The following is a 56,909-nucleotide window of genomic DNA, read 5'->3' as shown; positions in this document are numbered from 1 at the left end:
CCGGCCGCTCGCTCCGGTGTCCGGCCAGCGGACCACCACCGGGACGAGCAGGGCGAGCGCGGTGATCGCCGTGTAACCGGAGTACGCGTAGTGCGGCAGGAGGCCGAAGCCCAGGCACACGGCCGTGGCCGCGGACCGCCAGGGCACCGGCAGCAGGAACCAGAGCAGGACCGAGGAGGCGGCCAGGGCGCCCGTCGTGACCAGGGTGGCGGCCGCCGTCGAGTGGACGACGGCGTGCACCGGCGCGGCGAGCAGCGCGGTCAGCGGCGGATAGCCGTAGGTGTAGTCGGCGCCGCCCGACATGGTCTTGGTGACGCCGACGGACGGTGTGTCGAACAGCCAGGGCCACGGCTGCCCGTAGACCGGATGGCCGCGCAGGATCTCGCTCGCGGCCTGGGCGGTCAGCACCCCTTCGTCGGCGCCCGCGTGATCGAGGACGTAACCGCAGGCCACGAGCGTGAGGGCGGTCAGCAGGACCAGGACGTCGACGCGGACCAGCGCCCGGCGGCTGCGGACGAGCAGGCTCAGGACGCCGCACACCAGGATCGAGGCGTAGCAGACGGAGATGACGCCGGCGACGGCCGGATGCGAGTCCATCGCGGTGGTCCAGGCGTCGCGCGTGCCGATGAAGAGGCTGATCGTCGCCAGCAGGGTCATGCCCCGGTGCAGCTGCCCCGGCCCGGTGGCCGGCGGGCCCGACTCCGGGACGGGCGGCGAGGGAGGCACGGCAGGGCGGGACGGCGGACGGCGACGGATTTCCATGCCCGTACCTGCCTCATGGGTGTCGGCCATCGGCCACCTCCTCAACCCTCTCCGCCGCCGGGACGCCCCCTCGAGTCCGGGCAGCGGAAACCCTCCCCTACTACATCATGTAGAGAGGATTTCCGCGGTTCGGGTTCCACCGGACGGGTCGCGGTGAGTTGACCTTCGAGGAGCAACCAGCAACCCCCGAACCCCCTCTACACAGTTGAGGCCGCGCGGACCGCGTCCTCGGCCGTCCCGGCGCCGAAAGCGCACGGAGGGGAAAGGACAGGGTGTGCGGAACCGGGAGACGGCGGAGACCGTGCCCGTGCTCGACGACGGGGAACGGACCGGCCGGCTCAGATGGCCCCTCGTGCGGTGGCACAACCTGCTGCTGACCCTGTGGACAGCGGTCTGGTTCGTCGTCGCCGAACGCCACGAGGCCGTGTCCTGGCACTATCTGCGCACGGGCCAGCAGCTCCTGTTCAACCAGATGCCCGGCGGCGGCCTGGCCCTCTACGCCAACCACCCCGAGCTGCAGATCGGCCCCGTCAGCTTCGTCGTCGCCGGACTGTTCGCGCCGTTCCCGCCCGAGCTCGGCGAGAAGCTCGCCGACCTGTTCATGTCGGTGCTGGGCCTGTACATGCTGGTCCTGGTCGGCAGGGCCGCCGCGGACCACTACCGGGGCACGGGGATCAACCACCGTCGGCTCCAGCAGCGGGTCCTGGTCGCGGGGGCGGCCTTCATCCCCATGTGGGTGGAGGTCTCGGTGCGGTTCGCCCACCTCGACGACGTCCTGGCGCTGTTCTTCACCACGCTCGCCGTGCGCGCCCTGGTGCGCGGCAGGGCCACCGCGGTCGGCGTCTTCCTCGCGCTCGCCGTCGGCTGCAAACCCTGGGCGGTCGGCTTCCTGCCGCTGCTGCTGGCACTGCCGCGCGCCGCGTGGCCGCGCGCCGCCGCCTGGCTGTTCGGCCTGGTGGCGGCGGCCTGGCTGCCCTTCTACCTCACCCACACCGAGACCCTGGCCGCGGCCCGCTTCACCATCCCCAACCAGCCCGCCTCCGCGCTGCGCTGGTTCGGGGTGCGCGATCCCGTCACCCCCTCGTGGGACCGCCCCGCCCAGATGGCGCTCGGTCTGGCGCTGGGCGCCCTCGCCGTGCGCCGGGGCCGCTGGCCGGCGGTCGTGCTGCTCTCCGCGGACGCCCGTATCGCCCTGGACCCGAGCGTGTACACGTACTACAACGCCTCGGTCCTGCTGGGCACCCTGATCTGGGACTCCATCGGCCAGCGGCGCCTGGTCCCCTGGGTCAGCTGGATCGCCCTGATCTCCCTCTACGGCAGCGCCCTGCTGGTCCCCTCGGCCTCCGCGCAGGGTCTGATCCGCCTCGCCTTCACCGTGGGGTCGGCCGCCTACGTCCTGTGCTGGCCCCAGCGCCTCCCACGCGGCAGACGCGGCGGCGGACGCCCACCGGCCCCGCCGTCACCCGAGCGGGGCGTCGGGGGCGGACCACCCCTGCGTACGGTGCCCCCACCCGCGCGCCGCTACCGCGCCGAACCCGGCCGCACCCGCTCCGGGCGCCCGGGACGGCGGCTGCCCCGCTTCTCGACGTGAGGGGAGCGGCCCGCGGGCAGCCGCGGAGCCCGGTCGCCGGCGCCGCCCGCGCCGCCCGTGCTGCCAAAACCAGGTGCGGGCGGGGCGCCGTCGTTGGCAGGCTGCGGCGGTGAACCGTGAACGCATGTCCATGATCGCCCACACCCAGCACCCCATAAAGTCCCCGCTCGACGACGACTCGGTACGGCGGCTGCTGGACCGCGGGCTGCCCAGGGGCGACGAGCGGGTGCTCGACCTGGGGTGCGGCGGCGCGGAGTGGCTGTTGCGGGCCCTGGCCACGCGGCCGGACGTCCATGCCGAAGGAGTCGACGTCTCCGGCGACGACCTGGCGCGGGCGCGGCGGGCCGCGGACGGGCTCGGCGTCGGGGACCGGCTCGTCCTGCACCACCGGAAGGCCGAGGAGTTCGTCTCGCCGGAGCCGTTCGACGTGGTGCTCAGCTTCGGCGCCACCCACGCATTCGGCGGCCTGCTCCCGACGCTCGCCGCAGCCCGGCGGCACCTGGCCCCCGGCGGCCGGGTCCTGATCGGGGAGGGGATCTGGGAGCGGCCCCCGTCCCCGGAGGCGGTCGGCGTCCTCGGGGACCTCGACGACCTCGCGACCACCGTGGACCGTGTCGTGGCCGACGGCTGGACCCCCGTCGACGGCCACATCAGCACCCGAGCCGAACTGGACGCCTACGAATGGGCCTGCTGGGGCTCCCTGGCCGAGTGGGCCCTGGACCACCCGGACGACCCGGACGGACCGGAGGTCCTGCGGACGGCCGCCACCCGCCGCTCGGAGTGGCTGCGCGGCTACCGGGACACCTTCGGCTTCGTCTCCCTGGTCCTGCGCCGCACACAACAGGGTTCCTGAGCCTGGCTCTTGGCGGGGCCACGCGCCACTCTGGAAAGCAGCGACCACGTCGAGGAGGACCCGTGAGATCGAGCAGCCGGCCGTGGTTCTGCGCCTGGCTCGCCGTGGGAGCCCTGGGCTCGCTCGGCCTTGTCGCCATCCTCAGCATCGGCGTCTACCTGCTGCCCCTCGCCCTGGTGGCGGCCGGCCTGCTGGCCACCCGACGCGGCTCCTTCGCCGGGCTGCCGGGGCTGCTCTCGGGGCTGGGGGTGCCCCTGCTGTACGTGGCCTTCCTCAACCGCGGCGGCCCGGGCAACGTGTGCACGACGACGTCCACGAGCCAGTCGTGCGTGGACGAGTACAACCCCTGGCTGTGGCTGGCCGCAGGGGTGGTCCTCCTGCTGGCGGGCATCGTGCTCGGCGCGGTACGGCAACGCCGGACGACCCTCCGCTGAGCCGGACGACTTTCCGCTGAGCCGGCCGAGCCCTTCGGAGGCCGGTCGCCCCCCCGCCGGGCTCCCGGCCCTCGTCCCTGCGGCCGGTTTCGAGCCGGGGCGCACTACCGCACGTCCCACCGGCCGCGAGGCGGGCCAGGCGGCCGTCGTCCCTCGCCGACTCACGGGCCGACGGCCACCACCGCCACTGTCCCAGCGCGCCGGCGGCCCGTCGTCACCGAAGCCGCGTACTTTCACCGCCCCTTCGCAGCATCCCTTCCGTTCACCCGGATCAGGCGGCGCGGGCGTGGAAGCAGCCGTGCTGTTGCGCCAGTTCGGGCCCCGACGCGCACCTTCACGGTACGAGCGAGTCCCTCGGCCCGGGAGCAGGTGGCGTCCTCGTGCTCGATGTTGACGGCCATGTCCGGGTCGATCCCGGCGAGGGCGCGCAGGAACTCCGTCCGGAACGGGACGTCGTTGCCGAGGCCGACGGCGACGAACTTCCACGCCGGTCGCCGACGTGCCCGATCGCCCTCAGCCGCGCAGCGCGCTGTCCAGGAGGCGCATCAGTTCTCCCACGCGTCCCCCGCCGGGAGGGGCGGCGGGCAGGCGGCCGAGTACCGCCGTCACGGCTTCCGGCGCCTCCTCGCGCGCCCGGTCGAGAACGGGCCCGGCGGAGAACGGGCCGTCCGCGCAGGCCAGTTCCTCCGCCCGGACCGCGTGGGCCGCCGCACCGAGGATGTGCTTGACCTGATGGGCGTCGGCCAGTGGATGCAGGAACGCGGCGCCGGCCGCGTGGCTCGCCGCCCGGGCCGCGTCGGCGGCCGCCGGCTCCGCGGCCGCCGCTTCCCGCGCCGCTCTGAACGCCGCCCAGGCGTGCTGACGCAGAGCCGCCGTGCGACGGCCGCCCGAGGCGAAGGCGTCCGCCGCGGCGATCGCCTCGCGCGGGCGGGTGTCGGCCGGCCGGCGCTGTTCGTAGAGCGGGAGCACCCTGCGCGCACAGCCGGCCGCGTACCCCGCGATCTCACGGAGTTCCCGCTCGCTCAGCTCGATGGACTCCGACCGGCTCGGCACGACCCCATCGTGCCACGGGCCGTTCGGTTCACCGCGTCCAGTAGCGGAGGTTGCGGAAGCGGGCCTCCGCGCGGCCGGAGCCGTGGTTGTAGACGCCGTTCTTGAAATAGCGGGTGGCGGGACCCCGGTCGGCGACGGTCAGCACGAGGGAGTCGTCGAGGTAGACCCTGACCGTGCCGGTCCCGCTGCTCGCCAGGTGGGCGATCTTCACGTTGAACCAGGTGTCGTACACGCCCGTCCTGAGCACCGTGCCGTCGTAGCGCCGTACCGTTCCGCCGTTCGTGTCATAGGCGTTGAGCATGATGTCGGTGGCGGGGGTGCCCGAGGGGTGGACGCTGCGCAGGATCTGCACGAAGGAGGCGCCGTCCGTGCCGGACGGGAGGTACACGTCGGCGTCCCACATGTGGCTGCCCGTGGTGTAGTCGACCTTCCACCGCATCTCGGTGCGCGGGTCGGTCGAACTGCCCTCCTCGAAGGGCTCGTCGGTGGCGTACACCCACATCCGGTGTACCCCGCCGCTGTAGCTGTGCCGGTCGGCCAGGTCGAGGTTCCAGGGCTTCTGCCAGCTGTAGTCGAACGACGTCTGCGTCCAGCCGTCGGTCGGGTCGGCGGCCGCGGTGGCACGCGCGACGGACGGCAGGGCGAGCGCGGCGCCCCCGGCGAGCAGGCCCGTGCCGGCCCGTAAGACAGTTCTCCTGTTCATCGAGTGACCTTTCCGGTGAGGGAGTTGAGGTCGACCGCGTCGGCCATCGCCCGCAACCCGGCGTCGTTGAAGTGCAGATGGTCTCCGGAGTCGTAGGCCGGCAGGATCCGGTCGGGCGCGGTGGGATCGCGGACCACGGCGTCGAAGTCCACCACCGCGTCGAAGACGCCACCGTGCCGGATCAGTTCGTCGACGGTGCCGGCGGCGGCCGCCTCCCACGTGCCGGTCCAGGCGGGCCTGTCGGGCCTGTCGGGTCTGTGCCGGTCCGGCGCGGCCGCGCTCGCCGTGAGCGGCACAAGGGCCAAAGTCAGTGCGGCGGCCAGAGCCGCGAGCAGGTACCGGATCGTGAACGTGCGCATACCGTGCAGTCCTTCCGGTCGGAGTCGCACGCAGGCAACCGCAATACATCGGAGGAGTCAAGATGTTGGACAGTGGTTGTGGATGTGACTGACGTGCGAATCCGCCTGTAATCACGCGGTAGTGGACAACTGTCGTTCTCGTTGCGGCCGTTGACAGGTGAAATGGAGTCAGCCTAGGTTCGCCGATGCAGCTGATACACCCGATGTATTCATGAGCCGTCAGTCTGGAGGACGATGATGACCTCGCAGCCGGGGAAGCGCTTGCCGCTGCGGTTGAGAACGACGGTCACGGCACTGTGCGCCGGCCTGGCGGCCGCCCTGTGCCTGACCGCGCCCGCGCGGGCGGAGCAGGACACCGCACAGCGCGCCCATGTCTGGTCCCTGTCCGTCACCGCGCACGACGCACCCCGCGCACGGGTGTCCCTCGACGACTCCACCGGCGCGCTGAGCCTGTCCGTGTCCCGCGAGGGCCGTACGGTCATCGAGCCCTCGCCTGTCGGCATCGTCACCGAACAGGGCGACTTCTCCAAGGACTTGCGCTTCCTGCGCCGCACCGACCGGCTGGTCGACGAGCACTACCGGACCAAGTCCGGCAAGCGCCTGGACCGCCGGGTCCGGATGAACGAGACCCGGCTGTCCTTCGCCACGCCCGCCGGCGCCCGCCTCGACCTCGTCGTGCGCGCGTCGGCCGACGGCATCGCCTACCGCTACGTCCTGCCCGCCGCACACGGCGACGTCCTCGGCGAGACCTCCGCCTTCAACCTCCCCCCGGACGCGAGCGCCTGGCTCGGCGCCTACCGGGTCGACAACGAGGGCCCGTTCAACCAGTACACCGCCGCCACGGCCCCCACCGGCGAGTACTCCGACCAGGCCCTCTTCTCCACCGCCGGCGGCTACACCCTGCTCGCCGAGTCCGATCTGACCGGCCGTTACTCCGGTGCCCGGCTCGCCCACGACCAGGGCACCGCCACCTACCGGATCAAGCTCGCCGACGACCGGGTCCACACCACAGGGCCGCTCACCACCCCCTGGCGGGCCATGATCACCGGCGACCTGGCCACCGTCACCCGCTCCACCTTCACCGACGACCTCGCCCCCTCCTCCAAGGTCGCCGACACCTCCTGGATCCGCCCCGGCACCGTCCTGTGGACCTGGCTGGCGGGCGGCCGTGAGGCCGGGCAGAGCCTGGAGGCGCAGAAGGCGTACGTCGACTACGCGGCCGCACGGCACTGGCCCTACGAGGCCGTCGACGCCGGCTGGTACTTCAAGAGCGACGCGTGGGACACCACCGACCCGAACTGGCAGACCGACAGCTGGATGCCCCAACTCGTCGACTACGCCCGCGCCAAGGGCGTCGGCGTCGTCGTCTGGATCCACCAGCGCGACCTCGCCACGGCCGAGCAGCGCGCCCAGTGGCTGCCCACCCTGGAACGCTGGGGCGTCAAGGGCGTCAAGATCGACTTCATGAACTCCGAGGCGCAGTCCATGCTCCAGTGGTACGACGACGTCCTCAAGGACACCGCCGCCCACCACCTCATGATCGACTTCCATGGCTCGACCATCCCCAAGGGCATCCAGCGCACCTGGCCGCAGGTCATGACCATGGAGGGCGTCGGCGGCGAGGAGAAGCGCACCAACACCGCGACCCACCTCACCACCCTGCCCTTCACCCGCAACGTCATCGGCTCCATGGACTTCACCCCCGGCGGCTTCCAGCGCGTCGGCCAGCGCCCCAACTCCGACGCGGCCGAGGTCGGCCTCACCGTCGCCTACGAGTCGGGCCTGCAGATGTTCGCCGGCACCCCCGAGTCGTACGACGCCCGGCCGCTCGCCCGTGACTTCCTCCAGCAGGTCCCCGCCGCCTGGGACGACACCCGGCTGCTCGCCGGACAGCCCGGCCAGGAGGCGGTCCTCGCCCGCCGCAGCGGACAGCGCTGGTTCATCGGCGGGGTGTACGCGGGCGCCGCGCACACCGCGCAGGTGCCGCTGTCCCTCGGAGCGGGCCGGTGGCTGGTGCAGACGATCCGGGACGGCGCCGACGGGCTCGTCCAGGACCAGAAGGTGCTGCGCGGCGGAGCCACGCTCAGCGTCGACGTGGTGGCCAACGGCGGTTTCGCGGGCATCGCCTGCCCGTGGCGCCCGGGGATCACCACCTGTTACCGCTGACCGGAACCACCGGCCCGGCCGGCGGCGAGATGAGTCGCGCCGTCGGCCGGGTGGGCGACGCAAGGCCGGTGCCCGTATATGCGTTGGTGGGCGCAGGGTTCCCCGACGACCATGGGGCGCATGACTGAGCAACCCGCGCGATGGAGCCAGGCGACGGTCTACCCCGACATGTGGGCCGATCCGGACGACGACCCCCGTGAGGGATTGAGTCCGGAAGGCGAACTCGCCACGCTGCAGGACTACCTGACGAACTATCGACTGACCCTGCGGATGAAGTGCGAGGGCCTGGACGCGGAGCAACTGGCCCGCCGCTCGGTGCCGCCGTCGACGATGTCGCTCCTCGGCCTGATCCGTCACCTCGCCGAGACGGAGCGGGACTGGCGCAACTGGATCACCGAGGGCGATCCGCTGCCGAAGCTGTACGGCGACCCCGACGGGGACTTCGACGGAGCCGTCGCCGACGAGGCCGTGGTCGAGGAGGCGTACGCCGCGATGGAGCGCGAACAGGCCGCGACGGACGCCGCGTTGGCCGCGCACCCGGATCTGGGCGAGCGCCTGGGCAAGGACCGGATCGCGGTCCGGGAGCTGCTGGTCCACCGGATCGAGGAGTACGCCCGCCACTGCGGCCACGCCGACCTGCTCCGGGAGTGCGTCGACGGACGGGTGGGCCAGTAGCGGGGTTCCTGCTCGCTCAGCGCTTCCCGCGCACGGGGACTGCTCGCCGGAGCGGAGAAAGGCTGACATGAGACCCACGACGGGAGACGGCACATGAGACCGAGGCATCTGTTCACCCTGGCCGCCGTGACCGCCCTCCTGGCCGTCCCGGTCCAGGCGCAGGCGGCGGGCCCCGCCCGTACCTACCAGGTGGCGCCCTGGGGCGACGACAAGGCGCACGGGACCCCGACGAACCCCCTGCGCACCATCGGCGCCTGTCTGGACCGCGTCCGCCCGGGGGACACCTGTCTGATCCACCACGGCACCTACCGCGAGCAGGTCACCCCGCCCTCCGGCACCGAGGACGCGCCGATCACCCTCGCCGCGTACGGCGACGGCCCGGTCACCGTCGACGGAACCGAGAAGGTGACCGGCTGGAAGGACGCCGGCGACGGACTGGTCGCCGCCGACACCGACCTGCCGCCCGACCCCGACTTCAACGCCGTGTTCCTGGACAACAACCGGGCGGCGGAAGGGCGTTGGCCCAACTCCGGCCCGGATCCGCTGAACACCACCTGGGCCGAGGCCGACCCCACCTCCACCGACCAGCACATCGACGACACCGACCTGCCGGACGCCGACTGGACCGGAGCCACGGTCCATCTGTGGGCGGGCTCCAACCCCTGGGCCCAGCAGACCGGAACGGTCACCGCCACCGCGCCCGGCAAGCTGGACTTCAGGGGCGGCAACCACCGATGCCCGCCGCTGTGCATGGGCAACCAGAACTACCGCAACTACTACCTGGTGGGCTCCAAGGCGGCCCTGGACCAGCCGGGGGAGTGGTACTACGACAAGACCGCGCACCGTCTCTACATGGTCCCGCCCAAGGGCGGCATGGCCGGGCACACGGTGACCGCCAAGCACCGTCTGTGGGGCGTCGACCTGACGGGCAGCTCCCACGTCACCGTACGCGGCCTGAACCTGTGGGGCACCTCCCTGCGAACGGGCCCGGCCAGTACGGGAGTTGTCGTCGACGCACTGCACGCCACGTACATCTCCGAGTTCTCCACCCTCCCCATGCCCCCGGACAGCGACCTCGCGATCCCGCCCTTCGAGGGGCACATCGTCGCCTCCCGCATCCTCGACTCGGGCGTACAGATCCTCGGCACCGGCAACACCCTGAAGAACAGCGAGATCTCCCAGTCGGCCGGCGACGGCGTCCTGGTGCGCGGCACCGGCAACACGGTCACCGGCAACTACATCCACGACGTCGGCTGGATGGGCAGTTACACCCCCGGCATCGAGATCAACGGCAACGACCACACGGTCACCCACAACACGATCCGCCGCACCGGACGCGCCGCCATCGACACGGCCTGGCAGCTCAACGGCACCGAGTTCCACGGCAACCGCATCGCATACAACGACATGTCGGAGGCCATGCGCACCTCCCGCGACGGCTCGCCCTTCTACGTCTGCTGCAGCCTCGACGCCTCCGGCACCTCCATCGACCACAACACCTCGCACGACGCCGACGGGCAGGTCGGCTTCTACGTCGACAACTACTCCGGCCACTTCCTCCTGCACCACGACGTCGCCTGGAACACCGGCAGTCGGGGCACCTTCTTCAACGGCCACACCGGTCCCAGCATCGCCAACCAGGACCACAACTCCAGTTACGGCGTCGGCATCAACGGCACCTCGGTCCAGCTGAGCGGAGCGACGGACGCCTCGGGGTCGTACATCAGCAACATCGTGGGACCGATGCCGGTCAGCGTGACCCAGAAGGGCGATCCGCTGCCGGTCGTCCGCTCCAACGTCATCACGGACAAGCCCGGTTACACCGACGCCGTCAACGGCGAGCTGTGGCCCACCGCCGGCTCACCCGTCATCGACGCGGGCGAGACGGTCGACGGCGTCACCACGGACGTACGCGGCACCGCCCCCGACGTCGGAGCCTACGAGTACGGCGCACCGATCTGGTCCACCGGCTGCGACCTCCCCGGCTGCGGGCAGCGCGTACGGCACGGCGACTGGACGGCCACCGCGAGCGACGGCACCGACGCCTCCGCCGCCGTCGACGGTGACATCAACACCCGATGGACGGCGGCGAGTTCGCAGACTCCCGGCCAGTCGCTGACCGTCGACCTGGGCGAGACGAAGACGTTCGACCGGCTCTCCCTCGACGCCGGACGCGACACCAGCGGCCAGCCCTACGGTTTCACGGTCTCCGTCAGCCGCGACGGCAGCCACTGGAGCGGGGCCCTCGCGCGCGTCGCCGGCCGCTCCTTCACCCAGGACGCCGCCTTCCCGACGCGCACGGCCCGCTATGTCCGCGTCACCCTCACCGCGAGCGGCCCCGCCCCCTGGGTCGTCAACGACCTGCGCCTGTACGGCGACGGCCCCGACGCCTCCACCACCCTCCAGGCCGAGCAGGCGACTTCGGCGCACGGGGTGGAGAAGGGCTCGGCCGCGACCGACGTGCTGGCCCCCGGCGACTGGATCGCCTACCGGCACGCCGGCCTGAACGGCGCCCGTCTCACCGTCCGCCTCGCCTCCACCTGTGCCGCCGGCTGCACCCTCCAACTCCGTCTCGACAGTCCGCACGGCCCCCTGGCCGGGACCCTGCCCGTGAGCTCGACCGGTTCCCCCGACACCTGGCAGGAACAGTCGGTCACGCTGCCCCGCACCGTGACCGGGACCCACGACCTCTACCTCGTCGCGAAGGGAGGTCCCCGGGTCGCGGCCCTGGACTGGCTTACGGTCCGCCCGTGACGCCGGCGGGCTACCGCTTCCGGGCCAGCCCGCCGTGTTCGGCCACGACGTCCGGAGCCGGGTCGCCCGGCTCCGGACGCCACCGGGTGACCGGGACGACGCCCGGCTCGACGAGCTCCAGACCGTCGAAGTACGCGGTGATCTCGTCCACGGTGCGCAGGTTGTAGGGGACGGCGCCACTGTCGTTGTAGGCGTCCTGGGCCCGCTCGAAGACCGGGTCGACACCGCGCGAGCCGTCGTCGACACACAGGTAACTTCCCGACGGCAGCGCGGCCATCAGCCGGCTGACCAGCGAGCGGGCCTCCTCGTGGTCGGCGACGTGGCCCAGGATGTTGCTGAGGACCAGCGCGGTGGGCCGGCCGAGGTCCAGCGTCTCGGCTGCGCTCGCGAGGACGCGGTCCGGGTCCGTCACGTCGGCGTGGAGATAGGCGGTCGCGCCCTCGGGCGTGGAGGTGAGCAGGGTCCGGGCGTGGGCCAGCACCATCGGGTCGTTGTCGACGTACACGATCCGGGACTCCGGCGCGATCCGCTGGGCGACCTCGTGGGTGTTCTGCGCGGTCGGCAGGCCCGTGCCGACGTCCAGGAACTGCCGGATGCCCGCCTCGGCGACCAGGTGGGTGACGGCCCGGCGCAGAAAGGCGCGGCTGCCGCGGGCGATGGTGACGATGCCGGGGAAGACGGCGGTGTACGCGTCGCCGGCCGCCCGGTCGACGGGGTGGTTGTCGGTGCCGCCGAGCCAGTAGTTCCAGATGCGGGCGGAGTGCGGCACCGAGGTGTCGATGGCGGAGTCGGTCATGGGCGATGTCCGTCCTTCAGCCGGGGCATGGATCGCGCACGCCCCAACCTATGGCCGAACCACCGCCCCCCGCCCATCAGTTCGGGATGCTCACAGTCGCGGCGACCGGCGGACGGTCAGGACGGCGATGTCGTCGTGCTGGCCGCCCTCGCCCGCGAACGCCCGGGCGTCCTCGTACAGGGCCTGCGGCAGAGCGGTGGGGGAGAGGTCCAGCTGTTTGGCCAGACGCTCCTCGACCGGGTAGAACGTGCCGTCCGCCGCCCGGGTCTCGGTGAGCCCGTCGGTGCTCAGCAGCAGCGTCGCGCCCTCCGGGAAGTCGAACCAGCTCACGGTGGTGGGCTCGTCGGCGAGTTCCGCCAGTCCCAGCGGGACACCGGTCTCCACCGGCGGCTGCGCGACCGCGCCCTCGTGCACCACGTACGGCGGGACGTGCCCGCAGTTGACGGCCTGCACCTCGGTGTCCACGTCCACCCCGATGATCAGCGCGGTGACGAAGCGCTCGTCGTCCCCGGTGTGCGCCGCATAGGAGTTGTGCCGTACGACCGAGGCGTCCAGGGCGTCGACGAGCGCCGTCAGCGTGGGCTCCCGGTGGGCCGCCTCGCGGAAGGCGCCGATCACGGCGAACGCCGCACCCACGGCCGCCAGCCCCTTGCCCTGCACATCGCCGATGAGCACCCGGGTGCCGAAGGGCGAGTCGACGACGTCGTAGATGTCGCCGCCGACCAGCCGGTCCTCCTGGAGCGGCTCGTAGACGCCGTTGACCAGGACGTCCTCGGTCAGCAGCGGCAGCGGATGCAGGATGTGCCGCTGCATGGCCGCGGCCGTCGACCGCAGCCGCAGCATCTCGGCCTCGCGCCGGATACGGCGGTGGCAGGCGTACACCGAGGTCGCCCCCAGGGCGAGGGTGAACAGGACCAACAGCGTCCGGTCCAGCCAGTGCCCGCCGGTGGGCGCCCGCAGGATGGTGGTGACGGTGACGATGACGGCGGTCCACGCGGCCACGAACCCGGTCTGCCGGACCGTGCACAGCGCGGACGCCGTGCTCGGCAGGAACACAAGGAGCACGAGGATCCACACCTCGGTCCCCGACAGGGAACTGAGGAACTCCACCAGGAGCGTCGCGGCGAGCGCGCCCACGACCACTTCGGCGTTGCCCGGCGGCTCGATGGCGTCGAGGACTTCGTCGGGTCTCTTCCGTCGTCGGCTGTCGGCGGCCATGCGAACTCCCGGGCAGGTGATGATCTCCCCGTACGGTATGCCAGACCGCTGTGCGCGAGAGCCGAGCCGTGTGCGGCGGCCCCGGTGTCGGTCCCGTCCCGTCAGGGTACGACGGTGAGCACCTGGCCGGCCGGGCGCGCACCGGCGTAGGCGTAGACGTGCACCTGCACCGACGCGCCGGGCCTCGCCGGGACGAGGGAGAGTGCGAGGACGCGACCGGCGCCGTCCTTCGCCACAGTCCGCACCCGCACGGAGGCGGCGGGGGAGACGACGACGGTACGGCCGTGGGAGCAGTCGGCGGAGACGGAGACGACCCGCGGCGGCGGACCGCCGTCGTGCCGCGCGGCGGACGCGGGAAGCCGGGAGGCGGCCGGAGCGGCCGGCATGCCCCGGGTGGACGTGGTCAGCCGGGTCGCCCCAATACCCTCCGCGCCGCTCCAGAACGTGACCCCGCACAGCTTCAGCGGGGGCGCACCGCTGCGGATGTCCGGTCCGGAACAGCCGACGACCGCGAGCGCCAGACAGACGGCCGCGGACGCGGTACGGGCACGGCGGCCAGCAGCTCGGACCATCGGCGCCTCCTTCGTACGGCCCGGCGCTCCCCGCGCCGCCCGCTTCTCAGACGCCGAAGCCACCGCGAACGTTCGTCACGGGCTGTCCGGCACGAGCGTCGATCCAGCCCTCGAAGCGGAGCCGTGCGCGCCGGGCGACGCTGAGGGCCGGCATCATCGGGCCGTCACGGGCACGGCGACGCGGCGGCGACGTGCCGGTCCCGGGGCGGCGAGCCCGCGGCGGCCGCCGCTCCGTTTGGCCGACGGCGCGGCGGGCACCCGGCACGCCCACGGGAGGATCCGCACGTCGCCGCCCCCGCGCGGTCGGGCACCCGTCTCGGAGTGCTCGTGCCCGGCGGATCGGCCCGCCGTCAGCGCCGGATGATCCTGCAGAGGCCCCCGATGAGCGAGTACACACCGTCCCAGGCCGAGGGCGACCGGGACGACGACATGCCGACAGGTTCCGCAGAGGACCGTCCCGAGCCGCCTCGTACGACTCCCTCCCAGGCGGAGGGCGAACGCGACGACGACGAGTCGGAGGAGGACCCACGACCCCGGACGGGACCGGAGGGCACGCGGCGGCCCGATGCGTCCGGGCCGGTCACCCGTGACCATGTCCGGGAACTCCTCGCGGCACGCGAGGACTCCGCCACGCTGGTGCTCCTGGAGGGCCGGGCCCGGGTGATCGCCGCCGCGGAACGGAACACGGACTGGTACGCGGGCGCCGTCGAGGTCATGTCCGGCGCGGAACTCGCCGACCGGATCGGCACGGACTCCCCGTCGGAGCGCGAACTGGACGTGCTGGCCGGCACGTTGAACACGATGGTGGCCCACCTCGGGGCGTGAGGAGCCTCGCTCGGCGCCACCGTGTCACGCGGCTCCCGAGGACACCCGCTCGGCGCCGAACAGCGCCGTGCCGGCCCTGGTGTGCAGGGCGTCCAGGACCTCGATCTGCCGTTCCGCCCGCCCCAGCAGCTCCTCCACCCGCGCCGGGTCGAGGCGGGTGTCCCGCGCGGAGGCGGCGAGCAGGGAGCGCCACAGCAGTGCCTTGCCGGCCACGCCCGACCGCATCGCCTCCAGCTCGGCCAGCACGCTGAGCCCGGAGCGGCGCACCAGACGGCCGTTGGGCTTCGCCCGCGCGAGCTTCTCACCCAGCCACGCCCCGTAGACCTTGTACCGCCGCACGGGAAAGCGCAGGTCCGCCATCAACCGCAGCAGGGTCCGCCGGTCCTGGGAGATCTGCGCCGCCAGATCCCGCAGGTCGTCTCCGAAGACGGAATCACCGTGTTCCTGGACCATCCGGCGCACCAGCTCGGCGCCGGCCGTCGCACCCGCCAGGTGATCGTTGAGATAGATGCCGAGGAGTCTCTGGGTCCCCGGCCCCTCACCGGCGCTTCGCGTGGACGTGCTCATGATGTCCCTCCACGTTCCGGAATCTCCTGACGGTCGGCGAGTGCCCCGGCTGGCCCGGTCAACCGCTCGTTTCGTCATATGCGCCACATGCGACGCTCAGTAGGGGGTGACGTCCACGCCGTACCGGATCTGGTGGGAAGAAGCCGGCCCGGGCGGGCGCCGGGGCCGGGTCGTGTCGGCGGCGCGGGGCGGCGTACGGGAAGAACCCCGCGACCAGCGCGAGCGGTTCGGTCGTGTGCGGCAGTCCGTCCGACGGCGGGGCGCGTGCCCGGGGCGCCCTCGACCTGCTCGGGCGGGATCCGTGGCGCATCCTGTCCGTACTGGACAGCTCCTGCCGCCACCGACCGGCGAACGCCGACCAAGGAGGCATCCCGTGTGCCGTCTGTTCGGTCTCAGCAGCGCTCCGGAGCGCACCCACGCCACGTTCTGGCTTCTCGACGCCCCTGACAGTCTCAGCCGGCAGAGCCATCACGACCCCGACGGCACCGGCCTGGGCTACTTCGACGCGGGCGGCGCCCCGCACGTCGACAAGGCCCCCATCGCCGCCTACCGGGACCGCGCCTTCGCCCAGGAGGCCCGGCAGGTGCGGTCCGCCACCTTCCTCGCCCATGTGCGCTTCGCCTCCACCGGCAACCTGGAGGCCCGCAACACGCACCCCTTCCAGCAGGACGGGCGCCTGTTCGCGCACAACGGGGTCGTCGAGGGACTCGACGACCTCGACGCACACCTGGGCGACGACCGGTCGCTGGTCGCGGGCGACACCGACTCCGAGCGGTTCTTCGCCCTGATCACCCGGGAGACCCGCAGCCGCGACGGTGACATCACCGCCGGCATCGAGCACGCCGCGCGCTGGATCGCCCGGAACCTGCCCGTCTACGCCCTCAACCTGGTCCTCGTCACCCGCGACGAACTCTGGGCCCTGCGCTACCCGGACACCCACGAGCTGTACGTCCTCGAGCGCCCGGCCGGCGGCCTGCACGGCGACCGGCACCTGGACCACAGCGGCTCGCACGGCCGCATCCGCGTCCATTCCCAGCACCTGGCCGGCCACCCCGCGGTCGTCGTCGCCAGCGAACGCATGGACGACCACCCCCACTGGCGTCCCCTCCGCCCCGGCGAGCTCCTCCACGTCGGCCCCGACCTGCACACCACCCATCACCTCGCCCTGCCCGACCCCCCGGCCCACCCGCTGACCCTGGACGACCTGCGCCCGGACGCCGCCGCCTCCCAGCGAGCCGCGTGAAACAGGCCCGTCAAGCGCACATTTCGGGCTTATCGATCGGCGGGTTGGGCACCTGGGAGGCAGCGGCCGGAGTACCTCGAGGAGTGCCGTGAACATACGCATCGGAGCGGAGGAGGAGTTCCACCTCCTGGCGGCGGACAGCGGACTGGTCGTGCCGCGCGCCGACGAACTGCTGCGGCTGCTGCCCCGGCGGACCTTCACCGCGGAACTGCACCAGTCCATCGTGGAGACGAACACCGGAGTGCACGCCACCCTCGACGACCTCCACACCGACCTGGCACAGACGAGACGGCGGCTGGACGCCGCCGCGTCCTCCCTCGGGCTCGCGGTGCTGGCGGCGGGCACGGCACCCCTGGCCCCCGCAGCCTCCGGGCACCCCACCGACGACGCGCGCTACCGCCACATGGTCGAGGAGTACCGCCGGGTCGCCGACGAGCAGCTCATCTGCAGCGCGCAGATCCATGTGGACGTACCCGACCGCGACACCGCCGTGACGGTCATGTGCGCGCTCTCGCCCTGGCTGGCCGTGCTGCTGGCACTGTCCGCCAGCTCGCCCTACTGGCAGGGGACCGACACCGGCTACGCCAGCTGGCGCACCCTGCTGTGGCAGCGCTGGCCGACCGCGGGCCCGGTGGGCTGTTTCTCCAGCGCGGCCGCGTACGACGCCGCGGTGGACGACCTCGTACGGTCCGGGATCATCAGCGACCCGGGCATGATCTATTACGACGTACGGCCCTCAGCGCACCTGCGGACGCTGGAACTGCGCATCTGCGACGCCTGCCCGCGGGTCGAGAGCGTCGTACTCGTCGCAGGCCTGTTCCGCGCCCTGGTGACCGACGTCCTGGAACACCGCGGGGCGGGTACGACGCCCTGCGAAGGCCGCCAGGAGTGGTTGCGCGGCGCGTCGTGGCGGGCCGCCCGCTCGGGCCTCGAAGGCGCCCTGGTGGACCCCGAGACCCATCGGGACGCCCCCGCCGCACAGGTCGTCCGTAAGCTGCTCACCCGGCTGCGTCCCGCGCTCGAGGCCCACGGCGACTGGCAGACCGTCTCCGAGCTGACCGAGCAGGCCCTGGCCGAGGGCAGCGCCGCTCGCCGGATACGCCGTACGGCCCAGGCGGAGGGCCTGCCGGCCTGTGTGGACATGCTGATCGACGAAACCCGCGGCGAGCGCGGCGACCGCGGTCCGCGACCGGGAGGGGCCGGACGGGATGCGGCCGCGCCCCCGGTCACCGGTGCGGCGGCCTCCCGTCCCGGCCTGTCGCGCGAGCTGCGCGGCGTTTGAGCACGCCCACGTGGTCAACACGGAAGCTCAGAGCGCGAGAACCGCGCGCCCGTCCGGCACGATGCCCGGACTCGGGAAGGGACGTGGGAGGAACCATGGATCACTCACGGGTGCCCGTGCTGGAGGCTCTCGAGGACTTCCGGCGCCGCGGAGACGTCGTCTTCGGGCCGCCCGGTCACAAGCAGGGCCGTGGCGCCGACCCGCGCGTGGTGGAGATCGTCGGCCTCGACGTGTTCCGCTCGGACGTCCTCTCCCTCAACGGACTCGACGACCGCCGCCAGTCCCAGGGCGTGCTGAGCCAGGCCCAGGAGCTGATGGCGGACGCGGTCGGCGCCGAGCAGGCGTTCTTCTCCACGTGCGGCAGCTCCCTGTCGGTCAAGACCGCCATGCTGGCCGTGGCCGGTCCCGGCGAGAAGCTGCTGATCTCCCGCAACGCGCACAAGTCGGTGATCTCCGCCGTCGTCGTCAACGGGGTCGAACCGATCTGGGTCCACCCCAAGTTCGACGAGGAGCGGCACATCGCCCACCCCCCGGAGCCCGACGACGTACGCCGCCGCCTCGAGGAACACCCCGACGCCAAGGGCATGCTGCTGATCACGCCCACCGACTGGGGGACCTGCGCCGACATCCGGGGCGTGGCCCGGGTCTGCCACGAGTTCGGCGTCCCGCTCATCGTCGACGAGGCCTGGGGCGCCCATCTGCCCTTCCACCCCGAGCTGCCCGCCTGGGGCATGGACGCCGAGGCGGACCTGGTCCTCACCAGCGTGCACAAGATGGGCGGCGCGATCGAGCAGAGCTCCGTCTTCCACGTCCAGTACGACCGCGTGTCGCCGGAGGCGCTCAAGCAGCGGGAGGACCTGCTGGGCACCACCAGTGCCTCCACGCTGGTGTACGCCACCCTCGACGGCTGGCGGCGCCAGATGGTCGAGCAGGGGCACGAACTCCTGGACGCCGCCCTGCGCCGCGCCGAACGCGTCCGTTCGGCCGCCGGTGACCTGCCGGGCCTCAGGCCCATGGGACAGGAGGTCGTGGAGGAGGGGCTGGCCGCCGACTTCGACCCCCTGAAGATCGTGATCGACGTACGGGAACTCGGCATCAGCGGCATGCAGGCCGCCGAGTGGCTGCGGGCCGAACGCCATGTGGACGTCGGCGGCTCCGACACCTGCCGCCTCAGCGCCTCCATCACCCACGCCGACGACGACGAGACCGAGAAGGTGCTGCTGGACGCCCTGCGCGCCCTCGTCGACGGCGCCGACACCATCGAGCGCCGGCCCCCGGTGCGGCTGCCCGCGCCCTCCGCGCTGGAACTGGAGCAGGCCATGCTGCCCCGGGAGGCGTTCTTCGCCGAGGTCGACCACGTGCCCGCGGAGAGCGCCGCCGGCCGTATCGCCGCCGAGATGATCAGCCCCTACCCGCCGGGCGTGCCGGCCATCGCCCCCGGTGAGGTCATCACCGACGCGGTCCTCGACTACCTGCGCAGCGGCGTCGAGCACGGCGTCCTGATCCCGGACGCCGCCGACCCCTCGGTGAAGACGCTGCGCGTGGTGGCGCGGGACTGACCCCCGCTCACCCCGGTCACCGCAGCAGCTCCTTCGCCAGAAAACACCGGGCCCCGGGCCCCGGTCAGCGGTCCGGGGTGCGCAGGGCCAGGAGCGCCACGTCGTCGTCGTTCCCGGCGGGGCGGACGCGACGCAGCAGCTGGTCCGTGAAGGCCCCGAGCGGGCGGTGGGCGAGGGCGGCGGCGTGCCGGCGCAGCCTGTTCAGGCCGGCGTCCAGGGTGTGGCCGCGGTCCTCGACGAGACCGTCGGTGTAGAGCACCAGGGTGGAACCGGGCGGCAGGGAGACGCCGGCGTCGGGGCGGGTGGTGCGGGCCCCCGTCCCCAGCAGGATGCCGTGGCCCGCGGTGAGGTACTGGGTCAGTCCGTCGCGGCTGATCAGCAAGGGCGGGGGGTGGCCCGCGTTGGTCCAGGACAGCCGCCAGTGGCCCTGGTCCTCGGCCTCGATCCGGGCGAGGACCACGGTGGCCATGGAGACGTCGGTGATGTGCTGGATCGCCTCGTCGAGCCGCTCGACGATCCGGCTGGGCGGTTCCTGTTGGGACCAGGCGTAGGCGCGCAGCATGTTGCGCAGCTGCGCCATGCCGGCCGCGGCCTCCAGGTCGTGTCCGACGACGTCGCCGACGGCGAGGGCCGTGGAGCCGTCGGAGAGCGAGAAGGCGTCGTACCAGTCACCGCCGACCTGCGAGGCGTGGGGCGCGGGCAGGTAGCGGACCGTCATCTCCAGGTCCCTGACGGTGGGCATCTGGGGCAGCAGATGGTTCTGCATGGTCTCGGCGATCTTGCGCTGGCGCTGGTAGAGACGGGCGTTGTCCAGCGCGAGTCCGGCACGCCGGGCGATGTCCTCGATCAGCGGCAGATCGGTGGGGGCGAACGGCACGGGGTTCTCGGCCCGGCCGACGGTCAGGGCGCCCAGCACGTCGCGCGTGCTGCGGATGGGGGCGATGGCCGCGGAGTGCATTCCGGTGGCGTCGAACAGGCGGCGCTGCTCGACCGCGATGCCCGCGTCCGGGGGCTGCTGGTACGTCTGCTGGTCCGCCAGGGTGGAGGCGACACCGCGCAGCGCCCGGGACAGCGGCATGGGGGACGACTCCGGCACCGGCGGCATCGGACCCTGCAGGTCCTCGCGGTGGCTCAGCGCACCCTCCTCGGCGTGGGCCACCACGGTGCGCCACACCTCGTCACGCTCGCTGATCAGGTCGACGACCGCCCAGTCGCCCAGCCGCGGCACGACCAGCTCGACCAGCCGGCGCAGGGTCTCCTCGGCGTCGAGCGTGGAGGTGAGCCGGGTCGTGGTCTCGGCCAGCAGGGCCAGCCGTTCGAGTTCCGGCATGGGCTCGGCCGCCGGCTCCGGCTCGGGGGCGGTCTCCAGCGGGGGCTCGACGGGGTGGAAGACGACGAGCGTGGCACTGTCGTCGCCGTCCCCGTCGACGTCGTACGGGGCGAGAGTCCAGGAGATGGGCAGCAGCGAGCCGTCCCCCCGGGCGAAGTGGTCCTGGTCGGCCTGGGCCGGGCGTCTGGCGTGGAACGCCTGCCGCATGGTGCACTGCGTCCTCGGCAGGAGCTGGCCCTGCGGCCCGCGATGCAGCAGATCGTGCGCGTCGTGCCCGAGGAGGTCTTCGGCGGACCGCGCCAGCAGCCGCTCGGTGCGGGCGTTGACGGCGATGATGCAGCCTTCCTCGTCCACCACGTAGGCGCCGGTCCCGATGGCTTCCAGCGCCCCGGCCAGCTCGGCGGAGGGGGCGGGTACGGCCCGCTTCCGCCGGGTCTGCCTGTTCACCGGCTCCGCCACGTCCTGCCTCCTGCCGATCGAGCCGCCGGCCGCCGTTCGCCCGGCCGCGGCACGCGGACCGTTCCGCGTGTCCTTCCCGTATGCCCCCTCACGGAGAATCACCACGGGGACGAATCACCGCAGGGACGCAGCACCGCGGGGACGCAGCACACCGCGGAGGGGGCACCACTGAGGAGAGGCACCACAAGCGCACCACTGAGAAGAGGCACCACAAACAGGACATCACGCGGCCCACGACCCGCGCACGGCGTGACCGGGCGAGGGCCGGGCCGTGGCTCCGCGGCGCCCGGCCCGCTCACGGCCGGGCCCTCACGCCGCCATGGCGTCCTCGACGGTCGGGTGACAGGACACGAGGCCGTCCAGACCCACCAGCTGCACGGTGCGCAGCACCGCGCCCCGGGCCCCCGCGAGCCGGAGCCACCCCTGCGCGGCCCGGGTGGTCCGGTGGGCGGCGATCAGGGCGTTGACGCCGCTGGAGTCCATGAACGTGACCCCGCTCAGATCGACGACGATCCGCAGGCCGTCACCGCTCGGCTCGGGCACGGCCTCGCTCAGGGCACCCACGCTCTGGTAGTCGACCTCGCCGCGGAGGCCGAGGACGGCGATGCCGTCGACATCGTCGCGGACCACGGACAGCCGGCCGTGACCCGCAGCTTCGTTGTTGTCTGCCACTGGTGTCCTTAGCGCACTCGGTGGGGCTGAGAGCCTGTGTCACGTCTCTGTTGCCAACGCTGCCCCGGGACCGCCGACACGATGCACGCCCCGGCGCACGAGTTGCCCGTGACACAGGAGTAGTACGCGCGTCACGGGGTAGTCGCGCGACCATGAACGGGGTACTTGCTTGTGTCGGCAAGGAGACTGTCCCGCCCGAGGAGTGTTCCCGGATGCCGGATGCACCTGCCGACGTGACCGTGGCCTTGGACGGGGCCGCAGGCTGTATCGCCGACGCCAGGAACGAGGCGACGAGGTTCCTGGCCCGCGCTCAGTCCGAGCACGAGCTGCCCGTGTCGGCCCGCACCGTGGACCTGGCGCAGCTGGTGGTCAGCGAGCTGGTCACCAACGCCCTGAAGTACGCCCCGGGGCCGGTCCTGCTGCAGCTGGGCATCGCGGACAGCGTGCTGGAGATCGGCGTGTGGGACACCGACCCGGTGCTTCCGGTGGCCCGGGCCGCGGACGCCGGACGGGTCGGGCAGCACGGTCTGGAGATCGTGCTGGCGGTGGTGCAGGGCTTCGAGGCGAAGAGGGAGCCCGTGGGCAAGCGCATCACCGCCCGGCTCGCGCTGTTCGACGACCCGCTGTCGGCCCTGGGACCCTGAGTCGGGGCGGGCCGGAGCGAGCGGGCCGTCGATGCGGATACCGTGCCGGCCATGCATCCACCGCCCACCGCCCGCCCCCGGTCCCGCGATCTCGGCGTCACCGTCGGCGAGCTGCCCACCGGCCCGCACAACGCGCTCACGGACGTGCCCGGCATCCGCGTCGGGCACACCACGCTGATCCGTCCGCCACGGGTGCACAGCGGGGTCACCGCGATCGTGCCGGACGCAGTGGGCCCCGACCGTCCGCTGCCGGCCGGGGTGTTCGCGGGCAACGGCTACGGCAAGCTGATCGGCGCCACCCAGATCGCCGAACTCGGCGCGCTCGAGACGCCCGTCCTGCTCACCTCGACCCTCTCCGCCTTCCGGGCCGCGGACGCCCTGGTGGGCTGGATCCTGGAGCGGCCGGAGGGAGCGGACGCACGGAGCCTGAACCCGGTGGTGGGGGAGTGCAACGACGGGCTCCTGTCGGACATCCGCTCGCGCCCGGTGCGCGAGGAGCACGTGCGCACCGCGCTGGACACGGCGTCGGACGGGCCGGTCGCCGAGGGCTGTGTCGGCGGGGGCACCGGGCTGACCGCCCTGGGCTTCAAGGCCGGCATCGGCACCTCGTCCCGGCGCCTGCCGCTCGCCGGCCGGGAGATCACGCTCGGCGTTCTCGTACAGGCCAACTTCGGCGGCACGCTGCGGGTGCGGGGGCGCACGGTCACGCCCGCCGACGTGGGACTGCCCGCCGAGGGGCCCGATCCACAGGCCGGTTCGTGCATGGTGGTGGCCGCCACCGACGCTCCCCTGGACGCCCGTCAGCTGACCCGGCTGGCCCGCCGCTGCGTCTACGCGCTGGCCCGGGTCGGGGCCGCGTACGGACACGGCAGCGGCGACTACGGGCTGGCGTTCGGCACCAACCCGCTGGGCACGCCCGCCGGGCCCGCCGTCGTGCCGGACGACGTGCTCGACCCGCTGTTCACCGCCGCCCTCGACGCCGTCGAGGAGTCCGTCCTCAACTCGCTGCTGACGGCCACCACGACCACCGGCCCGCACGGCGACACCCGTCACCCGCTGCCCGCGCGCCCCCTTCTGGCCCTGCTGGAGTGACCAGGACGACGCGCCGGGCGGGCATGCCGCGGCCGCCGAAAACGTTCGCCCGGGACGGGGCCGCGTCCTAAGGTGCGGCCCAGGTGAGTCACGGGGAAGCTGTACCGGGGACCAGGCCGGCAGCCGCGAGAGAGGAACGTCATGGACGAGCAGGGCGAGCACTTCGACGTCGTGGTCCTCGGAGCCGGCCCCGGCGGATACGTCGCCGCCGTTCGCGCCGCCCAACTGGGCAAGCGCGTGGCCGTCGTGGAGGAGAAGTACTGGGGCGGCGTCTGTCTGAACGTCGGCTGCATCCCCAGCAAGGCCCTGCTGCGCAACGCGGAGCTGGCGCACATCTTCACGCGCGAGGCGAAGACCTTCGGCATCAAGGTGGACGGCCAGGTCAGCTTCGACTACGGCGAGGCGTTCCGCCGCAGCCGCAAGGTCGCCGACGGCCGGGTCAAGGGCGTCCACTACCTGATGAAGAAGAACAAGATCACCGAGTTCGACGGCCGCGGCACCTTCCTGGACCCGCACACCCTGCAGGTGGCCGGTTACGACGGCGAGAGGCGCACCATCCGCTTCGACCACTGCGTCATCGCCACCGGCGCCACCCCGAAGCTGCTGCCCGGCACCAAGCGCAGCGCCCGCGTGGTGACGTTCGAGGAGCAGATCCTCGCCGAGGACCTCCCGCGGTCCATCGTCATCGCGGGCGCCGGCGCGATCGGCGTCGAGTTCGCCTACGTGCTGCACAACTACGGCGTGAAGGTGACGATCGTCGAGTTCCTGGACCGCGTGGCGCCCCTGGAGGACGCCGAGGTCTCCGCCGAACTCGCCAAGCAGTACCGCCGGCTGGGCATCGACGTCCTCACCTCCACCCGCGTCGACGCCATCGACGAGTCCGGGCCGCAGGTCCGCGTCACCGTCACCGCCAAGGACGGCTCCCAGCAGGTGCTGGAGGCCGACAAGGTGCTGCAGGCGATCGGTTTCCAGCCGAACATCGAGGGCTACGGCCTGGAGAACACCGGCGTGAAGGTCACCGAGCGCGGCGCGATCGACGTCGACGGCCGCTGCCGTACCTCCGTGCCCCACCTGTTCGCCATCGGCGACGTGACGGCCAAGCTGATGCTCGCGCACGCCGCCGAGGCGATGGGCGTCATCGCCGCCGAGACCATCGCCGACGCGGAGACGATGGAGCTGGACTACGTCATGATCCCGCGCGCCACCTACTGCCAGCCCCAGATCGCCAGCTTCGGCTACACCGAGGCCCAGGCCCGCGAGCTCGGCCACGACGTGAAGGTGGCGAAGTTCCCCTTCACCGCCAACGGCAAGTCGCACGGCCTGGGCGACGCCACCGGTTTCGTGAAGCTGATCAGCGACGCCCAGTACGGCGAACTCCTCGGCGGCCACCTCATCGGCCCCGACGTCACCGAGCTGCTGCCCGAGCTGACCCTGGCCCAGCAGTGGGACCTGACCGTCCACGAGGTGGCCCGCAACGTCCACGCCCACCCCACCCTGGGCGAGGCCGTCAAGGAAGCCGTCCACGGTCTGGCGGGACACATGATCAACCTGTGAGACGGTGGCGGACCGGCCACCGCACGACCGGTGAAGGAGAGCGCCGATGGGACGTTACGAGACTGTCTTCCGCGCCGCCGCCGAGGACCCGGAGACCTTCTGGCTGCGGGCGGCCGAGGCCGTCGACTGGGAGGCGGCGCCCACCCGCGCCCTGGATTCCTCGCGCGCTCCCTTCCACCGGTGGTATCCGGACGGGCGGCTCAACGTCTGTTACAACGCCGTCGACCGGCATGTCGAGGCCGGCCGCGGCGAGCAGCCCGCGCTCGTGTACGACTCCCCGGTGACCGGCACCCGGCGCACCTACACCTACGCCCGACTCCGGGACGAGGTGGCCGCGTTCGCCGGCGCCCTCACCGGGCTCGGCGTGGGCCGGGGCGACCGGGTGGTCATCTACATGCCGATGATCCCCGAGGCGGCCGTCGCGATGCTGGCCTGCGCCCGTATCGGCGCCGTCCACTCGGTCGTCTTCGGCGGCTTCGCCCCGCCCGAACTCGCCGTCCGCATCGACGACGCGGCCCCGAAGGTGGTCGTCTCCGCCTCCTGCGGCATCGAGGGCAGGCGTCTCATCCCCTACAAGCCGCTCCTGGACCAGGCGATCGAACTCGCCGGGCACCGGCCCGAGAAGCGGGTGATCGTGCAACGGCCGCAGGAGCGGGCCGAGTTGGGGCCGGACGACCTGGACTGGGCCGACCTGGTCGCCACCGCGCCCGCGGCCCCCTGTGTGCCGGTGGCCGCGACGGACCCGCTCTACATCCTCTACACGTCCGGCACGACCGGGAAACCCAAGGGAGTCGTCCGCGACTGCGGCGGCTACGCGGTGGCCCTGCTCTGGTCGATGGGCGCCGTCTACGACGTCGGCGCGGGCGAGACCATGTTCACCGGTTCCGACGTGGGCTGGGTCGTCGGGCACTCGTACATCGTCTACGGACCGCTCCTGGCCGGTGCCACGACCGTGCTGTACGAGGGCAAGCCGGTCGGCACGCCGGACGCGGGCCAGTTCTGGCGCGTCGCCGCCGAGTACGGCGTCAAGACCATGTTCACCGCGCCCACCGCCTTCCGCGCCATCCGGAAGGAGGACCCGAAAGGCACCCTCGCCGCCGGGTACGACCTCTCCCGTCTGCGCTACCTCTTCCTCGCCGGAGAGCGTCTGGACCCCGAGACCTACCACTGGGCGAGCGCCCTGCTCGACATCCCGGTGATCGACCACTGGTGGCAGACCGAGACCGGCTGGCCCATCGTCGCCAACCCGGTCGGCATCGAGGCCGCGCCCGTCAGGCCCGGCTCGCCCACCCGGCCCCTGCCCGGCTGGGACGTCCGCGTCCTGGACCCCTCCGGGCAGCCCGTGCCGCCCGGGACCGACGGCGCGATCGTCGTACGGCTTCCGCTGCCGCCCGGTGCGCTGCCCACCCTCTGGAACGACGACGCCCGCTTCGTCGGCTCCTACCTCTCGGCCTACGACGGCTACTACCTCACCGGCGACAGCGGGCACATCGACGAGGACGGCTACGTGTACGTCATGGGCCGCACCGACGACGTCATCAACGTCGCCGGACACCGGCTGTCCACCGGCAGCATGGAAGAGGTCCTGGCCACCCACCCCGACGTCGCCGAGTGCGCCGTGATCGGCGTCGCCGACACCCTGAAGGGACAGGTGCCGCGCGGCCTGGTCGTCCTGAAGGCGGGCACCGTCCGCGAAAGCGCCGAGGTCGAGGCCGAACTCGTCCGGCTCGTCCGCGAACGGATCGGCGCCGTCGCCTCCCTCAAGGACGTCGCCGTCGTACCGGCCCTGCCCAAGACCCGCTCCGGGAAGATCCTGCGCAAGACGATGCGCGGCATCGCTGACGGCCTCGACGAGCCCATCCCCTCCACGGTGGACGACCCGAACGTCATCGAGACCCTGCGCCCGGTGCTGCGCCGCCCGGAGCAGCAGGCCTGAACGGGCCCGGACGCGTCACGACTCCTCCAGCCGGCGCAGGTCCGCCTCGTCCCACTTCCGTGTGTCGCGCGGCTCGGTGTAGGGCTCCTGGTCCGGCGGCAGGCCCCCGGCGATCGCCCGCTGCCGTACCGTCTCCGCGTCGAACTCCAGGCCGAGCAGGATCGCGAGGTTGCTGATCCACAGCCAGACCAGGAACACGATGACGCCGGCCATGGTGCCGTAGGTCTTGTTGTACGACGCGAAGTTCGCGACGTAGATCGCGAAGCCGGCGGAGGCGATCATCCAGATCACCAGGGCGAGGAAGCTGCCGGGGGTGATCCAGCGGAACCCCTTGACCTTCGCGTTCGGGCCGGCCCAGTACAGGATCGCGATCATGACCGTGACGAGAACGACCAGGACGGGCCACTTGGCGATCGACCACGCGGTCAGCGCCGTGTCCCCGATGCCGAGCGCGGCCCCCGCCTGCCGGGCCAGTACGCCGGTGAAGACCACGATCAGGGCGCTGATCACGGCCAGCACCATCAGCACGACCGTCAGCCCGAGGCGCACCGGCAGGATCTTCCACACCGGCCGGCCCTCGGGCATGTCGTAGACCTTGTTGGCCGAGCGGATGAACGCGGCGACATACCCGGACGCCGACCACACCGCGAGCAGGATGCCGACGACCGCCATGACCGAACCGGTGCCGGAGTGGTTCTGCAACTGCTCCACGGCCCGGGTGATGATGTCCCGGGCGGAACCGGGGGTGAGCTGCCGGAGGTTCTTCAGCACCGAGTCGGTGGCCGACTTGCCGGTGATGCCCAGCAGCGACACCAGTACCAGCAGCGCCGGGAACAGCGACAGCACCCCGTAGTACGTCAACGCCGCCGCGCGGTCGGCCAGTTCGTCGTCCGTGAACTCGCGCAGCGCCCCCTTGAACACCGCGCCCCAGGCCCGTTCGGGCAGCTTCGTGGGGGCGTCGGGCGCCCGTCGCTCGACCTCGGGCCCCGGCCCGACCTCCTGCGGCTGAGGTGGCTCGGGGGCCTGGTCGGTGTCCTGGTGGTCCTTCCGACCCGGAAGATGCAGTCTCGCCATACCAGGCGGGTAACCGCCGCGGGGCCGCCCACGCATCCGGAAGCAGCAGACGGCCGGCATCGGGTACCCGCCGCGCCGTGGGGTCTCCGGGCTCACCGGTGCTGCTGCTGTTGTTCCTGCTCAGTGCGGCCGTCATCTGGTACGCGGGCGTCCAACTGTCGGACTCCACCGACGTGCTCGCCGAAGGTCTCCATCTCGGCGGCGCGCTCGGCGGGCTCGTCCCGCTCGCGATCGCCACCAACCTGCCGGAGTTCGCCGTCACCGTCAGCGCGGCCCTGTCCGGACAACTCGGCGTCGCCGTCGGCGACATCCTCGGCGGCATCGCCATCCAGACGGTCGTTGGCCGTCCTGGACGCCGCCGGGGTACGGCCGCGCGCCCCGCCGGCCCGGCTCGCCGCCAGCCTCCGGCTCGTCCTCGAAGGCGCCCTCGTCGTCGTCCTCGCCGTGGTCGTCATGGGCACCCAGCTCTCGCCCGGCCTGCACGCCGGCCGTCTGGCGCCCGCCTCCGCGGCGATCGCCGTGCTGTGGCTGGTCGGACTGGTCCTGCTCAACCGGGCCGGACACGGCCTGTCGTGGCGGGAGGGCGGCGACGCGCCCGACAGCCGGCCCGAGCCGCGCGGCCACTCCCGGGGCAAGAAGGAGAAGGCCGCCACCGACCAGGGCGTCGGCTCCGGCCGCGCGGGGCTGGTCTTCGCCGCGGCGGCCCTGGCGACGCTGGTCGCGGGCGTGGCCGTCGAGCGCACCGGCGAGGAGTTCTTCGCCCGGCAGGGGCTGAGCGGTGTGCTGTTCGGCACGACCGTGCCGGCCACCGCGACCTTCCTGCCCGAGATCAGCACCGGCCTGACCTCCACCCGTCTGGGCGACTACCAGCCGGCCGTCAGCGACATCTTCGGCGGCAACGCCTTCCTGCCCGTGCTGTTCCTGCCCGCCGCCCTGATCTCCGGCAAGCCGGTCCATCCTCCGGGCGGCGCGCGACACCGACATCTACCTCACCGCGCTCGGCGTCATCCTCACCGTCGTCTACATGGCCGGGCTCGTCCTCCGTCCCCGGCACCAGTACGCGCGCATGGGCGTCGACGGCGTCGCCGTGGTGGTCATCTACCTGGTCGGTGTCGCGGGGCTCGCCTCCATCGCCCGCTGAGCGGGCGTCACGTATGCGGGTGAAGCCTGGGCCGCCGGCCGCCGAGCGGGGCATGCATGAAGATCCCGGCCGTATCCGGACGAGTCGGCGGAGGCGACACGCTGGAGGCGCGTGATGAATGCAAGAACCGAGCAGACAGGCGGAACGGTGCACAAGGTGCCGGTCCTGATCGTCGGCGGTTCACTGGTCGGTCTGTCCACCTCGCTGTTCCTCGGCCGGCTGGGGGTGCGGCACACCCTCGTGGAGCGCCATGCCGGCACCTCCATCCACCCCCGCGGCCGGGGCAACAACGTCCGGACGATGGAGCTGTTCCGGGTGTCCGGCACCGAGCCGGCGATCCATCAGGCCGCGTCCACCCTCGCCGACAACCACGGCATCCTGCAGACCCCCACCCTGGTCGGCGACGCGGGCGAGTGGCTGTTCAAGGAGATCGACCCGGGCGGCGGACTGGCCCGCTTCAGCCCGACCGCCTGGTGCCTGTGCAGCCAGAACGACCTGGAACCGGTCCTGCTCGACCACGCCGCGCGGCTCGGCGGCGACCTGCGCTACTCCACCGAGCTGATGTCGTTCGACGCCGACTCCACCGGCGTCACCGCGTTCGTCAAGAGCAGGCAGACGGGCGAGCACACCACCATCCGCGCCGACTACCTGGTCGCCGCGGACGGCCCCCGCAGCCCGGTGCGCGAACAGCTCGGCATCGGCCAGAGCGGCCCCGGCGACCTGTTCCACAACGTCAGCATCACCTTCCGCTCCCGCCGGCTCGCCGACGTCGTGGGCGAGCGGAGGTTCATCGTCTGCTACCTCACCAGCCCCGACGCCGACGGCGCCCTGCTGCCGGTCGACAACCGCGAGCACTGGGTCTTCCACGCCCCCTGGCACCCCGAACACGGGGAAACCCTGGAGGAGTTCACCGACGAACGCTGCGCCGACCACATCCGCCGCGCGGTCGGCGACCCCGGCCTGGACATCGAGATCACCGGCCGGGCCCCCTGGCACGCCGCCCAGCGCGTCGCCCGCGGCTACAGCTCCGGACGCGTCTTCCTGGCTGGCGACTCCGCCCACGAGATGTCCCCCACCGGCGCCTTCGGCTCCAACACCGGCATCCAGGACGCGCACAACCTCGCCTGGAAACTGGCCGCCGTGCTCGGCGGCTGGGCCGGTCAGGGCCTGCTGGACAGCTACGACGCCGAACGCCGGCCGGTCGCCGAGGCCACCAGCGCCCGCGCCGCCGTACGGTCCGCCGAGCACAGCCACCCCGGCTTCGCCGCGCCGCCCGGCGCCGGCAGCGGCCCGCAGCGCGGCATCCTGAACGTCGCCCTCGGCTACCGCTACCCGCACGGCGCCGTCCTCGGCGCCGACCCGGCGATGCCGGTCGTCCCGGAGAAGCTCGCCCTGAACGGTGAACCCGGCAGCCGCGCGCCCCATCTGTGGGTCCGTCACCAGGGCGAGCGTGTCTCCACCCTCGACCTGTACGAACGCTCCCTGGTCCTGCTCAGCGACGGCGCCACGCCCGACGGCTGGCACCGGGCCGCCCTCCGCCTCGCCGAGCAGCTGTCCCTGCCGCTCGTCCCCTACCGGATGGGTGAGGAACTGGTGCCGGAGGAGGGGGCGGACTGGGCGGCGGCCCACGGCACGACCCGTGAGGGCGCCGTCCTCGTCCGGCCCGACGGATTCGTCGCCTGGCGCTCACAAGGCCCGGCCGAGGACCCCGAGTCGACCCTGCGCGAGGTCCTGACGGCGGTTCTCGCGCGGAGCTGACCGCGGAGCAACCGAGTGAGCCGCCTTCCAGCCGTCCCCGAACGGATGGAAGGCGGCTCGTCGTGCGCGTGTCCTGCGCGGACCCGGCACGCTTCGCTCCGGACGGGCGGTGTCCGGAACGTCCCCGCGTCACCCGGGTGAGCCGTTCAAGTGGTGAGGTCCGGGAGTCTGGTTGACGGTTGTTCACATCGGGGCCGGGTCACCTCAGCTGACGAAGCACCAGCTGCCCGGTCGCGACGGAAGGAACGTCACATGCGTTCTGCTCGCATGCTTCTGGCCACCGGAGCGGTCTCGGCCGTTCTCGCCCTCGGCGCCCCCGCCGCCCACGCCTACGGCGGCGACGGGGACCAGTCCGGCTCGTCCTGGAGCCACGACGGCTCCTCCGGCCACGACAGCTCTTCGTACACCAAGGACCACGACGAGGACGGCCACGGCCGTCCCCACGGCGGAATGCACACAGGGGGCGGTGCGCTGGCCGCCGTCAAGCAGGACGGCGGCGGCCGCGACCCGCGGTTCGACCCCGACACCTACAAGGACAAGGACAACGGCTCAGGCTCCTGGGGCGGCGGCCACGAGAAGCCGCACGGCGGCATGCACACCGGAGGAGGCGCGCTGGCCGATCCCGGGGTGACCGCGGGCGGCGTGGCCGTCCTCGCCGTCGCCGGAGCCGGGCTCTACCTGGCGCGTCGCAGGAAGACCGCGGCGGGCCTCGCCTGACATGCCTGACGCGATAGCCGCCGTGGCCGCCACCCGCGCCCCCGGTGGCGGCCCGGCCGGCCCTCCTCGCCCGTTCACCCCGCTGCCGCAGCCAAGTGAGGTGGTCCTCGATGGCAGCCCCCGATTCCCCCTCTTCCGACGACGAGCAGGCCCCGAACGGCTCCAGAACCGGCGCGAACCTGATGATGGTGTGCGCCGCCGCCCTCGTGATCGTCGCGGTGAGCCTGGCCGGCGGCCGGGACGCCTCCGCCGACCGGTCCCGTACGCCCGCCGCGGCACCGCAGGCCGCCGCACCCGCCGCGCCCGCCTCGCCGGACGCCCGGGAGACCACCGCCGACCCGCACCTTCCGCGGTCCCGGCCGGTACGCCTGCTCATCCCGAAGATCTCCGTCGACGCCCCCTTCACCGACCTCGCCATCGGTCCCACCGGGCAGCTCGAGCCGCCGCCCGCGCACGACACCAACCTCGTCGGCTGGTACGCCGACGGCGCCTCACCCGGTGAGGCCGGCACCGCGATCATCGCCGGGCACGTCGACACCACGACGTCCGCGGCCGTCTTCGTCCGTCTGGGCGAACTGCAGAAGGGCGACGTCTTCCACGTCGTGCGGGCCGACGGCCGCAAGGCGACCTTCGTCGTCGACAGCGCCGAGACCTTCGCCAAGGACGACTTCCCCAGCGATCGCGTGTACGCCGACACCCCACGCGCCGAGGTCCGGCTGATCACCTGTGCGGGCGACTACGACCGCACGGCCCGGGACTACAAGGACAACCTCGTGGTCTTCGCCCACCTCGTGTGAGCCCGACGGAGGCGGCGCGGTCACCCGCGTAGTTCATCCGAGTCGCGCCCTGCACAGGCCGGGCTCAGGATCAAGGAACGCCGACGTGGCCCGGAAGCGGCCGACGTCCACCGCTGTCCCGCGAAGGAGATGTGCTCCATGACCACCGTGTCCGCATCCGCCTCACAACCGCTCGCGCGACAGGTGTCGCCCCGCGTCTCGCAGTCCGTCTTCGACGGCTCCCGGCTCCGTGTCGTCCTGCTGGTGGACGTCTACGAGGGCGCCCAGCAGCAGTTCCTGGAGGCCTACGAGCAGCTGTGCAACCAGGTCGCCTCCGTGCCCGGGCACGTCAGCGACCAGCTGTGCCAGTCCATCGAGAACCCCTCCCAGTGGCTGATCACCAGCGAGTGGGAGAGCGCGCCGCCGTTCCTCGCCTGGGTCAACAGCGAGGAGCACGTCCGCATGGTCGAGCCCCTGCACAGCTGCGTCCGCGACACCCGCTCGCTGCGCTTCCACGTCGTCCGCGAGACCGGCGGTCCGGCGCCCGCCGACTCCGCCCGGCGGCTGCAGGCGGCCCCCCGCATCGGCGACGGGGTGATCCGCCACGCGCTCACCTTCACCGTCAAGCCCGGCAGCGAGGAGAAGGTCGCCGAGATCCTCTCCGACTACGCCTCGCCGAAGCCGGAGGTCGACCAGAACACCCGGCTGTGCCGCACCTCCCTGTTCATGCACGGCAACCGGGTGGTGCGGGCCATCGAGGTGCGCGGCGACCTGCTCGCGGCGCTGCGCCACGTCGCCCGCCAGCCCGAGGTCCGCGCCGTGGAGGAGGCCATCAACCCCTACCTGGAGCAGGACCGCGACCTGGACGACCCCGAGTCCGCGCGCGTCTTCTTCACCCGGGCCGCGCTGCCGGCCGTCCACCATGTGACGGCCGAGCAGAAGGACCCGAAGGCAGAGCGGCACGCCCTGTACTACCCGGCGCGTCCCGGCCGCGGCATGGAGCTGGCCGAGCTGCTGGCCCGTCAGGACGAGAAGGCGGCGGACGACCCGCGCAGCCCCGTCGTGCGGAGCACGATCTTCCAGCGCGACGAGGTCGTGGTCCGGCTGATCGACGTGCGCGGCGACCTCGACGCCGCCGACCCGGCGTCGGTCCTCGGCATCGCCGACCCCGCCCGGCTGGCCGCGCTGACGACGCTGTCGACGGACGGCGACCTCAAGCACGTCCTCGGTCAGGCCCGCGCGGACCTCGTCACCGACCGCCGTTCGCCCGAAGCCTGATCCGCTTCGTCGCCCCAGCACACGATCGGAGCAACGCCGTGACCCCATCCCGTCCCACCGTCGTGGATCTCAGCGACGTCGAGCCCAACACTCGGCGCGGCGGCGATCTGCGCGCCATGCTCACCCCCAGCACGGTCGGATCCACCAGCGGTTTCATGGGCGTGGCCATCGTGCAGCCCGGCGACCGCATCGGTGAGCACTACCACCCCTACTCCGAGGAGTTCGTGTACGTCGTCTGCGGCCACCTGGAGGTGGACCTGGACGGCGAACCGCACCCGCTGCGGCCCGAGCAGGGGCTGATGATCCCCATCAACATGCGCCACCGCTTCCGCAACGTCGGCAAGGTGGAGGCCCGGATCGTCTTCCACCTCGGGCCGCTCGCGCCGACACCGCCCCTCGGCCACGTCGACACCGAGGAGGCCCCCGCCGCCGTCGGGGTCCACGACCGACAGCAGGTCCCTTCATGAGCCGGCGGGTGGCGGTCACCGGCATAGGCATCGTCGCCCCCGGCGGCATCGGAGTGCCGGCGTTCTGGGACCTGCTGGCGGCCGGGCGCACCGCGACACGCGGCATCACCTTCTTCGACCCGGCCGGTCTGCGCTCCCGTATCGCCGCCGAGTGCGACTTCGACCCGGCCGTCCACGGACTGGACGCCGAGCAGACCGCACGCAACGACCGGTACGTCCAGTTCGCCCTGGCCGCCGGGGACGAGGCGGTGCGCGACGCCGGCCTCGACCTGGACCGGGAGAACCCCTGGCGGGTCGGGGTCTCCCTGGGCACGGCGGTGGGCGGAACCACCCGGCTGGAGCACGACTACGTCCTCGTCAGCCACCACGGACAGCGCTGGGACGTCGACCCCCGTGCGGCCGAACCACATCTGCACCGGGCCTTCTCGCCCAGCACGCTGGCCTCGGCGGTGGCCGAGCGGTTCATGGCGCACGGGCCGGTGCAGACCGTCTCCACGGGCTGCACCTCGGGGCTCGACGCGGTCGGTTACGCCTTCCACACCATCGAGGAGGGCCGCGCCGACGTCTGCATCGCGGGCGCCTCGGACTCGCCGATCTCCCCGATCACCATGGCCTGCTTCGACGCCATCAAGGCCACCTCGCCCAACAACGAGGACCCGGCCCACGCCTCCCGCCCCTTCGACGCTCACCGCGACGGCTTCGTCATGGGCGAGGGCGGCGCCGTACTGGTCCTGGAGGAGCTCGAACACGCCCGGGCGCGCGGCGCCCACGTCTACTGCGAGCTGGCCGGCTACGCCACCTTCGGCAACGCCTACCACATGACGGGGCTGACCAAGGAGGGCCTGGAGATGGCCAGGGCGATCGACACCGCCCTGGACCACGCCCGCCTCGACCCCACGGCGATCGACTACGTCAACGCCCACGGGTCCGGCACCCAGCAGAACGACCGTCACGAGACCGCGGCGGTCAAACGGGCCCTGGGACAGCACGCCTACGCCACGCCGATGAGCTCCATCAAGTCCATGGTGGGCCACTCCCTCGGCGCGATCGGCGCGATCGAGGTCGTCGCCTGTGTGCTGGCCCTGGCCCACCAGGTCGTCCCGCCCACCGCCAACTACGAGACGCCGGACCCCGAGTGCGACCTGGACTACGTGCCGCGCGTCGCACGCGAACGGAAGCTGACCAGCGTGCTGTCCGTGGGCAGCGGGTTCGGCGGATTCCAGTCCGCGGTGGTGCTGACCCGGCCGAGGGAGAGGACACGATGAGCGAACCGCATCCACGGCGCGCGGCCGTCACCGGCATCGGTGTGGTGGCGCCCAACGGAACCAGCGCCGAGTCCTTCTGGAAGTCCACCCGGGAGGGCATCAGCGTCCTCGACCGCGTCACCCGCGAGGGCTGCGGACACCTGCCGATGCGGGTGGCGGGCGAGGTCCGTGACTTCGACGCGCAGGCGGCGGTCGAGGAACGCTTCCTCGTCCAGACCGACCGCTTCACCCACTTCGCCATGGCGGCGGCCGACCGCGCCCTGGACGACGCCGGGTTCGGGCCCGCCGACCCGGGCGGAAGTCCGTTCTCCGTGGGCGTGGTCACCGCGGCCGGCTCCGGCGGCGGTGAGTTCGGCCAACGGGAGCTGCAGCAACTGTGGGGCAAGGGCAGCCGGTTCGTCGGCCCGTACCAGTCCATCGCCTGGTTCTACGCCGCCAGCACCGGCCAGATATCCATCCGCCGCGGCTTCAAGGGCCCCTGCTCGGTGGTCGCCGCCGACGAGGCAGGCGGTCTGGACGCCCTCGCGCACGCGGCCCGGGCGGTACGGCGCGGCACCGACACGATCGTGGCCGGCGCGACCGAGGCCCCGCTGGCCCCCTACTCGGGGGTCTGCCAGCTCGGCTACCAGGAGCTGAGCACCGAGGCCGACCCGGACCGCGCCTACCGGCCCTTCACCGCCCAGGCCTGCGGTTTCGTGCCCGCCGAGGGAGGCGCCATGCTCGTCGTCGAGGACGAGCGCACGGCCCGGGAACGGGGCGCACGGGTACGTGCCCTGGTCGCCGGGCACGCGGCGACCTTCACCGGCGCCTCCCGCTGGGAGGAGTCCCGGCACGGGCTCGCCCACGCCGTCGCCGGCGCGCTGGAGGAGGCCGGCTGCGCGCCCGAGGACATCGACGCCGTCTTCGCCGACGCCCTCGGCGTTCCCGAGGCCGACCGCGCCGAGGCGCTGGCGATCACCGACGCGCTCGGCGCCCACGGCCGGCGCGTGCCGGTCACCGCGCCCAAGACCGGCATCGGCCGCGGCTACTGCGCGGCGCCCGTCCTGGACAGCGCCGCGGCCGTGCTCGCCCTGGAGCACGGCATCGTCCCGCCCACCCCCAACGTCTACGACATCTGCCACGACCTCGACCTCGTGACCACCCGCGCCCGCGCCGTCGAACTGCGCACGGTGCTGGTCCTCAGCCGGGGGCTCATGGGATCGAACTCGGCGCTCGTGCTGCGGCGCGGCGCCGTCGACGCCTCCTGACGAGGCGCCGCCCAGCGAAGGAAGAGAGGAACCGCATGAGTGACCGCATCACCGTGGACGAACTGGCCGAGCTGATGAAGAAGGCCGCCGGCGTCACCGTCGCCCCCGAGGAGCTGCAGCAGCGCTGCGACTCCGGGTTCGACACCTTCGGCATCGACTCGCTCGGACTGCTCGGCGTGGTCGGAGAGCTGGAGAACCGCTACGGCGCTCCGCTGCCCCCCGACGCGGAGCGCTGCAAGAGCCCCCGCGCGTTCCTCGACCTCGTCAACAGCAGCCTCTTCGCAGGAGCCTGACATGCCCGGACACACCCAGAACGAGATCACCGTCGCCGCACCGCTGGACCTGGTCTGGGACATGACCAACGACGTGGCGAACTGGCCGAACCTGTTCACCGAGTACGCCTCGGCGGAGATCCTCTCCGTGGAGGGGAACAGGACCACCTTCCGTCTCACCATGCACCCGGACGACAACGGCAAGGTCTGGAGCTGGGTCTCGGAACGCGAGACCGACCGCGCGGGCCTCACCGTACGCGCCCGTCGCGTGGAGACCGGGCCCTTCGCCCACATGAACATCCTGTGGACCTACGAGCAGGTGCCCCAGGGCGTGCGGATGGTGTGGACGCAGGACTTCGCGATGAAGCCCGACGCCCCGGTCGACGACGACTGGATGACGGACAACATCAACCGCAACTCCAAGGTCCAGATGGCCCTCATCCGCGACCGCATCGAGAAGGCGGCCGCCGAGCGGGGCCACACCCCGGGCCTGACCGACTGATCCGCCGCATCCCAGGAAGGACAGACCGATGCACCAGGCCCTGATCGTGGCCCGTATGGCACCGGGCTCGGCCCCGGACATCGCGAAGGTGTTCGCCGAGTCCGACCGGGGGGAGCTGCCGCACCTGGTCGGGGTCACCCGGCGCAGCCTCTTCCAGTTCGGTGACGTGTACCTGCATCTCATCGAGGCCGAGCGGGACCCCGGACCGGCCATCGCCAAGGTGACCGGACACCCCGACTTCCGTGACGTCAGCGAGCGGCTGGCGGCGTACGTCAGCGCGTACGACCCCGAGACCTGGCGCTCGCCGAAGGACGCCATGGCGAACCGCTTCTACCTCTGGGAGCGGGACGCCACCGCCTGAGACCGTCCGCTGCCACCGGCCGAAGGACCCGGCGACCGGTGGCAGCGGACGTTTGTGCGGGCCGTTCACCCCGGCACGTGGCAGTCGAACGCGTGCAGATAGGGGTTGACCGGTCTGATGCCGTCGACGACCAGCCCGGCGGCCGTCAGCCGTCCGGCCATGCTGTCGGTGGTGTGCTTCGCCCCGCCGACGTTGAGCAGCAGCAACAGGTCCATCGCGGTGCTGAACCGCATCGACGGGGTGTCGTCGACGAGGTTCTCGATCACCACGACCCGCGTGCCCGGCCCGCCGGCCTCGATGACGTTGCGCAGGGTGCGGGCGGTGCTGTCGTCGTCCCACTCCAGGATGTTCTTGATGATGTAGACGTCGGCCCGCACCGGCACGGCCTCCCGGACGTCACCGGGAACGATCCGCACCCGGCCGGCGAGATCGCCGCCCGGCCGCAGCCGCGCCACCGCGTTCTCCACCACCCGGGGCAGGTCCAGCAGACTGCCGTGCATCGACGGGTACTTGTCGAGCAGGCTCGCCACCACATGGCCCTGCCCGCCGCCGATGTCCGCCATCGACGCGCAGCCGGACAGGTCCAGCAGTGCCGCCACGTCCCGCGCCGACTGCTCGCTGGAGGTGGTCATCGCCCGGTTGAAGACGTCCGCGGACTCGGGGGCGTCCTCGTTGAGGTACGGGAAGAACTCCTTGTCGTACAGCTCCTGTACGACGTTCTTCCCGGTGCGCACCGCCTCGTCCAGCTTGGGCCAGGCGTCCCAGGTCCACGGCTCGGTGCACCACAGGGCGATCCAGCGCAGGCTGTCGGGGGCGTCCTCGCGCAGCAGCCGGGACATCTCGGTGTGCGCGAAGGTGCCGTCCGGCCGTTCGGCGAAGACGCCGTAGCAGGACAGGGCCCGCAGCAGCCGGCGCAGCGGACGGGGTTCGGTCTTCACCGCGGCCGCCAGGTCCTCCACGGACATGGGGTCGTCACCGAGCGCGTCGGGCACGCCCAGCCGGGCGGCCGCGCGGAGGGCGGCGGCACACGCCGCGCCGAAAACGAGTTCCCTCAGCCGCATCGGCGGCGGTGGGGCGGTCTGTGCGGTCGTCATGCGCCGCCTGCCTTCCTTGGTGCGATGGGGGAGCGGGGGCCGCTCAGCACAGGCCCGTGGGCCTGGACGCCCCGCAGGTGTTGCTGTCGAAGGTGTTGCCCTTGCCGTGGTCGGAGTTGACCAGGTCGGCGGGCGCGTTGCCGGACAGGCGGTTGCCGGTGATCCGGTTGTCGTCGCTGGTGGTGCCGACGAAGCTCTTGAACAGCACGATGCCGCCCGACAGCGGGGAGGCGCCGACGTTGTCCCGGATCTCGTTGTTCGCGACCAGGGTCTGCTCGGCGCCGGTCAGGACGATGCCGGAGCCCTGCAGGGCGGGCAGCCGGTCGGTCTTCGGGCAGGACTTGTTGTTGGCGACGATGCGGTTGTCGCGCACGGCGAGGTCCCCGGCCTTGGGCTTGTTCTCGTCGCCGACGACGAACACGCCCACGCAGTTGCCGGTGAGGTAGTTGCGGTCGACCTGCAGGTCGCGCAGCCGGCGGACGGTCACGCCGACGCGGTTGCCCTGCAGCCGGTTGCGCTCCACCCGGGTGCCCCCGGTGTCCGTGGCGCCCTTCTCGGCCGTGATCGTGTTGGCGAGGAAGATGCCCGCGTCGCCGCTGCCGCTGACGGTGTTGCCGCGGAACACGCTGCGGACCGAACGCTCCTGGGCGATGCCCCAGACCCCGTTGTTCAGCGCGGACACGTGGCGCACCGTCAGACCGTCGGTGCCCATGGCGAAGACGCCGCTGCGGCTGAAGCCGCTGACCGTCAGGGAGGAGACGGTGACGCCCTTGAGGCTGCGGTCCTTGGCGCCCACGACGCAGATGCCGTTGCCGTTCTCGGAGCAGCGGTCCCCGGCCTTCGTGGCGCCCGGCTCGATCACCGTCCCGGGGCCCAGGCCGCGCAGGGTGATGTCGGCCGTCGTCAGCTTGACGCTCTCGTGGTAGACGCCGGGCAGCACCAGGACGGTGTCGCCGGGCCGGGCGGCGTCCACCGCCTTCTGGATGGACTCTCCCGGACGGACCGTGTGGATCATGTGGCCGGCGGCCGACGGGGCGGCGCCGAGGCCCGTCCCGACGATCGCGGCGGTGCACGCCAGATAGGCGATATGAAGTTTCTTCATATTCGGCACGGTATGCCCAACTTATTTACGGACCGGGCGGATAGGCCATTCGGCGGCGTGTCCCGCCAGGCCGTTCCTTTGCCCCCACTGAGCCCTTTCTTTGGCCGGAGCGGACGTGGGCGTCGGGCGCCGTACATATTCGGCCACTGCCATGTCGGTGCACGGTCCGCAGACCTTCCTGCGCCCGCACGGCTTCGAGGAGAGGCACCATGCCACGACGTCCCGTCCGACCCGCCCGCACCGTGACCGCGGCGGCCGCAGCGCTCGCCGCCGTCGGCGCGCTCACCGTCACCGCCGCCGCACCGGCCTCGGCCCGTCCCGCCACGGCGCGGCACGTCCTGCTCCTGTCGGTCGACGGCCTGCACCAGTCCGACCTCGCCTGGTACGTCGCCCGGCACCCCGGCTCCGCCCTGGCCCGGCTCGCCGCCGGGGGAGTGGAGTACACCCACGCCAGAACGACCGTTCCCTCCGACTCCTTCCCCGGCATGGTCGGCCAGGTCACCGGAGGCGACCCCGGCGTCACCGGCGTCTACTACGACGACACCTACAGCCACGCCCTCCTGCCGGCCGGCACCACCAGCTGCGCGGGCGCCAGGCCCGGCGCCGAGGTCGACCTCACCGAGGACCTCGACAAGAACAAGGACTCCATCGACGCGGGCCAGGGCCTGAGCGGTCTGCCCGGCAGCGTCCTGAAGATGACCGGGAAGGCCGCGAGCCTGATCGACCCCTCGAAGCTGCCGGTCGACCCCAGGACCTGCGAGCCGGTCTACCCGCACGCGTACCTGAAGGTGAACACGGTCTTCGACGTGGCCCGCGAGGCCGGCCTGCGCACCGCCTGGTCCGACAAACACGTCGCCTACGAGATCCTCGACGGCCCTTCCGGCAACGGCGTCCAGGACCTGTTCGCCCCCGAGATCAACAGCACCGCCACCGGCTACCCGGCGGGCGACGACTGGACCAAGGACAACGCCGCCACCGAGCAGTACGACGGCTACAAGGTGAAGGCCGTCCTCAACGAGATCGACGGCTACGACCACGGCCGCACCCACAAGGTCGGCACGCCCGCCGTCTTCGGCATGAACTTCCAGTCCGTCTCCACCGCCCAGAAGCTGCCCGCCTCCGACGGCCTGGCCAGCGGCTATGTGAGCAAGGGCGTGCCCGGCCCGCTGCTGGCGAAGAACCTCGCCTTCGTCGACCGGCAGATCGGAGCCTTCCTCGGCGAGCTCCGCAAGCGCCACCTGGACGCCGGCACCACCGTCATCCTGTCCTCCAAGCACGGACAGTCGCCGACCGACCCCGCGGCGCTCACCCGCATCGACGACGGCCCCCTCCTCGACGGTCTCGACGCCGCCTGGAAGAGCGCCCATCCGGGCGCGGGAGACCTCGTCGCCCACGCCGTCGACGACGACGCCATGCTCCTGTGGCTGACCGACCGCTCCCGGGCCGCCACCGACTTCGCCAAGGCCTACCTGCTGGCCCAGTCGGGCACCGGCAACGGCATCGACGGCAAGGCCAGGCCCTTCACGGCCGCCGGTCTGAAGACCGTGTACGCGGGGGCGGCCGCCGCCCGCTACTTCCACGTCAAGCCCGGCGACTCCCGAGTGCCCGACCTGTTCGGCATCACCCGGTACGGCGTCGTCTACACCGGCGGCAAGGGGAAGATCGCCGAGCACGGGGGCGCCCACGCCGACGACCTCGACGTCCCCCTGGTCGTCTCCGGGGCCGCCACACCGCACGGCGTCCGCGTCGACCGTCCGGTGCGCACCACGCAGATCGCCCCGACGATCCTGCGTCTGCTCGGCCTGGACCCGCGCTCCCTGGACGCCGTCCGCATCGAGCACACGCCCGCGCTCTGACTTGTCCGATTCCTGTCGGACGCGCACGCTGGGTCTTTGAGGAACCTCAGCACGCGAATAGAGCAAGAATGGCCACTTATGCCCAAGGAAGCGGTCACAGCGGGTGGTCAACCGATGTCGCGACAGTGACCCTCGGCCCCGACGGCATCGTCACGGGCTGGAGCGCGGGCGCGCGGCGGCTGCTGGGCCACCGCGCACCCGAGGTCGTGGGACGGGCCGCCGCCGGACTGCTCCTCGGCCGGGAGGCTCCCGAGGCGAGCGGTCTCGCGCTCCTGGGCTCCGAGGAGTGGAGCGGTACGGCTGCGCTGCGGCACCGGGACGGTCACCGCGTCGACGTGACCCTGCACGCCCATCCGTCGCTGGACCGCGACGGCAGGCCGCAGGGGTTCGTGGTGACCGTCGCCGCCTCGTCCGCGGCCTCCGATCGGGACCGCCGGATGGTCGAGTGGGCGTTCGACCAGGCGTCGGTCGGGCTCTCCGCCCACAGCACGGCCTCCGGTTCCTGGCATCTCAACGCGGCCGCGGCCGAGGAGGACGCGGCGGGCGCCGAGGGCGACGACGGCGAGGAGGGCTTCCTGCGCTGCGTGCGCCGCGTCGCCGAGGAGGGCAGGCCGACGCGGTACGAGCGCGTCGTCCCGGAGCCCGCCTCCGCACCCGTCCGGCACCGCGCCTGGGTCATCGAACTGTGGCCGGTGCGGGACCCCGCCACCGGCGAGGTCGTCGGCGTCGGCACCGCCGCCTTCGACAGCAGCGAGCAGCACTCCGCCCGGGAGCGGCTGGCCCTGCTGCAGGAGGCGGGCGCCTGCGTCGGCACCACCCTGAACGTCACCCGCACCGCCCAGGAACTCGCCGACCTGGCCGTCCCGCGGCTCGCCGACTTCGTCAGCGTGGACCTGCTCGACTCCGTCCTGCGGGGCGAGGAGCCCGTCCCCGGGCCGGTCGACGCGGCCGTGGCGCTGCGCCGGGTCGCGCACCAGTCCGCCGCCGAGGGCACGGGTGTGCCGGAGGCCGCCATCGACCTGGGCGGGGTCGACACCTACCCGCCGTTCGCGCCGCCCGCCCGCGCCCTGGCCGGCGGGCGGCCGGTGCTCACCGGCGCGGGCGACCCCGACTTCGCCCGCTGGATCGCCGGGCACGAGGAGCGCACCGCCCGCAACGAGGAGTACGGCTTCCACTCCGTGATGGCGACACCGCTGCGCGCCCGGGGCATCACCCTCGGGGTCGCCGTCTTCGCCCGGATCGGCGACTCCCCGCCCTTCGAGCCCGACGACCTGATCCTCGCCGAGGAACTCGCCGGCCGGACCGCGGTCGGCGTGGACAACGCGCGCCGCTACACCCGCGAACGCACCAACGCCCTCACCCTGCAGCGCAGCCTCCTGCCCCGGGACCTGCCCCGGCAGGCGGCCGTCGAGGTGGCGTACCGCTATCTGCCGGCCGGCTCGGGCGCCGGGGTCGGCGGCGACTGGTTCGACGTCGTACCGCTGTCGGGCACCCGGGTCGGACTGGTCGTCGGGGACGTCGTCGGGCACGGCATCCACGCCTCCGCCACCATGGGCCGGCTGCGCACCGCCGTACGCACCCTCGCCGACGTGGACCTGCCCCCGGACGAACTCCTCACCCACCTCGACGACCTGGTGGTCCATCTCTCCTCCGACAAGGAGGACATCACCGAGGACGAGCCGTACTTCCTCAGCGGCGAGATCGGCGCCACCTGCCTGTACGCCGTCTACGACCCGGTCTCCCGGGTGTGCACCGTCGCCAGCGCCGGCCACATCCCGCCCGCCGTGCTCTTCCCGGACGGCACGGTGGAGCTGGTCCGGCTCACCCCCGGCCCGCTGCTCGGCGTCGGCGGTCTGCCGTTCGAGACGACCGAGCTGGAGCTGCCGGAGGGCAGTCTGCTGGCCTTCTGCACGGACGGCCTGATCGAGGCACGCGACCGTGACGTGGGCCTCGGCCTCGACCGGCTCTGTGAGGCGCTGTCCCGGCCCGTGCCCTCGCTGGACGTGACCTGCGACGCCATCCTCAAGGCGCTGCTGCCCGACTCTCCCGCCGACGACGTGGCCCTGCTCCTGGTGCGGACCCGGGCCCTGCACGCCGACCAGGTCGCCGCCTGGTCCCTGCCCTCCGACCCGTCGGTGGTGGCCGACGCCCGGGCCCAGGTCTCCCGGCAGCTCGCCGTCTGGGGTCTGGAGGAGGCGGCCTTCGTCACCGAGCTGGTGGTGAGCGAGCTGGTCACCAACGCCATCCGCTACGGCGCCGTACCCATCGGGCTGAGGCTGATCCGGGACCGGACGCTGATCTGCGAGGTGTCCGACGCCAGCAACACCGCCCCGCATCTGCGCCGGGCCCGCACCTACGACGAGGGCGGGCGCGGTCTGCACATGGTCGCCCAGCTCACCCAGGGCTGGGGAACCCGGCAGAGTCCCCTGGGCAAGACCATCTGGGCCGAACAACCCCTCCCGGCCGGCTGACCATGGCAGAGCGCAGCGAGGACGTGACGGCACGGCGCACCGGGGGGCCCGCCGGCGGAACGCACCTGCTCGGGCTGCTGTATCCGCCGGCCGGCCGGCAGCGGACGTACACGACGATGCAGCTCGCCTTCGTCGGCGGGGTGGCCGAGACGGCCGCCGTCCACGGCTACGACCTGCTGCTCTCACCCGCGGGCAGCTGCACGGACCCCTCGTTCCGGCGGATGGTGGGCGGGCGGCTGGTGGACGGCGTGATCGTCATGGAGATCCGCCGGGAGGACGACCGGGTCGGGTATCTCGCCGATTGCGGATTTCCCTTCGTGGCCATCGGCCGCAACCACGGCACCGACGCGGCCGGCTGGGTCGACCTCGACTTCGCCGGGCTGGCCGGCGGCTGTGTGCAGCACCTCGCCGACCTCGGCCACAGCCGGATCGCCTTCGTCAACCGCTCGGAGGAGCTGTTCGACAGCGGCTACGGCTTCGCGCGGCTCGGCGACGAGGGCTACACCGAGGCGATGAAGCGGCTGCTGCTCACGCCCCGCGCCTACCTGTGCGGGGACGACCTCGCCTCGGGAGAGGAGGTCGTCGAACGGATCCTGCGCGACGACCCGGCGACCACGTCCCTGGTCACCCAGAACGAGGCGGCCCTGGAGGGCATCTACCGGGGACTGACCCGGCACGGCCGCAGCGTGCCGCGGGACTTCTCCGTCGTCGGCGTGGCGGCCAGCCCCTGGGCCGAACAGGTCACCCCGCCGCTCACCGCCGCCGAGATCCCCGCCAAGGAGATGAGCCGGGTCGCCGTCGAGCTGATGGTGCGGCGGCTGACGACGCCCGAGGAACGTCCCCGGCACGTCCTGCTCAAACCCCTGATCACCCTCCGCGCGAGTACCGGGCGCTGCCGGCCGGTGCCGGGTTCGGAACCCGAGCCGGAGTTCCCCGATTTCGACCTTGATTTCTGATACGTCGGTTTCTGTGCCCGTTCGTCTACCCCAGGGAGCAGAACATGTCGTACTCCGTAGACCGCCGCGGCCTCCTGCGCGCCGCGGGCGCGACAGCGGCCACGGCCGCCCTGGGCGGCGCGCTGGCCTCCTGCGGCTCCGGCTCCTCCGGCCCGGTCACCCTCACCTGGTGGGACTACTTCACCCTGGACAACTTCCAGCCCGGCATGAACCGGCTGATCAGGGACATCGAGTCGGGCGTCCCGGACGTGAAGATCCAGCGGCGGACCTTCCCCTTCGCCGAACTCGACCGCCAGCTCGCCCTGGCCGCGATCTCCGGCGACCTCCCCGACATCGCCATCGTCGACAACGTCGCCATGAACACCCTCGGCGGCAACCACCTGCTGGCCGACCTCACGAGCCGGGTCGCGAAGTGGGGCCAGGCCGGCCAGTACTACAAAGGCCCCTGGGACGGCTGTCAGGTCGGCGGAAAGACCCTCGGCATCCCCAACAACAGCAACTGCCTCGCCCTGTACTGCAACACCCGGATGCTCAGGTCCGCCGGAGTGCGGCCCCCCACCACCTGGGACGAACTGGCCTCCAGCGCCCACCGGCTGACCAGCGGGGACCGCTACGGACTGGCGCTGAGCGCGATCAGGACGGAGGAGGGCGTCTTCCAGTTCCTGCCTTTCCTGTGGCAGTCGGGCGGCGACCTCGACACCTTCGGCACCTACGGCGCCACCGCCCTCTCCTTCCTCCACGACCTGATCGCCAAGGGCTCCCTGTCCGAACAGTGCGTCGGCTGGACCCAGCAGGACGTCAACACCCGCTTCCTCAACCAGCGCGCCGCCCTGCAGATCAACGGACCCTGGCAGATCCCCACGCTGAAGAAGGCGTCCTTCGACTGGACCGTCGTCCCGCTGCCCCGCGACCGGCAGGCCGCCACCTGCCTGGGCGGCGAGAACTGGGTCGTGACGGCGAGCAGCAAACACATCGACAAGGCCTGGGAGGTGCTGGAGTACACCCAGCGCCCCTCGGTGCTGGTGCCGTACCTGGTGTCGTTCGGCGACCTGCCGTCCCGCAAGGACCTGGCCGACCAGGGCACCTGGGCCTCCGACCCGGCCCTGCGCCTGTTCCTCAGCCAGCTCCCCCTGGCCCGCCCCCGCCAGTACGGCCCGCACTACGCCGACGCCTCGCAGGCCGTCGCCGAGGCGGAGCAGGCGGCCTTCACCGGGGCCGCCTCGCCGTCCGGCGCCGCGCGGACGGCGGCCGCCAAGATCGACAAAGCGCTGGGCAAGCGGTGAAACCGAGCCCTTCCCCCGCCGCGCGCCGGCGCCGCGCGGGCTACCTCTTCTGTCTGCCGGGGATGACCTTCCTCGCCCTGTTCCTGGCCTACCCGCTCTGCTACAACGTGTGGACCTCCGTCCACGACGTCGACCTCGGCCAACTGCTCGGCGGGACCGAGCGGTTCAACGGCCTGGACAACTACCGGGCCGTCCTCGACGATCCGGCGTTCTGGCACGCCGTACGCATCTCGCTGATCTTCACCCTGGGCTCCCTGCTACTGCAGTTCACCCTCGGCTTCGCCCTCGCCCTGCTCTTCGCCCGCCCCTTCCCGCTCAACGGCCTGCTGCGCTCCCTGCTCCTCGTCGCCTGGCTGCTGCCGCCGGTCGTCAGCGGCACCCTCTTCCGCTGGATGCTGGACGCGGAGTCAGGCGCCTACAACGCCCTCCTGAGCGCCGTGGGCCTGGGCGGCCTCGGGCACGACTGGCTCACCGACCCGTCCACCTCCCTCGCGGGGGTGATCTTCGCCAACATCTGGGTCGGCGTGCCCTTCAACATGCTGCTGCTCCTGGTCGGCCTGCACACCATCGACCCCGAACTGCACGAGGCCGCCGCCATCGACGGCGCCGGCGCCTGGCAGCGCTTCCGCCACATCACCCTTCCGCTGATGCGCCCGGTGTCGGTGACGGTCCTCCTGCTCGGCCTCCTCTACACCTTCAAGGTCTTCGACATCGTCTTCGTGATGACGGGCGGCGGGCCCGTCGACGCCACCCGGGTGCTCTCCCTCTACGTCTACGAGGTCTTCTTCACCTCCTTCCGCTTCGGCCAGGGCGCCGCCGCCGGCCTGCTGCTGCTCGTCGTGCCGCTGCTCGCGGGCGTGTTCTACGTACGACGGCTGCGGCGCGAGGAAGACACGCCGGCGGGAGGCGCCGTATGAGACCGCCCCGCCGCCCCTGGCTGCTCACCGCGGTCGCCACCGCCGTCACCGCGGCCTTCCTGCTGCCGGTCTACTGGATGGCGAAGACCAGCCTCACGCGCCCGGACCGCATCCTGAGCCCGACCCCGCAGTGGGCCCCCACCCCCGTCACCGGCCGGAACTACGCGACGGCACTGGGATACGCCGGACTGACCCGGGCCCTGCTCAACAGCCTGGTCATCTCCTCCGGGGTGGTCGCGCTGACCCTGCTGCTGGGCGTCCCGCTCGCCTACGCGCTCGCCCGGGTCCGGATGCGCGGTTCGGGCACGATGGTGCTCGCCCTGCTCGTCGCCCAGCTGCCGCCCGCCATCGTGCTGGCGGCACCGCTGTTCATCCTCGAACGCCGGGCCGGACTCGCCGGCACCTACCTGGGGCTGATCGCCGCCGACACGACCCTCACCCTGCCGTTCACGGTGATCGTGCTGCGGCCCGTACTGCGCGGTGTGCCATCGGAGTTGGAGGAGGCCGCGCAGATCGACGGATGCGGACTGCCGGGCGTGCTGCTGCGGGTGGTCCTGCCGTTGATGGTGCCCGGCGTGGTCGCGACGGCCGGACTGTCCTTCCTGATCGCCTGGGGGGAGTTCCTCTTCGGCCTCACCCTCGCCGGAGGCCCGGACGTCCAGCCGGTCACCGTGCTGCTCAACTCCTTCGTGGGGCAGCACGGCACGTCCTGGGGCGCCCTGATGGCCACCGCCACGCTCATCAGCATCCCCGTGGTCTGCGTCTTCGCCCTCTTCCAGCGCTTCATCGTCGGCGGCCTCATGACGGGCGGGGTGCGGGGCTGACGACCGGCGCCGGTGCGAAGGTCACCTCGGCGGTGGCGTGCCGGGCCTCGCGGGGACCGGCGACGCGCAGACCGGCCCCGCCGTCGGTGGGGGAGCCGTCGGCCAGCAGGTGCTCGCCGGCGAACGCGGGGCGGTGCAGCCGGTGGGACAGGGACCGCACCCGGCGGTCGGGGGCGTTGGCGCGGACGAGTTCGAGCATCAGCAGGGCCAGCAGCGGGCCGTGCACCACGAGAGACGGATACCCCTCGACCTCATGGCAGTACGGGGCGTCGTAATGGATGCGGTGCGCGTTCGCGGTCAGGGCGCTGAAGCGGAACAGGAACGCCGGGCCGGGGTGCAGGCCCAGCCGCCAGGGGCCCTCTGCCTCGGGGACGGCCTGCTCGTCCAGCTCGGCCGGGTGCGCCGCGGCGCCGCGGCCCGACCGGTAGACGACGTCCTGCTCCTCCACCAGACACAGGCGGCCCCGCTGGCGGAACTCCTGGCGCTCGGTGACGAACAGCAGCTCCCCGGAGCGGCCCCGCTTGGGCGTCACCGCGGCCAGGGAGCTGACCCGCTCGGCCGGTTCGCCCAGGCGCAGCGGCTCGGCGATCTCGCAGCGCCCGCCGGCGAACATGCGCTGCCGGTCGGGGATCGGCGGCAGGAAGCGGGCGTCCCGCAGATGGCCGTCGGGGCCGAGGTCGCGCTGGGCGGGCCAGTGCAGGAAGTACAGCCACTGCCACAGCGGCGGCAGCGCGTCCCCGGACTTCGCGGCCGTCCCGGGCAGGTCCAGCAGCGCGGACAGGGCGGCCGCCGGAGCCGGGGAGAGGGCGTCCTCCTCGGTGACCGGGACGGGCTTCCAGGACGCGACGTGGGAGGCGAGCGGGGTCGTCATGGTCCCAGTGTCCCGTCACCCGTTCGCGGAGGTGTGTGCGCCCGGCCCCCTTCGTGATCGTCGCTTATGTTCGCCAGGACACCGACATCCGGAGCGAACATGTTGAAAACGGATGAACTGGTCGACGGCGTGGTCGCGACGGCCGCTCCCCCCGCGCGCCGTCTGCCGCCGCGGTCGGTCGTGATCGGGGCGGCGACGGCGGTCGCGCTGGTCGCCGTGGTGCTGACCCTGACGCAGACCCGGTGGCTGAGCGGGCCCGCCTTCGCCGCCTGGCGCACCGTGTGCCTCGCCATCACCGTCCAGGCGCTGCCCTTCCTCATCCTCGGCACGGTCCTGTCCGGCGCGATCAACGCCTTCGTACCGGCGGACCTGTTCACCCGGGTGCTGCCCCGGCGCGCCGCGCTCGCCGTTCCGGTGGCCGGCGCGGCGGGCGCGGTCCTGCCGGGCTGCGAGTGCGCGTCCGTACCCGTCGCGAACAGCCTCATCCGACGGGGTGTCACCCCGGCCGCCGCCTTCGCGTTCCTGCTCTCCGCGCCCGCGATCAACCCCGTCGTGCTGACCGCCACCGCCGTCGCCTTCCCCGGCAACCCCGCGATGGTCGCCGCCCGGCTGCTGGCCTCGCTCGCCACCGCCGCCGTGATGGGCTGGCTGTGGCTCTGGCTGGGCCGGGAGGAGTGGCTGCGGCCCGCGGTACGGCACGGCGGCCATCATGCCGGGCACAGCCGCTGGCAGGAGTTCCGCCTCGGTTTCCAGTACGACTTCCTGCACGCCGGGGGCTTCCTCGTGCTCGGTGCGATGGCCGCCGCCACCTTCAACGTCGCGGTGCCGCGCGCCGTGCTGGACACCTTCTCGGGCTCGCCCTGGCTGTCGGTGCTCTTCCTGACCGGGCTCGCCATCGTCCTCGCGGTGTGCTCGGAGGCCGACGCGTTCGTCGCGGCCTCCCTCACCGGTTTCTCGCCCGTCGCCCGGCTCGCGTTCCTGGTGGTGGGCCCGATGGTCGACCTGAAGCTGATCTCCCTTCAGGCGGGCACCTTCGGGCGGGCGTTCGCCTGGCGCTTCTCCACCGCCACCGTCGTCGTGGCGGTCGCCGCGAGCGCGCTGATCGGAGGCGTCCTGCTGTGAAACGCCACGCCCAGACACTCCTGCTGGTCCTGACCGGAGCGGGACTGCTGCACGTCGCCCTCCTCACCGACCTCTACCTCCGCTACGTCAAGGAAGGCCTCCACCTCGTCCTGATCGTCTCCGGCGTCATCCTGCTCCTGCTCGGCCTCGCGAGCGCGGTCCTGGACCGGCGCCCCGCCCACGACGAGGGCCACGCCCACGGCCACGACCACTCCCGGGCACCCCGCGTCGCCTGGCTGCTGTTCCTCCCCGCGCTCAGCCTGCTCCTCTACGTCCCACCGGCCCTCGGCGCGTACACGGCGGCGCGGACCAACGGCAAGGCGGTCACCGTGCGCAAGGGCTTCGACCCGCTGCCCGCGACCTCCCCGCTGCCCATGACGCTCACCGACTTCACCACCCGGGTGCAGCAGGACCACGCCCTGGCCATCCGGCACCGCACCGTGCAGATGACCGGCTTCGTCACCCCGGCCGCGCACGGCGACGGCTGGTACCTGACCCGGATCATCTTCACCTGCTGCGCCGCGGACTCCCAGACCGTCAAGGTCCGGATGTACGGGGGAGCCGCGCCGCCCGCCAACACCTGGCTGGCGGTGACCGGGACCTGGCACCCGAAGGGCAGCCTGGGCACCAGGACGGCGGAGGCCGCCCTCGACGTCGGCGGGACGCGGCGCATCGCCCCGCCGGTCAACGCCTACACCGACGATCTGCCCCTCACCCCCTCCTGACCCGGCTCCGGGTTATGCCCGGCCTCCGGCGGGATACCCGCACCGTCGGAGAGCGAGCGCGCCCGGCGCTCGCCGGGACGCAGGGAAGGCGGTCGAAGGAAGCATGCCGCACGCACCGTCGAGCACCGCCGGGAACGCCCCACGAAGCCGCCCGGGCCTGCCCGTTGCCGCCTCGGCCGCCGCGGCGCTGCTGGTCGTGACGGCCTGCGGCGGTGCAGGGGGCTCCACGGGGGACGGCGGGCGGGGGGACGACGCGAAGCACGACCGGCTCACCGTCTCGCCCGCGTCCGACAGCACGTCCGTCGCCGTGAACCGGAAGGTGACCATACGCGCCGGTGACGGCCGGATCACCGCCGTCCAGGTCACCGCACAGGGCCCCGGCGAACTGAAGGGGACCTTCTCCGGCGACAAGGGCACCTGGACGTCCGACGGGCAGCTCGCACCCGGCGTCACCTACACGGTGCGGGCCCGCGCCACCGCATCCGACGGCAAGCAGCTCGCCCGGAACGCCACCTTCACCACCGCCGAAGCGCCCAGGTCGAAGACGTTCGTCGGCGAATACCACCCGGACAAGGGCACCACCGTCGGCGTCGCCATGCCCGTCTCCATCGTCTTCGACAAGCCGATCCACGACCGGGCCGCCGTCGAACGCCACCTCCAGGTCACCTCCAGCCCCACCGTCCAGGGCGCCTGGCACTGGATGACCGACCGCGACGGCAGGGACCGCGTCGACTTCCGGCCCGAGAAGTACTGGAAGCCCGGCACCGACGTCACCCTGCGCATGTCCCTCGACGGCGTGCGGGCCGGCGGACTGTACGGCGTCCAGAACCGGGTCGTGAACTTCCGTATCGGCGACGCGGTGACCACCACCGTGGACACCGCGGCCAAGACGATGACGGTCTCCGAGAACGGGAGGAAGCTGCGCACCCTGCCGGTCTCCGCGGGCAAGAAGGGCTTCGAGACCTGGAACGGCACCATGGTCGTCCTGGAGAAGACGCCCACCATCCGCATGAACTCCCGCACGGTGAGCATCTTCGGGCCCGAGGCCTACAACCTCGGCTCGGTCAAGTGGGACGTCCGCCTCACCCCCTCGGGCACCTTCGTGCACGCCGCCCCCTGGAACGAGGGCAAGTTCGGCCGGATCAACGGCAGCCACGGCTGCATCGGCATGAGCACCGCCGACGCCCGGTGGTTCTACGACCATGTCCACACCGGCGACCCGGTCACGGTGGTCAACTCCAAGGACACGGTCGCCGCCGACAACGGCTACGGCGACTGGAACGTCGACTGGGCGACCTGGCGGTCGGGCAGCGCCCTGCGGTGACGGGTCGCGGCCCGCTCCGCACAACCCACCCCGTACAGCGTCAGCGGCGCCCAGGAGCTGCACCTGGTCGTCCAGGACGGCGGGGACGGCAACGCCCACGACCACGCGGACTGGGCCTACGCCCGGCTCAGGTGCGGGAGTTGACCGTCCTGCGCCACAACTCCCTCGCCTCGGCCGCCGCGCCCGGTGCGGCCAGCAGCAACGGCTCGTCGTAGGCGGGGAGTTCCGGCATCGCCACCGCGCCCGCCTCGGTCGCGATGAGGAGTGCGGGCAGGCCGTCCACCGGGTGGAACTCGCCGATCGCCGCCGCGGTGGCGCGGCCGGCCGCGACCTGGACCAGGGACAGCGCGGTGGAGCCCATCACCCGGACCGTGCAGTGGCGGGCCGCCAGCTCGCCCAGCAGCGCGTCCAGACCGGGCCAGTGGGCGTGGGCGGCCCACTCGGTCATGAAGACGTGCCCGGTGAGGGTGGTGTGATCCGCCGCCCGGAGCGGAGTTCCGTCGAGATGGGCGCCGCCGCCCGAGGTGGCCGTGAAGATCTCGCGCCGCCAGGGGTCCGCCACCACGCCCAGCAGCGGGCTGCCGCCCGGCGCCGCGAGGCCCAGCGAGAACGAGCACCAGCCCAGGCCGTGGGCGTAGTTGGTCGTTCCGTCCACCGGGTCGACCACCCAGTGCGGAGCGTGCGCGGAGCCCTCCTCGGCGCCGTACTCCTCGCCGTCGATGCCCCAGTCGGGGAACTCCCGCCGCAGCACCGCCCGTACGTGCCGCTCCACGGCCTCGTCCGTGTCCGTGACGATGTCCGCGGGGCTCGCCTTCTGCCGTACCGGCCCGCCGGCGCCCGCGTCCGTGCCCCGGATCTTCTCCGACGCCCACTCGGCCAGCTCCACGGCCACCCGCAGAGCGCCGTCCAGGTCATGCCCGCCCACAGCTCTTCACCACCCCGATCACGTCCTCGCCGATGATGACGTCCACACCGCGGGAGGGCGGCGCGGCACGCTGGTCGGCGTCTGCCGGGCCGCACGATAGCCAGGGGTGCCCGTGCGGTCCGGGATCCCAGGGTGAACGGGAGCCGTATTGGGGGCGACGGTTCCACCGGCCGGGAGCCGGTGACGGCGCATACAGGCTCAGCTCACGCGGGCCTTAATCGCCTTGCGGTAGAAGATTGCTGGCCGAGGGGGCGGGAGAAGGGCGAGACATGTCCGATTTCCGGGCGGTGAGGTACCGGCGGTTGGCGCTCATGATGGTGTTCGCGCTGGCCGTCTACGTCCTCGTGCGGGCCGCCAACACCCCGCAGGGCCACACCCCGCCACCGGCCGGGAAGACCGTCGCCACCCCGACCCCGTCGGCCGGCTCGCCCAGCGCCTCCCGCTCGTCGGCCGCCCCGTCCTCGTACGATCCCGCCGACTACGCCTCCCAGGTCCGCACCCGGGCCCGGGAGGCCGGTGTCAGCGCCCGGCTGGTGATGGCGATCCTCTACAACGAGGCGTACAAACCGCACGATCCGGCGCTGGAGCGGGCCTGGCAGAAGATCAAGCCGGGCGCCGCGTTCGGCATCGCCGACATGCACCGCGCCACCTTCGACGAGGTCAAGAAGGGCCGCGACTTCGCCGACCGCGACTGGACCGAGCTGCCGGACGACCGGGACCTCGCCATCGAGGCCGAGGCCTGGTACCTGCACGACCTGGCGGCCCGGTTGCCCGCCCAGTGGTCCGCCCCGTACACCAAGGACGAACTGCTGGCACTCGGCTACGACGCCGGTCCCGACACCATGCTGGCCTTCGCCCGCGGCGCGACCCCCGGCACCGACGCCCAGGCGTACCTCGACCGGCTGCACGCCAACTGGGCCAAGGCGAAGACAGCTCTGGGCAGTTGACACCCACGCACCGGTGGCTGCGGCCGCCCGCCGTGTCCGCGCCGGTCACCCCGGCGCGCACGGCCCTCAGCCCAGGCTCACCCACGCCCGCCGCTCGGCCGAGCGCACCATGGCGTCCAGCGCCGCCGCGCTCGCCACGGCGTCCTGCAGCGTCGCCCCGTGCGGCGTGCCCTCGGCGACGGAGCGCACGAAGTGGGACGCCTCGATGACCTTCAGGTCGTCGTAGCCCATGGCGTTGGCCGAGCCCGGCTGGAAGGCCGCGTACTCACCGGCGCCCGGGCCGACGAACACCGTGCTCACCGGCTGGTCCTGGTAGGAGCCCCCCCGGCTGACGCCCAGCTCGCCCATCCGGCGGTAGTCCCAGAAGACGGCGCCCTTGGTGCCGTGGATCTCGAAGCCGTAGTTGTTCTGCTCGCCGACCGAGACCCGGCAGGCCTCCAGGACGCCCCGGGCACCGGAGGCGAAACGCAGCAGGCAGTTGACGTAGTCCTCGTTCTCGACCGGGCCGAGCTCGCCGCCCGTGGCGCGGGTGTGGCCGGCGGTGGCGCCGGTCGGGCGGGCCCGCTCCGGGACGAAGACCGCGGTGTCGGCGCTGAGGGACTCGATGTCGCCGAGCAGGAAACGGGCCAGGTCCACACCGTGCGAGGCGAGGTCGCCGAGCACTCCGCTGCCGCCGCGTGCCCGCTCGTAGCGCCAGGTCAGGGCGCCCTCGGGGTGGGCGGCGTAGTCGCTGAACAGACGGATGCGGACATGGGTGACTGTGCCGATCCCACCGGAGGCCACCAGGTCCCGGGCGGCCTCGACGGCGGGCGCGTTGCGGTAGTTGAAGCCGACGGTGCCCTGTACACCCGCCTTGCCGACGGCGTCGGCGACCGCGCGGGCGTCCTCGGCCGTGAGGCCCACCGGCTTCTCGATCCAGATGTGCTTGCCCGCCTCGGCCAGCGCGACGCCGATCTCACGGTGCAGGAAGTTCGGGGCGGTGACGCTCACCGCCTGCACACGGGGATCGGCCGCCAGCTCCCGCCAGTCGCGGACGGCGCTCGCGAAGCCGTACTGCCCCGCCGCCTCCTCGGCCCGGCCGGGTACCTCGTCCGCGACGGCGACCAGTTCGGGCCGCAGGGGCAGCCGCGGGAAGTGGTGCGGCAGACGGGTGTAGGCCTGTGTGTGCACCCGTCCCATCCAGCCGAAGCCCACGACGGCGATACCCAGCGTCTTCACCATGACAGCCCTTCTTTGGACCGATCCAAACGTCCGCCTACCATGAGCGGTCCCGCTGGCAGGTGTCAAGAGGGGTCTTTACAGCACGCGGCGGCTTATGGAACGGTCCAACCCATGAGGACCCCGACCATCCGTGACGTCGCCGCGCGGGCCGGCGTGTCCAAGTCCCTGGTGTCGCTGGTGCTGCGCGGCGCCGAGGGGGTACGCCCCGAGAAACGCGCGGCCGTCATGACCGCGATCGAGGAACTCGGCTACCGGCCCAACGCCGCCGCGCGCAGCCTCAGCGAGCGCCGCACCCGCACCGTCGGCGTCCTCCTCAACGACCTGCGCAACCCCTGGTTCGTGGAACTCCTCGACGGCCTGAACTCCCGCCTCTACGACAGCGGGCTGCACACCCTGCTGGCCGACGGTCACCTCAACCGGCGCCTGGGCGAGGACCTCACCCGCACCTTCACCGAACTGCGCGTCGACGGCCTGGTCGCCGTCGGCACCCTGCAGGACCCGCAGGCGCTGCGCACCGCCGCCGGGCGAATCCCCACGGTCGTCGTCGGCACCCGCGAGCCCGAGCTGCCCGGAGTGGACATCGTCGCCAACGACGACGAGCACGGCGCCCGTCTGGCCACCGAACACCTCATCGGCCTGGGGCACCGGCACATCGCGCACATCGCCGGTCACGGCGCGGTCGGCGAGCTGCGCCGACGCAGCTTCGAGGCCACGATGCGCGAGCACGGGCTGGAGGGCACGGCGGTCGTGGAGCAGGGCGACCTGACCGAGGAGGGCGGCTACCGGGCCACCGTACGGCTGCTGAGCCGGCCGGAGCGGCCCACCGCCGTCTTCGCGGTCAACGACATGTCGTGCGTCGGCGCGCTGTCGGCCGCCGAGGAGAGCGGCCTCCAGGTGCCCCGGGACCTCTCCCTCGTCGGCTACGACAACACCTACCTGTCCCGGCTGCGGCACCTGTGGCTGACCACCGTCGACCACGCCGGCCATGACGTCGGCCGCCGGGCCGCACAGCGGCTCCTGGACCGGATCGAGAACCCGGGGCGACCGGGCGAGGTGGAGCTGGCGGCGCCGTTCCTGGAGGTGCGGGGGTCCACGGGGGTGGTGGGGGAGGGGTGACGCGGGGCACCGGTCCCAGTGCCATGTCACATACCACCGGCGTTCGGCGAGCGTGATGGCGCCGCAGCTGGTGTGCTACGGCGACCGTCTCCCCGAGGGAGTTCCCCGCCTGGCCTGAACAGGGTTTCTCGGGCTGCAAGAACGCCGCGGCGGGGGGGGGGGGGGGGGGGGGCAAAACCCCCCCCCCCCCCCGGGCGG

General features: G+C 72.5%; 52 protein-coding genes and 2 pseudogenes (1 of these 54 running past the window's edge). 38 read left to right on the top strand and 16 right to left on the bottom strand.

The features are described from left to right. Positions 1-792: the 5' portion of a hypothetical protein gene (locus MKW14_RS36665; RefSeq protein ID WP_240870479.1), read on the bottom strand. The gene continues 993 nt to the left of window position 1, outside the view; only the first 792 of its 1,785 coding nucleotides appear in the window; its start codon is at positions 790-792; its stop codon lies off the left edge, out of view. A gap of 244 nt (positions 793-1,036) precedes the next feature. Here MKW14_RS36665 and MKW14_RS36660 point away from each other — a divergent pair, with 244 nt between their 5' ends. From MKW14_RS36660 to MKW14_RS36650, 3 genes are all read left to right on the top strand, one after another. Continuing rightward, positions 1,037-2,353 (top strand): hypothetical protein, encoded by a 1,317-nt coding sequence (locus tag MKW14_RS36660; RefSeq protein WP_374116649.1) that lies wholly within the window; start codon positions 1,037-1,039, stop codon positions 2,351-2,353. 109 nt (positions 2,354-2,462) lie between these two features. Beyond that, a complete protein-coding gene (locus tag MKW14_RS36655) occupies positions 2,463-3,206 on the top strand; it encodes an SAM-dependent methyltransferase (RefSeq protein WP_240870478.1) in 744 nt (247 codons plus the stop codon). A 62-nt stretch (positions 3,207-3,268) separates the two neighbouring features. Beyond that, on the top strand, positions 3,269-3,640 hold the full coding sequence (locus MKW14_RS36650; RefSeq protein WP_240870477.1) for a hypothetical protein: 372 nt from the start codon (positions 3,269-3,271) through the stop codon (positions 3,638-3,640). A 513-nt stretch (positions 3,641-4,153) separates the two neighbouring features. On the opposite strand, the gene MKW14_RS36645 is transcribed toward MKW14_RS36650, so the two are convergent. The 3 genes and pseudogenes from MKW14_RS36645 to MKW14_RS36635 all read right to left on the bottom strand — a co-directional run. Beyond that, positions 4,154-4,693, bottom strand: coding sequence for a putative immunity protein (locus MKW14_RS36645; protein ID WP_240870475.1), 540 nt, complete (start codon positions 4,691-4,693; stop codon positions 4,154-4,156). Positions 4,694-4,721: 28 nt separating this feature from the next. Next, positions 4,722-5,396: a polysaccharide lyase family 7 protein gene (locus MKW14_RS36640; protein WP_240870473.1), complete on the bottom strand. Its 675-nt coding sequence runs from the start codon at positions 5,394-5,396 to the stop codon at positions 4,722-4,724. After that, a pseudogene (locus tag MKW14_RS36635) lies at positions 5,393-5,590 on the bottom strand (SGNH/GDSL hydrolase family protein); the annotation flags it as partial. The gene MKW14_RS36640 and the pseudogene MKW14_RS36635, both read right to left, overlap by 4 nt. 399 nt (positions 5,591-5,989) lie before the next feature. Here MKW14_RS36635 and MKW14_RS36630 point away from each other — a divergent pair. The 3 genes from MKW14_RS36630 to MKW14_RS36620 all read left to right on the top strand — a co-directional run bounded on the left by MKW14_RS36630 (position 5,990) and on the right by MKW14_RS36620 (position 11,350). After that, a complete protein-coding gene (locus tag MKW14_RS36630) occupies positions 5,990-7,921 on the top strand; it encodes a glycoside hydrolase family 97 protein (RefSeq protein ID WP_374116648.1) in 1,932 nt (643 codons plus the stop codon). A gap of 120 nt (positions 7,922-8,041) precedes the next feature. Further along, positions 8,042-8,596: a DinB family protein gene (locus MKW14_RS36625; protein ID WP_240870472.1), complete on the top strand. Its 555-nt coding sequence runs from the start codon at positions 8,042-8,044 to the stop codon at positions 8,594-8,596. Positions 8,597-8,689: 93 nt separating this feature from the next. Next, positions 8,690-11,350 (top strand): carbohydrate-binding protein, encoded by a 2,661-nt coding sequence (locus tag MKW14_RS36620; RefSeq protein WP_240870471.1) that lies wholly within the window; start codon positions 8,690-8,692, stop codon positions 11,348-11,350. A 10-nt stretch (positions 11,351-11,360) separates the two neighbouring features. Here the strand turns inward: MKW14_RS36620 and MKW14_RS36615 are convergent, their stop codons facing one another. The 3 genes from MKW14_RS36615 to MKW14_RS36605 form a co-directional block, all read right to left on the bottom strand. Continuing rightward, positions 11,361-12,146, bottom strand: coding sequence for an SAM-dependent methyltransferase (locus MKW14_RS36615; protein ID WP_240870469.1), 786 nt, complete (start codon positions 12,144-12,146; stop codon positions 11,361-11,363). Positions 12,147-12,236: 90 nt separating this feature from the next. Then, positions 12,237-13,364: a PP2C family protein-serine/threonine phosphatase gene (locus tag MKW14_RS36610; RefSeq protein WP_240870467.1), complete on the bottom strand. Its 1,128-nt coding sequence runs from the start codon at positions 13,362-13,364 to the stop codon at positions 12,237-12,239. Positions 13,365-13,465: 101 nt separating this feature from the next. Continuing rightward, complete coding sequence (locus MKW14_RS36605; RefSeq protein WP_240870464.1) at positions 13,466-13,936, bottom strand: hypothetical protein; 471 nt, start codon at positions 13,934-13,936, stop codon at positions 13,466-13,468. Positions 13,937-14,317: 381 nt separating this feature from the next. On the opposite strand from MKW14_RS36605, the gene MKW14_RS36600 reads away from it, so the two are divergent. Continuing rightward, entirely contained in the window at positions 14,318-14,761 is a 444-nt protein-coding gene (locus tag MKW14_RS36600; protein ID WP_240870496.1) for a hypothetical protein, read from the top strand. Positions 14,762-14,785: 24 nt separating this feature from the next. Here MKW14_RS36600 and MKW14_RS36595 read toward each other — a convergent pair whose 3' ends face one another. Beyond that, entirely contained in the window at positions 14,786-15,328 is a 543-nt protein-coding gene (locus MKW14_RS36595; RefSeq protein ID WP_240870462.1) for a hypothetical protein, read from the bottom strand. 373 nt (positions 15,329-15,701) lie between these two features. Between MKW14_RS36595 and MKW14_RS36590 the strand changes: the two genes are divergently transcribed. The 3 genes from MKW14_RS36590 to MKW14_RS36580 all read left to right on the top strand — a co-directional run bounded on the left by MKW14_RS36590 (position 15,702) and on the right by MKW14_RS36580 (position 19,412). Continuing rightward, complete coding sequence (locus MKW14_RS36590) at positions 15,702-16,571, top strand: class II glutamine amidotransferase (protein WP_240870461.1); 870 nt, start codon at positions 15,702-15,704, stop codon at positions 16,569-16,571. An 88-nt stretch (positions 16,572-16,659) separates the two neighbouring features. Beyond that, positions 16,660-17,853 (top strand): carboxylate-amine ligase, encoded by a 1,194-nt coding sequence (locus MKW14_RS36585; protein WP_240870460.1) that lies wholly within the window; start codon positions 16,660-16,662, stop codon positions 17,851-17,853. 95 nt (positions 17,854-17,948) lie between these two features. Further along, complete coding sequence (locus MKW14_RS36580) at positions 17,949-19,412, top strand: aminotransferase class I/II-fold pyridoxal phosphate-dependent enzyme (protein WP_240870458.1); 1,464 nt, start codon at positions 17,949-17,951, stop codon at positions 19,410-19,412. Positions 19,413-19,476: 64 nt separating this feature from the next. On the opposite strand, the gene MKW14_RS36575 is transcribed toward MKW14_RS36580, so the two are convergent. Continuing rightward, a complete protein-coding gene (locus MKW14_RS36575; protein ID WP_240870456.1) occupies positions 19,477-21,201 on the bottom strand; it encodes a SpoIIE family protein phosphatase in 1,725 nt (574 codons plus the stop codon). Positions 21,202-21,510: 309 nt separating this feature from the next. After that, a complete protein-coding gene (locus tag MKW14_RS36570; protein WP_240870454.1) occupies positions 21,511-21,873 on the bottom strand; it encodes an STAS domain-containing protein in 363 nt (120 codons plus the stop codon). A gap of 212 nt (positions 21,874-22,085) precedes the next feature. Here MKW14_RS36570 and MKW14_RS36565 point away from each other — a divergent pair, with 212 nt between their 5' ends. The 4 genes from MKW14_RS36565 (at position 22,086) to MKW14_RS36550 (ending at position 27,099) form a co-directional block, all read left to right on the top strand. Continuing rightward, positions 22,086-22,517: an ATP-binding protein gene (locus MKW14_RS36565; RefSeq protein ID WP_240870453.1), complete on the top strand. Its 432-nt coding sequence runs from the start codon at positions 22,086-22,088 to the stop codon at positions 22,515-22,517. 51 nt (positions 22,518-22,568) lie between these two features. Beyond that, a complete protein-coding gene (locus MKW14_RS36560) occupies positions 22,569-23,609 on the top strand; it encodes a P1 family peptidase (RefSeq protein ID WP_240870452.1) in 1,041 nt (346 codons plus the stop codon). Between the two features lie 141 nt (positions 23,610-23,750). After that, complete coding sequence (lpdA, locus tag MKW14_RS36555; protein ID WP_240870451.1) at positions 23,751-25,163, top strand: dihydrolipoyl dehydrogenase; 1,413 nt, start codon at positions 23,751-23,753, stop codon at positions 25,161-25,163. A gap of 46 nt (positions 25,164-25,209) precedes the next feature. After that, entirely contained in the window at positions 25,210-27,099 is a 1,890-nt protein-coding gene (locus MKW14_RS36550) for a propionyl-CoA synthetase (RefSeq protein ID WP_240870450.1), read from the top strand. Between the two features lie 15 nt (positions 27,100-27,114). On the opposite strand, the gene MKW14_RS36545 is transcribed toward MKW14_RS36550, so the two are convergent. Further along, on the bottom strand, positions 27,115-28,173 hold the full coding sequence (locus tag MKW14_RS36545) for a YihY/virulence factor BrkB family protein (RefSeq protein ID WP_240870448.1): 1,059 nt from the start codon (positions 28,171-28,173) through the stop codon (positions 27,115-27,117). On the opposite strand from MKW14_RS36545, the pseudogene MKW14_RS41705 reads away from it, so the two are divergent. The 12 genes and pseudogenes from MKW14_RS41705 to MKW14_RS36490 form a co-directional block, all read left to right on the top strand. Next, a pseudogene (locus tag MKW14_RS41705) lies at positions 28,110-28,457 on the top strand (calcium:cation antiporter family protein); the annotation flags it as partial. The gene MKW14_RS36545 and the pseudogene MKW14_RS41705 sit on opposite strands and share 64 nt — an antisense overlap. Before the next feature lie 55 nt (positions 28,458-28,512). After that, positions 28,513-29,337, top strand: coding sequence for a calcium:cation antiporter family protein (locus MKW14_RS36540; RefSeq protein ID WP_240870447.1), 825 nt, complete (start codon positions 28,513-28,515; stop codon positions 29,335-29,337). Between the two features lie 91 nt (positions 29,338-29,428). Continuing rightward, complete coding sequence (locus tag MKW14_RS36535) at positions 29,429-31,072, top strand: FAD-dependent oxidoreductase (protein ID WP_240870445.1); 1,644 nt, start codon at positions 29,429-29,431, stop codon at positions 31,070-31,072. 252 nt (positions 31,073-31,324) lie between these two features. Next, entirely contained in the window at positions 31,325-31,789 is a 465-nt protein-coding gene (locus MKW14_RS36530; RefSeq protein ID WP_240870443.1) for a hypothetical protein, read from the top strand. Between the two features lie 110 nt (positions 31,790-31,899). Next, a complete protein-coding gene (locus MKW14_RS36525) occupies positions 31,900-32,586 on the top strand; it encodes a class F sortase (RefSeq protein WP_374116647.1) in 687 nt (228 codons plus the stop codon). A gap of 138 nt (positions 32,587-32,724) precedes the next feature. Beyond that, positions 32,725-33,843: a SchA/CurD-like domain-containing protein gene (locus tag MKW14_RS36520; RefSeq protein WP_240870442.1), complete on the top strand. Its 1,119-nt coding sequence runs from the start codon at positions 32,725-32,727 to the stop codon at positions 33,841-33,843. Positions 33,844-33,905: 62 nt separating this feature from the next. Next, entirely contained in the window at positions 33,906-34,310 is a 405-nt protein-coding gene (locus tag MKW14_RS36515; protein ID WP_240870490.1) for a cupin domain-containing protein, read from the top strand. Then, entirely contained in the window at positions 34,307-35,575 is a 1,269-nt protein-coding gene (locus MKW14_RS36510; protein ID WP_240870440.1) for a beta-ketoacyl-[acyl-carrier-protein] synthase family protein, read from the top strand. Before MKW14_RS36515 ends, MKW14_RS36510 begins: the two co-directional genes overlap by 4 nt. Then, entirely contained in the window at positions 35,572-36,822 is a 1,251-nt protein-coding gene (locus MKW14_RS36505) for a ketosynthase chain-length factor (RefSeq protein WP_240870438.1), read from the top strand. The genes MKW14_RS36510 and MKW14_RS36505 overlap by 4 nt, the downstream gene beginning before the upstream one ends. Before the next feature lie 35 nt (positions 36,823-36,857). Then, entirely contained in the window at positions 36,858-37,115 is a 258-nt protein-coding gene (locus MKW14_RS36500) for an acyl carrier protein (protein ID WP_240870436.1), read from the top strand. Position 37,116: 1 nt separating this feature from the next. Then, a complete protein-coding gene (locus MKW14_RS36495; protein ID WP_240870434.1) occupies positions 37,117-37,596 on the top strand; it encodes an SRPBCC family protein in 480 nt (159 codons plus the stop codon). Positions 37,597-37,624: 28 nt separating this feature from the next. After that, positions 37,625-37,957: a TcmI family type II polyketide cyclase gene (locus MKW14_RS36490; protein ID WP_240870433.1), complete on the top strand. Its 333-nt coding sequence runs from the start codon at positions 37,625-37,627 to the stop codon at positions 37,955-37,957. 65 nt (positions 37,958-38,022) lie between these two features. Here the strand turns inward: MKW14_RS36490 and MKW14_RS36485 are convergent, their stop codons facing one another. Beyond that, positions 38,023-39,051, bottom strand: coding sequence for a methyltransferase (locus tag MKW14_RS36485; protein ID WP_240870432.1), 1,029 nt, complete (start codon positions 39,049-39,051; stop codon positions 38,023-38,025). A 43-nt stretch (positions 39,052-39,094) separates the two neighbouring features. Beyond that, positions 39,095-40,153: a right-handed parallel beta-helix repeat-containing protein gene (locus tag MKW14_RS36480; RefSeq protein ID WP_240870431.1), complete on the bottom strand. Its 1,059-nt coding sequence runs from the start codon at positions 40,151-40,153 to the stop codon at positions 39,095-39,097. Between the two features lie 209 nt (positions 40,154-40,362). Here MKW14_RS36480 and MKW14_RS36475 point away from each other — a divergent pair, with 209 nt between their 5' ends. The 6 genes from MKW14_RS36475 to MKW14_RS36450 all read left to right on the top strand — a co-directional run bounded on the left by MKW14_RS36475 (position 40,363) and on the right by MKW14_RS36450 (position 48,460). Beyond that, on the top strand, positions 40,363-42,009 hold the full coding sequence (locus tag MKW14_RS36475; RefSeq protein ID WP_240870429.1) for an alkaline phosphatase family protein: 1,647 nt from the start codon (positions 40,363-40,365) through the stop codon (positions 42,007-42,009). Positions 42,010-42,077: 68 nt separating this feature from the next. Then, positions 42,078-44,480, top strand: a complete 2,403-nt coding sequence (locus MKW14_RS36470; protein WP_240870427.1) for an ATP-binding SpoIIE family protein phosphatase — start codon at positions 42,078-42,080, stop codon at positions 44,478-44,480. Positions 44,481-44,482: 2 nt separating this feature from the next. Then, positions 44,483-45,436: a substrate-binding domain-containing protein gene (locus tag MKW14_RS36465; protein WP_240870425.1), complete on the top strand. Its 954-nt coding sequence runs from the start codon at positions 44,483-44,485 to the stop codon at positions 45,434-45,436. 44 nt (positions 45,437-45,480) lie between these two features. Next, complete coding sequence (locus tag MKW14_RS36460) at positions 45,481-46,719, top strand: sugar ABC transporter substrate-binding protein (protein ID WP_240870423.1); 1,239 nt, start codon at positions 45,481-45,483, stop codon at positions 46,717-46,719. Continuing rightward, entirely contained in the window at positions 46,716-47,636 is a 921-nt protein-coding gene (locus tag MKW14_RS36455; protein ID WP_240870421.1) for a carbohydrate ABC transporter permease, read from the top strand. The genes MKW14_RS36460 and MKW14_RS36455 overlap by 4 nt, the downstream gene beginning before the upstream one ends. Continuing rightward, complete coding sequence (locus MKW14_RS36450; protein ID WP_240870419.1) at positions 47,633-48,460, top strand: carbohydrate ABC transporter permease; 828 nt, start codon at positions 47,633-47,635, stop codon at positions 48,458-48,460. Before MKW14_RS36455 ends, MKW14_RS36450 begins: the two co-directional genes overlap by 4 nt. Here MKW14_RS36450 and MKW14_RS36445 read toward each other — a convergent pair. Beyond that, complete coding sequence (locus tag MKW14_RS36445) at positions 48,435-49,331, bottom strand: HTD2 family dehydratase (RefSeq protein ID WP_240870418.1); 897 nt, start codon at positions 49,329-49,331, stop codon at positions 48,435-48,437. The genes MKW14_RS36450 and MKW14_RS36445 overlap by 26 nt on opposite strands. A 99-nt stretch (positions 49,332-49,430) precedes the next feature. On the opposite strand from MKW14_RS36445, the gene MKW14_RS36440 reads away from it, so the two are divergent. The 4 genes from MKW14_RS36440 (at position 49,431) to MKW14_RS36425 (ending at position 52,646) form a co-directional block, all read left to right on the top strand. Continuing rightward, positions 49,431-50,453: a permease gene (locus MKW14_RS36440; protein ID WP_240870417.1), complete on the top strand. Its 1,023-nt coding sequence runs from the start codon at positions 49,431-49,433 to the stop codon at positions 50,451-50,453. Beyond that, positions 50,450-51,178, top strand: coding sequence for a TIGR03943 family putative permease subunit (locus MKW14_RS36435; protein ID WP_240870416.1), 729 nt, complete (start codon positions 50,450-50,452; stop codon positions 51,176-51,178). Before MKW14_RS36440 ends, MKW14_RS36435 begins: the two co-directional genes overlap by 4 nt. Positions 51,179-51,281: 103 nt before the next feature. Further along, positions 51,282-52,502, top strand: a complete 1,221-nt coding sequence (locus MKW14_RS36430; protein WP_240870415.1) for a L,D-transpeptidase — start codon at positions 51,282-51,284, stop codon at positions 52,500-52,502. Positions 52,503-52,559: 57 nt separating this feature from the next. Beyond that, on the top strand, positions 52,560-52,646 hold the full coding sequence (locus MKW14_RS36425) for an NPCBM/NEW2 domain-containing protein (protein WP_374116650.1): 87 nt from the start codon (positions 52,560-52,562) through the stop codon (positions 52,644-52,646). On the opposite strand, the gene MKW14_RS36420 is transcribed toward MKW14_RS36425, so the two are convergent. Further along, complete coding sequence (locus MKW14_RS36420) at positions 52,630-53,427, bottom strand: inositol monophosphatase family protein (RefSeq protein ID WP_240870413.1); 798 nt, start codon at positions 53,425-53,427, stop codon at positions 52,630-52,632. The two genes, MKW14_RS36425 and MKW14_RS36420, sit on opposite strands and share 17 nt — an antisense overlap. A gap of 269 nt (positions 53,428-53,696) precedes the next feature. Here MKW14_RS36420 and MKW14_RS36415 point away from each other — a divergent pair, with 269 nt between their 5' ends. Next, positions 53,697-54,374: a lytic transglycosylase domain-containing protein gene (locus tag MKW14_RS36415; RefSeq protein ID WP_240870411.1), complete on the top strand. Its 678-nt coding sequence runs from the start codon at positions 53,697-53,699 to the stop codon at positions 54,372-54,374. 66 nt (positions 54,375-54,440) lie between these two features. Here MKW14_RS36415 and MKW14_RS36410 read toward each other — a convergent pair whose 3' ends face one another. Beyond that, the gene (locus MKW14_RS36410) at positions 54,441-55,595 is read right to left on the bottom strand and encodes a Gfo/Idh/MocA family protein (RefSeq protein ID WP_240870409.1); all 1,155 of its coding nucleotides are present in this window, start codon (positions 55,593-55,595) and stop codon (positions 54,441-54,443) included. 111 nt (positions 55,596-55,706) lie between these two features. Between MKW14_RS36410 and MKW14_RS36405 the strand changes: the two genes are divergently transcribed. Further along, positions 55,707-56,711: a LacI family DNA-binding transcriptional regulator gene (locus tag MKW14_RS36405; RefSeq protein WP_240870407.1), complete on the top strand. Its 1,005-nt coding sequence runs from the start codon at positions 55,707-55,709 to the stop codon at positions 56,709-56,711. Positions 56,712-56,909: the final 198 nt, after the last annotated feature.

The organism is Streptomyces gilvus (assembly GCF_022513565.1).
GTDB classification, from domain to species: domain Bacteria; phylum Actinomycetota; class Actinomycetes; order Streptomycetales; family Streptomycetaceae; genus Streptomyces; species Streptomyces gilvus.
The sequence above is the reverse complement of the archived record's forward strand: the minus strand, read 5'-3'. Positions and strand labels throughout refer to the sequence as shown.

Bases quoted from the DNA above. Each gene is read 5' to 3' on its own strand.
- MKW14_RS36640 (WP_240870473.1), bottom strand. From the start codon at position 5,396: ATGAACAGGAGAACTGTCTTACGGGCCGGCACGGGCCTGCTCGCCGGG.
- MKW14_RS36630 (WP_374116648.1), top strand. From the start codon at position 5,990: ATGATGACCTCGCAGCCGGGGAAGCGCTTGCCGCTGCGGTTGAGAACG.
- MKW14_RS36625 (WP_240870472.1), top strand. From the start codon at position 8,042: ATGACTGAGCAACCCGCGCGATGGAGCCAGGCGACGGTCTACCCCGAC.
- MKW14_RS36620 (WP_240870471.1), top strand. From the start codon at position 8,690: ATGAGACCGAGGCATCTGTTCACCCTGGCCGCCGTGACCGCCCTCCTG.
- MKW14_RS36615 (WP_240870469.1), bottom strand. From the start codon at position 12,146: ATGACCGACTCCGCCATCGACACCTCGGTGCCGCACTCCGCCCGCATC.
- MKW14_RS36610 (WP_240870467.1), bottom strand. From the start codon at position 13,364: ATGGCCGCCGACAGCCGACGACGGAAGAGACCCGACGAAGTCCTCGAC.
- MKW14_RS36605 (WP_240870464.1), bottom strand. From the start codon at position 13,936: ATGGTCCGAGCTGCTGGCCGCCGTGCCCGTACCGCGTCCGCGGCCGTC.
- MKW14_RS36600 (WP_240870496.1), top strand. From the start codon at position 14,318: ATGAGCGAGTACACACCGTCCCAGGCCGAGGGCGACCGGGACGACGAC.
- MKW14_RS36595 (WP_240870462.1), bottom strand. From the start codon at position 15,328: ATGAGCACGTCCACGCGAAGCGCCGGTGAGGGGCCGGGGACCCAGAGA.
- MKW14_RS36580 (WP_240870458.1), top strand. From the start codon at position 17,949: ATGGATCACTCACGGGTGCCCGTGCTGGAGGCTCTCGAGGACTTCCGG.
- MKW14_RS36565 (WP_240870453.1), top strand. From the start codon at position 22,086: ATGCCGGATGCACCTGCCGACGTGACCGTGGCCTTGGACGGGGCCGCA.
- MKW14_RS36560 (WP_240870452.1), top strand. From the start codon at position 22,569: ATGCATCCACCGCCCACCGCCCGCCCCCGGTCCCGCGATCTCGGCGTC.
- lpdA (WP_240870451.1), top strand. From the start codon at position 23,751: ATGGACGAGCAGGGCGAGCACTTCGACGTCGTGGTCCTCGGAGCCGGC.
- MKW14_RS36550 (WP_240870450.1), top strand. From the start codon at position 25,210: ATGGGACGTTACGAGACTGTCTTCCGCGCCGCCGCCGAGGACCCGGAG.
- MKW14_RS36545 (WP_240870448.1), bottom strand. From the start codon at position 28,173: ATGGCGAGACTGCATCTTCCGGGTCGGAAGGACCACCAGGACACCGAC.
- MKW14_RS36535 (WP_240870445.1), top strand. From the start codon at position 29,429: ATGAATGCAAGAACCGAGCAGACAGGCGGAACGGTGCACAAGGTGCCG.
- MKW14_RS36530 (WP_240870443.1), top strand. From the start codon at position 31,325: ATGCGTTCTGCTCGCATGCTTCTGGCCACCGGAGCGGTCTCGGCCGTT.
- MKW14_RS36525 (WP_374116647.1), top strand. From the start codon at position 31,900: ATGGCAGCCCCCGATTCCCCCTCTTCCGACGACGAGCAGGCCCCGAAC.
- MKW14_RS36520 (WP_240870442.1), top strand. From the start codon at position 32,725: ATGACCACCGTGTCCGCATCCGCCTCACAACCGCTCGCGCGACAGGTG.
- MKW14_RS36510 (WP_240870440.1), top strand. From the start codon at position 34,307: ATGAGCCGGCGGGTGGCGGTCACCGGCATAGGCATCGTCGCCCCCGGC.
- MKW14_RS36505 (WP_240870438.1), top strand. From the start codon at position 35,572: ATGAGCGAACCGCATCCACGGCGCGCGGCCGTCACCGGCATCGGTGTG.
- MKW14_RS36500 (WP_240870436.1), top strand. From the start codon at position 36,858: ATGAGTGACCGCATCACCGTGGACGAACTGGCCGAGCTGATGAAGAAG.
- MKW14_RS36495 (WP_240870434.1), top strand. From the start codon at position 37,117: ATGCCCGGACACACCCAGAACGAGATCACCGTCGCCGCACCGCTGGAC.
- MKW14_RS36490 (WP_240870433.1), top strand. From the start codon at position 37,625: ATGCACCAGGCCCTGATCGTGGCCCGTATGGCACCGGGCTCGGCCCCG.
- MKW14_RS36485 (WP_240870432.1), bottom strand. From the start codon at position 39,051: ATGACGACCGCACAGACCGCCCCACCGCCGCCGATGCGGCTGAGGGAA.
- MKW14_RS36480 (WP_240870431.1), bottom strand. From the start codon at position 40,153: ATGAAGAAACTTCATATCGCCTATCTGGCGTGCACCGCCGCGATCGTC.
- MKW14_RS36475 (WP_240870429.1), top strand. From the start codon at position 40,363: ATGCCACGACGTCCCGTCCGACCCGCCCGCACCGTGACCGCGGCGGCC.
- MKW14_RS36470 (WP_240870427.1), top strand. From the start codon at position 42,078: ATGGCCACTTATGCCCAAGGAAGCGGTCACAGCGGGTGGTCAACCGAT.
- MKW14_RS36465 (WP_240870425.1), top strand. From the start codon at position 44,483: ATGGCAGAGCGCAGCGAGGACGTGACGGCACGGCGCACCGGGGGGCCC.
- MKW14_RS36460 (WP_240870423.1), top strand. From the start codon at position 45,481: ATGTCGTACTCCGTAGACCGCCGCGGCCTCCTGCGCGCCGCGGGCGCG.
- MKW14_RS36450 (WP_240870419.1), top strand. From the start codon at position 47,633: ATGAGACCGCCCCGCCGCCCCTGGCTGCTCACCGCGGTCGCCACCGCC.
- MKW14_RS36445 (WP_240870418.1), bottom strand. From the start codon at position 49,331: ATGACGACCCCGCTCGCCTCCCACGTCGCGTCCTGGAAGCCCGTCCCG.
- MKW14_RS36440 (WP_240870417.1), top strand. From the start codon at position 49,431: ATGTTGAAAACGGATGAACTGGTCGACGGCGTGGTCGCGACGGCCGCT.
- MKW14_RS36430 (WP_240870415.1), top strand. From the start codon at position 51,282: ATGCCGCACGCACCGTCGAGCACCGCCGGGAACGCCCCACGAAGCCGC.
- MKW14_RS36415 (WP_240870411.1), top strand. From the start codon at position 53,697: ATGTCCGATTTCCGGGCGGTGAGGTACCGGCGGTTGGCGCTCATGATG.
- MKW14_RS36410 (WP_240870409.1), bottom strand. From the start codon at position 55,595: ATGGTGAAGACGCTGGGTATCGCCGTCGTGGGCTTCGGCTGGATGGGA.
- MKW14_RS36405 (WP_240870407.1), top strand. From the start codon at position 55,707: ATGAGGACCCCGACCATCCGTGACGTCGCCGCGCGGGCCGGCGTGTCC.